We start from the raw sequence: 57671 nt of genomic DNA on the forward strand, positions 1-57671 counted from the left end.
AAGCGCACCCAGCCACGCCTTCCCTAGCGTGTCGTGCGGCTGGATGTTGCTGCGCAACTAAAGACACCAGCCTTACCCAGACTCCCATTTAGAATGAAGCCACCTTAATCGGGTGGCTTTTTTCGTTTCTGCGCTATAGAAAAATCAACTGTAGCCACAATCACATTCCAAAGCTGGTTAACGTAGTAGACGGCTAGGTGTCATACTTCCCTGTAGCTGAGTCCAGCCCGACATCCATGTCGGTCGTTCAAACGGCTGGAGCGGCGCTCCAGAGAGCTTCGTCTTCACCCATCCATGGGGCTACCTCCAGTGCAGCATCCATGCTGCCCGTTCAAGCGGCAGGAACTGCGTTCCTAAGAGCCCCGCTTTCACCCCCATGCGGCAACCGCGTTGCGACAGCCGCGCTGCGCGGCATCCGATGCGCCAACTGCGTTGCTTTAGAATCAAGCCACCTTAACCGGGTGGCTTTTTTCGTTTCTGCGCTACAGAAAATCAACTGTAGCCACAATCACATTCCAAAGCTTGTTAACGTAGTAGACGGCTAGACGTCATACTTCCCTGTAACTGAGTCCAGTGCAGTATCCTTGCAGCCCGTTCAGACGGGCAAAGCTACGCACAATGATGCTGGCGAAACCTTGTCAAAAAGCGCTGGAAGCATTCTAAGTGGTCACTTATTGATGCTGAACGGTATTATCTGAGATGGCTATCTGAGGTTTCAACTTTTATGGGTATCTTGTGTGCATACCTTTATATGAATTTTTATAACTTTCATCCTAACCTTCTAAGTTAGTCATGGCGGGGACTGTCGTTAAAAATGCAGTTAAGCGCTTGTTTACATAGAGTAACCTGCACTAAATGCCTTGCAATTCGGATCAAATCCATCTACTAAATGGTATCAAATAAAAAAGTCGATATTAAATGGGCGTTGAGCAAGCGCTGTCTTGTTGATACAGGAAATACACTATGACCGCTAAAACACAAATGGATTTACCGTCAGTTGATAAAACAACCGAGCAGGTTACCGAAAAAAAGCCTGATGTTAAAAAAGCAACAAGTGAGTCTGCTCCAAGCCCCCCCTCAACGAGCGATACCTTAGTCACTGACCCATACATGTACTTTACAGAACGGGATCTAGATAAAATTCTCACGAATATAGATGCCTTACGCAAAAGCGTATTTCCTGTCATTAATCCAGATGCTGATATCGAGTCTGGACCCCAGCAGAACTTTCCTTCTGTGTGTCTCATTGGTTTAGGGCGATGTGGTTCGAATATCGCCTTAGATGTGGCCTCGTTGGTATATAACGCGCGTAATTTTTATCTGAATGAATTTGAAAACGAAGAGCGCCAATCGAGGGAGCAAGAGTACCGCCCTATGCGTTGGATAAAACGTGGCTTGCACTTGTCTAGTGGGCAAGATGTAAAGCCGGTCTTTTTAATCGAGCCTTTAGTTATGCTCGGGGATTTAGACAAAGACATTGAAGGTCGAGTGCGCTTTTCTAATAAGGGCGAAAAAGCGAGTTTCCTACAAGAATATACCAAGATGAAAATCATGGATTTGTCTGAAGTGCACGCTGGCGGTGCGGGTAACGCACCGATCCTCGGTCAGTATTTGGCAAAAATTATTCTTAATAAAGATACTCAGCGGTTTGCCAATAAAGATTGGAAATATATTCATTCATACCTGATTGATTCATGTGGCATCAAAGCGAATCAGTCTCGCTTGTATTTTTACATATTTAGCGCCGGTGGCGGCACCGGCTCTGGAATGGCGTCTGAGTTTGGTTTAGCACAGCAATATGCTTATATGAGTAAAACATTTGAAACCAGAGCGGTAAATGAAAGTGAAGATAACCGCGGGCATTCTTTTGTGTTTGAGCCAATCTTTACCAGCGGTATTTGTATCTTACCCAATATATCTGATCACGGTGTAGAGATGTCAGAAGCGCTACATATCAATGCAGGCCGCTTACTATGTAAGTACATGGCAGAGGAATGGGACTTCTCTTATAACTTTGATAAAGAAGACAGCAGTGACGCTAGCGCTATGCATCGTATTCGCCCTTGGAACGCCATGATGCTCATTTCCAATGACATCATGCGCTATGCTGAGGAAACAGATGATAGCGGCATTCAATACATAGATGTGAACGCCATGGAAAAGCATGCGAACCAATATATTTCTCAGCAAATATTTAATATTTTAACCGCTCAAGCGGTGACAACAGATTACGACGAAAATTACTTCCGCCGGGCAGGTATCGATATAGGGGAAACCATCCGTTTAGACGCCAACGATCTGTTTATGAGCTTGGCTGGGCCTGTTGCGCTAGCTTACGCTGAATCTGTGGTCCCTGTGGAAAGCGTTTCTGCAGTGGATAAAATCAAAATTCTTGATAGAGGTGCAAATGATCTCGACATAGACGATCTGTTCTTTCGTTCTATAGACCTACCTCACTTCAATAAAGTGACCCAAGCGATTGAAGGGATAAGCTTACTGCCTATTGAATCCACTCGCTATCGTGAGCGTTTAAGTGAATACGTTAAAAGCGGTTATGACGCGACCCACCTCAAAGATTTACACTTTTTCAAGAACTGTTCATCAGTGGTTTCGATTATATCTTTGCCTAAAGACTACAAGCTGTCGTATATGGACTTGAACCGCTTAAAGTCCCACCTGAATGCACTGTTTCCTAATACCACATTAAAGCGCTATGCATTGGTTATCGGTGCATCGGCGAATATTTCGCTGACGACGCTGGTAGTAAAAAGCCCGTGCTTAAGCGATGATTTTTTGACTCTTATTGTGGCGTACATCAAACGCTGTTTTGCCAAAGACAACTATCGTTTCGATGAGCAACTCGATCAGGCTATGCTTGATTTTATTCGCGGGGAAACATTCGATGAAGACGCCTTAGATGCCATGCTTGAAGAGCACGAAAACCCGGCAAAAATTCTTGATACTAATTGGTACGCTATTAAGCCAATGTATGAGAAAAAGTATCGTGAGTTGATCCGCGAAAAAGACAAGTTCGTGTCGATAAATGATATTCGCTTAAGTCGGGATAGTGTGAAAAAAGCGATCAAGTATTTACGCGAGATTTATCGTCATAAAATCAGCAAAACCAAAGTGATATCGTTAAATAACGACAGCACAGGAATGTAGATAAACTCAGCAATTTACAGCCTTTTTCCATGAATAAAAATGGTCCCTATCTAAGCTTGATACGGGCCATTTTTATTGGCAGGTGTTTCCCATCTAGAAAGATTATAAGTGCCCGCGTTGACACCTAATTACGATACCTCTTCGCGGATAACAGCGCGCTGGGCTAAGTGAATAACGAATTGCCGATTGTTTGTTAAATAACAACTCCATTTAATAATTAGCCACTCAGCGAAAATTTAATGGAATTGATATAAAGGCTACATCTTACCGGCCAGCATAAAGTTTTCGAGTTGTTGGGTATAAGGGGCTAAATCTAATTGCTGCTGTGCTACCCACTCGTCATCGTAATAAGTATTTAGATAGCGCTCGCCAGCGTCACAGATCATGCTGACTACGCTGCCTTGCTGTTTATTCTCTATCATCTGGGCAATAAGCTTAAGAGCACCATATACGTTGGTACCAGTGGAGCCACCACATTTTCGACCCAGTACGCCTTCAAGCCAGCGAATTGTAGCAATTGATGCTGCATCCGGTACCTGGATCATGTGATCTACCACGTCGGGCAAAAAGGAGGGCTCAACTCTGGGCCTGCCAATGCCTTCAATGCGAGAGCCCTTATTATTACTGATAGCACTATCACGGTCTCGGTAGTAGTCGTAAAAGACTGAATTATCAGGGTCGACAACCGCTAACTGGGTCTTAAGGTGTAATGCAGGGTTATAGCGTAAATAGCGGCCAATAGTGGCTGAGGTGCCACCCGTACCCGCACTCACTACAATCCAACTGGGGATTTGATGTGTTTCCATGGCCATCTGAGCAAAAATACTTTCGGCGATGTTACTGTTGCCTCGCCAATCAGTAGCTCGTTCTGCGTAGGTAAATTGATCCATGTAGTGACCATTTAATTCGTCTGCAAGTTGTTGCGCTTTAGCGTAAAGGTCACTGGGCTCAACTTTAAAACACTCGCCGCCATAAAATTCAATTTGTTTTATCTTCTCACTCGCCGTGCTTTTTGGCACAACGGCTATAAAACGTAAGCCAAGTAAACGCGCAAAATACGCTTCAGAAATGGCAGTACTGCCAGATGATGACTCAACAATGGTGGTATTTTGATGAATTAGCCCGTTGCACAAACCATATAAAAATAGCGAACGCGCTAAGCGATGCTTTAGGCTTCCTGTAGGGTGGGTGGATTCATCCTTGAGGTACAGCGACACGTCAACAAAACAGGGTAAGTCGACTTTGATTAAATGAGTGTCGGATGAGCGATTAAAATCAGCATTAATAATGGTTAATGCCGCGGCTAACCACTTTTTCTTTTCAGTTGGAAGGTTCATGACTGTAATCTGACCGTTGCTTTTGCACTACGATAGCCCAAAGGCACGGTGGAGTGAATGCGTAACTAAAGATAATGTCATGGTTATGCTAATAGGTTGGGGGATTGCTGAAAGAAAAAGCAAAGAGCCGAATGCCGAATGTCATGCTACTTCTCGAACAGCCAATACAGAAACGCCGGATGCTCTTTGCAAATCTACTATGTAATCGCTCTTGCAGAGCGCTTATATAGATCATTGATAAAGAGCTCAGCTTTTTATCTATCTGTAATCAGTGAATATAGCCAAGCTACTGTGTAGTAGGTTTCACCTTATAAAATTAGTCAGGGCGGTTTTTGAATTTCGGGTCGGCGCTGATAATAGCGTTGGCAAACTCATCGTCGCCGCGCTGAATTAAGGTCAATCTAACGGAAATATCTTGCGCACTTTGGCAATCATTATTAAAGCAAATAATGTTACCGGCACCATTTATCATAAAATCCCAATTAGTATCTGGGTTGCAGCCATCTTCGGTTTTTTGTAAGGCCCCAAAAAATATATAAGGGTCTGCGCTGTCATCGGTATCTAGGGTGAAAATCGCCATGCCTGAGCGGTTAAAATCGAGCACAATCTCTTCATCCCAGCTTTTTTGCTCGCTATCGTAAAACTGCACTACGGGCTCGCATCCTTGACTCGCTAATACTCGGGATTTTATTTTTTTATTTGTGGGAACATTTTTCCTTCCTTTTTGGTTGAACGTTATGGTGAACTAAAAACTATAATTTTTTATCTGCATCAGTGCTAATTTATCAATGAACGGCCTAACTTTGTCTTGCTGTTGTAAGCAGTCATGGGCTTGCACATAGGGCAGCAATACCTCGTAGCTGCTGTTATCCGTTACAATGGGGCGCAACAAGTTGGCTGCCTGCTGACAGGCTTGGCGTTTCTCGGAATGGGTATTGATAGTGACATTGTTTGTAGATGCAGCACCCACCTGGTTTTGTGCGTGCTCATCTTGTTTTGCTGCTAATAAATAAACATTGCTTAAGGCGGTCAACAGTAACTGGTTTGCAGGCCGTTCACTTAACAACTGTTCTAACTTTGATTTTGCTAATTGGATAGCACTGTCGGCTAAATCCCAATTACCGCCAAGTTGATAACTTTTGATAACAATGGCAATCAAAGCATGAAACTTCTTGGCTCTGAATATTATTTTTTGAAAGTCAGTCCAGGTTATCGTTTGGCTATCAGGCGCTTTATGTACTAAAGCCATTAGGTAAAGCTCAAATACATGTGCTCGGAACAAGTCAACTTGCCAAACTTCATTTGAAGGATCCTGCATCAATAGAGTATCTAAGTTCACTTTCGCCGATACGGCAGCCTGATTTGCCGCCGTATAATGTCCTAGGTAATATAAAACATTGGCGTTATTCAAGTAGGAATAGGCGATGCTTTCTATTAAGTTACCATTACCGCTATTGGGCTCTAATAAATTATTAATAATATGCTGTACTTTCTCACGAGTTTGAACTGCTTGTTCAAGGTATCCTAACTGCTCTTCTGTTTCTGCTAACCACTCCAAGGTATCTGCAATATCCAAATGTGACATGTTAGTTTGGGGTAAATCTTCGGTTAGCTCATACTGAATCGCTAACGCCTTTTCCAGCGCCCCTCTAGCTTCATCTAGCTTTTGCAGCTTACTATTAATACCACCAATCGCTAGATAGGCATACGAAAGCTCAAGTTTAGCGTCATCACTATTGGGCGTTAGCTGGTTTATCAATTTACTGTAAGACAGATATTCCTCAAAATGCGGCTTTGCTAAGGTGAACTCTGCCTTGTCAGAGGCCAATTGCCCTAACCAAAATGCGTTCGCACCTAGGGCTTTTAAAAGCTCGCTGTTCTCGGGTTGTATTTTATATAGTTTGTCTAGAATCGTTTGGGCTGTTCCAAAGGCCTGTTTGGCTTCATCGTTTTTATTGCGCGAATAGGCCACTTCACCCATAGCAGCTAGGGTTTGAGCATGCTGAAAGCGGGTTTTAAAATTTTGCTCAGTGCTGGTTAAAGACGGAAAAATTGACTCTGCGACCTCTTCATCTTGTTGGCTAAAATACTCTAAGGCCTTGTTGCTAATACCATCGAGTAAATCCATGCGCTTTACACTGCGCAGTTTGTCAGCGAACTCACCGACCATAAACCCTAAAAGACTTTCGGCTTCTAAGCGCTTCTGCTGGGCTAAATTTTCTGCTTGTTGGCTTTTTACGCTCATAAACAGGGCGGTAAAGGTGAGCACACAAAGTAAGGTCACAGTGGTGCGTTTTAACCAGCGTTTTACATTACCACTTTTTTGCGATGCTTTGATTAAGGCACACTCTTCTTCATCAAGCTTAAACACGGCGCTTTTTTGCAGGTTAACCGCTTCTAATAAGGGTTTTCCCTCTGGGAGTAGATACGCTTTGTTTCTATCCTCAAATTGCCAACGACCAGCTAATTGCTGTAATTGGCTTTTGATCCTTAGGGCGTCTCTGTGCTCGTTTATCCAGTTGCTGGCTCTTGGCCATTTTCGTAACAGGGCTTCATGGGCCAAGCTGAAACAGGGCTCACCGTGTTGCAGGTGTGATACCAGTAAGCGACTTTCCACCATGGCCTGTACGAGTTCATGTTGGCTCGAATGTGTGATCGGGTTGTCGTCTAGTTGTGACCAACGAGCTGCGCGGCTAGTGATGTTTTCACCATCTGGGGTTAACGTAACGAGTAAAGAGAGGATGTATTCCAGTTGTGCTTGTTGATCTTTGGAAAGCTGAAGAAAAATCTCTTCGGCCTTTTTACCGATTGCGCCTTCGATCCCGCCTAATTTGCGATATACCGAGTATTGCATTTCGTTGTTAGTGCTGCGTTGCTCGTACAATTCTTGTAGGGTGTACTGCAACATGGGCAGGGCATCTGGGTGATCTACTGCTTCATGGCATAAAATCTCATCCAGAGAGGTGGTGCTATTGGGTTCGTTTGTCCAGCTGAGGTTTGCGGCTTTAGCGGGTAAGCGGATCATTTGACTGAGTTCACTTGACGATGGTGGCAGTAAATCGAAATGCGAGCCTTGGTCTTTGCCCGCCATTAAACTGGGATACGCCACGACGAGCGGGTAAAAGTCATTGCGACAGGCACTGAAGATTAAAATGCTTCCTGATGTTGCTAAGGTATCAAGGCATTTTAAAAAGTGTTTGCGTTCATCATCATTGAATACAGGGGATGAAAGTAAGACTTCTAGACGGTCAATAAATAAAAATAGCTGGGGTTTTGCGTAACGACTAGCTGGCGTTTGCTGCTGAATAGAGGCTAGCGCCTTGTTGCATAGTGCGGCTACTTGCGAGGAGTCTTTCTGCAGCATATCAGCTAATGTTTCTGCGCTTAGGCCATCAAACACAGGAGTATCATTAACGTCCCAGTCGAGCATTGAGGACGCCAAATCAATGAAGAGTCGAGACTGGCTGACATCGGCAAAATCCACACTGGTATAACTGACGACACCTATGCCGTCATGGCCGTTTTGATGAGTCAGGCGGGGCAATACCCCTGCATTGATTAACGAGGACTTGCCGCTGCCGCTTGGGCCAAGTACCAAGCAAAAAGCGTGTTTCGCATCGACTAGCTTTGATACCCGAGTGAGCAAGGTAGTGATTTGTGCGCTGCGACCGAAAAACACCTCGCTTTCATCAGGCTCAAAGGCGCTTAACCCTGGAAAAGGCGAGCCACCTTGCCAGTCGTTAGTGCTTTGTTGGGTAGCGTTGGTTAACGCTTGATCCGGGAAGTCGAGCTTAGCAACGATGCGATAGCCGCGCTTACGGATGGTTTCGATATATTTGGGCGTGCTAGGTTTATCGCTAAAGGCTTTTCTAAGTTGGGTAATGGCCTTGTGAACTGGGTTGTCGCCGATTTCGCTGCCCCAGCATTGACTGGCAATGTCATCGGCACTTAGTGCGTGTTCGTGGCCATTATCTCGGCGTTGCTGGCACAGCAAAAGCAATACATCCATGGCTTTCGGTTCAAGCTGAGTGACGGTGTCGCCCGCGCGCACGCAATTGGTCTGAGGCGTGACTTGCCAGTCGCCAATGTAGAATATATTGGATATTTTTTTTGCGTTCACGTTCTTATTTTACCCATTCATTCAGCCAGTGCACTGAAATCAGCAATGGAGCACCTCAAGTTCATATCTTGAAGTATGACGTTTTATTTTTATTTGTGGTTAAAGAATATACGTTATTTTAGTGTCTCTAGCATCTACTAACGTCTAGTCGCTAAGGGTATCGGTCGTGTTTATGAAATATTAAGAGCAGAGATGAAAAAAGCGCCTTAAGGCGCCTTTTTCTTTTTACTATTAAGAAGTTAGCTATTCTTTATTGCTTGATGCTTCTGGCGCTTACGGCTAAACAAGCGGCCAATTGCAGCAAAAATAGCTTTGAAAATATTCTTAATATCCTCGAGTATCAAATACAAACAAGGCACGAGTATAAGTGTCACCATAGTCGCGTACATCACCGCAAACCCCAACGCCACAGCCATCGGAATAACGAACCGTGCCTGTAGGCTGGTTTCGAACATAATTGGTAATACACCGGCAAACGTGGTTATTGATGTCAGGGTGATAGCCCTGAAGCGAGCGCAACCAGCGTTAACCACTGAATCTTTAATGCGAACGCCCATAGCACGTTGCTGATTGACAAAGTCTGTCATGACGAGGCTGTCATTTATTACCACCCCTGCGGCGGCGATAATGCCGAAGGTCGACATCATGCTTAGGTCTATACCAAACAAGAAATGGCCCCAAATGGCACCCGTTAAGCTAAAGGGAATAACAGACATGATTATAAGCGGCTGACCGTAACTTTTAAGAGGTGCAGCGAGCAGGATGTACACCATGATTAAACCTGCCACCAAGAACATAAGCTGCTGACTTTGCTGTGCTTGCTGCTCTTCAATGGTGCCACCTAGTTCGGTTTTTACCCCTGGGAACTTTTCTTTAAGTAGTGGCAAGAGATCTTCTTCTACTGTAGCCACTACCTCGTTTGGCTCTACTTCTTCTTCATCAATTGAGCCAAACACATATACGCTTCGGTATCCGCCTTCGCGACGTATGTAGTTGATGCCCGGTTTTTCGGTTAGGCTCACCACATCACCAAGCATGACCTCTCTGCCAGCTGGCGTGGTAATAACCGCATATTTTAATTCTGCAAAACGTTCTCGGGTTAGCTTGGGGTAGCGCACCATTACGCGCACTTCGTCACCGCCACGGATTACACGTTGGGCTTCACCACCGTAAAAACTGGCTCCAACTTGGCGCGCAATGTCGGTTAGGTTTAAGCCTAAGTCGTAAGCCACAGGCAGCAGTTGCATTTGTACTTCTTTACTGGCGGGATCGATTGACGAACTGATATCAAACAGTCCATTTGTTTGCTGCAACATTGAGATAAACTCACGCCCCGCAGCGTTTAAGGTATTTATGTCACTGCCAAATAGCATGTAACCAAATTCACCGTCGTCATTGCCGCCGCCATTAATATCATCGATGATGGTAATTGACTTCATACCTGGAATTTCAGGTAATTGTTCGCGCCAACGCCTAGCAAGCTCAAACGCGTCAAAGTGACGGTCATCTTCGTCTACTAGGGGAACTTGTACCCGACCTTCAGTGCGACCACGGTTAAACACCATTATATCGCGCATCATCGAACTGCCGTATTCTTCGATGATTTGTTTGTCTACGTTGATGACCATACTTTCTATGGTGATCAAAGCATTGATTACCGCTTCATCTGGCACGTTTTCATTCATTTCAAACGAGATACCCGGAAAGTCATGAGGCACCTTGGGAGACGGTATCATGCGTACGTAGTTAGCAGACACCAAGCCCCAACTGATAACCAGCACAGCAATAAAGATACAAAAAACGAACCAGCGCCATTCGGTGCATCTTTCTACAAAGCGTTTGTATTTTCCGTTTACGAAACCAAAGAAGCGTTGGTTAAAGCGGGCACGCCAACTCGTTTCTTTCACTGGGGTAAACTTCATGTGGGCTAAGTGAGCCGGTAGGATCAGTTTTGACTCTATCAGGCTAAAGACCAGACATAAAATGACCACACAGGCGATTACGTAGAAAAACTGACCTTCAGGGCCGGTTGAAAACAAGGCGGGGGCGAACACTGCAATGGTGGTCAGTACGCCGAACGTGGCAGGCGTTGCCACGCGCTTCGCACCACGAATAACGCTTTCTGCGCCGCCACCACCGCTTTCTTCTATCTCACTGTACGCGCTTTCGCCAATGACAATGGCGTCGTCCACCACTATCCCTAGCACCATAATAAATGCGAAAAGTGACAGGATATTAATCGTGACACCAAAAACCGGCATCATCATGATGGCGCCTAAGAAGCACACAGGAAGGCCCAGCATTACCCAAAAAGCGAGCCTAAAACGTAAAAAGATGGTGAGCATAATTGCTACCAAAATAGCCCCTTGGAACAAGTTGCTAAGCATCATGTCTAGGCGCGCATTGAGGTAGTAAGTCATATCCACCAGGACTTTGAGCTGCAAGCCTGTGGGTAAGGTCTTATTGCGCATCTCAATATATTCTTTTACGGTTTTTGAAACTGGAATGGTGCTTTGATCTTTGGTGGCCTTTACCGACATATAAATGGCGTTTACACCAGAATATTTATAGTAACGCTGACCTTCTTCAAATCCATCCTCAATGGTGGCCACGTCGCCTAAATAGACTTTAGCACCTGTTTCACTAATTTTTATGGGGATCCTGCGAAACTCGTCGCCGTTGTACATTTGGTTTTCAACACGAACGGCGACTATGCCTGAATCAGTACGAAGCTCGCCAGCGGATATATTGGCTGAATAATTTTGTATTGCGAGCTGCACATCTCCTAAGGTTAGATTGTATTTGCGCAATACATCGGGCTGAATTTCAATCGCAATTTCATCTTCTGGTGCATCCACGCTCACCAGTGAAATATTACTGAGTTGAAGCAGTTCATCTTCAATTTTTTTAGCGATAGGTTTTAGCTGCGTAATAGGCAGATCACCCACGAGTGACATTTCAATCACATCTTGTTGGAACTCAATTTGTGAAATGTCAGGGGGCTCCATATCTGCAGGGAAGGTCGCGATACTATCAACCCGCGCTTTTACCTTATCGAGCACATCGGTGAGTTCTTTATTTTCCTGTATTTCTAAAGTTACTCGGCCACTACCACGGAAAGCCCTTGAAGTGGCCTTCTTGATCTCTGTGATATCTTTTAAGGACTCTTCAATTTTGATCAAAATACTTTCTTCGATCTCTTGGGGCGAGGCACCACGGTACACAGCACTGATATTAATGTAGTTAATTTCAATGTTCGGAAACATTTGGCGCTGGATCGTAAAGTAGCTAAACACTCCCATAATAATGATGAAAATCATCATCAAGTTGGCAGCTACCGAATTATTGGCAAAAAACGCGATTAAACCCGTTTGCTTGGGCTCAAACGGGTTTGGTAGCTCAGGGTCTTCATGGGGGACATCAGGGCGAGGAGCGGAATCTTCTGTAGACATACCTTCTCCTATTTCGCTTTGTGAGCGGTTAGCTCGCTGGCTGATTTTTCACTACTGACTTTTACTTCCATACCTGTTTGCGGGTATTCAGGTAGGGTTGTTACAATACTGTCGTTATCAGAAATACCTTTACTGATAAGTAAGAACTCGCCCTCCTCGCGAAGAATTTCGACTTTCTTAGGTTGCAACTTGCTGTCTTTGTCCATTATCCATACCGTCTGGTTATTAACCAGCGCTTGAGGTAAGCGATAAATGTGCTCTAGGGTGCGTCCAGGGAAACTAACCTGAACATAGTTACCAAATTTTAGCGCAGGCAAATTGCTTTTCAGGCTGTATGGGTCGTTTACCCGAACCACTAATTGACTCATGCGCGTAGCTTGATCCACTACGCCTAAATCACGTGAAATTAATCCGGTGCGCTCAATTGGGCTATAACCATTGGTCACAACTTTGGCTTCTTTTTCTGCTAGGTCGTCGGGTAAAAACTCGCGGTCAAAACCAGCGATGGGGAAGATGACCTCAGCCGCTTCAACATTATATATTTCGCCAACAGAGCTACCTTGAGAGATAAATTGGCCGACACCGATATTACGGCTGATCACGAGTGCATCGTAGGGGGCAATAACTTCGCAGTTATCTAAATCACGCTGCGCGATTTTTAGGCTGGCTTGCGCCGATTTCAAATTTGCCTGAGCGCTAAGCAATTGTGGCTTACGCAAATACAGGTCAGACACTTTACTGCTTGGAAGGCTTCTCGCTTCTCGTTCGGCAACGTCAGCACGGGCTTTTTCTTCAATTAATTGGGACTGGGCCAAACTGACATTGGCTTCTGCCTGTAATAGTGCCGCTTCATAAGCATCTTTTTCAATGCTGAATAACACGCTACCGCGCAGAACTAACCCGCCTGCTACGAAGCTGGGGTGCCAGCTAATTACTTCGCCTGATACTTGTGCTGAAATCATGGTGCGCTCAAGGGGCTGCACTTCACCGTGGTTGGAAATGACGACCTGATAGTCTTCTGCGTGGGCAGTTTCTACTGTGATAGTAGGGCGTGTATCGACAAGCTCTTTCTTCTCGTCTTCTGAGGCGCTGACTTCTATCAACGTCATTCCACCGAAGCCGACGATAAGTGCTAAAAAGGGGAGTAGAACCTTCATCCATCTATTGTTCATTGGGGGGAAAAACCTTATTTGTGTGTTTCGTTATTATTATAATGAGTTGTTGAGCCTGAATAGTAGTTATACTTTTCATTCAACGAGTACTTCTAATTGTAAACAAAAGTATATCGGTTAACATCTGTCATTCCTATTTACTTATTCTTTTTTTTACCTATAAATTAGCGTTAATTTCATCTGCAATTTTAGTAAAATTAACATGTTAACTTTGCTCTATCGGTGAAGTGCATTTGACCGGACCTAACATATGAACTGCTCAATTTTACATCATAAGTTTTACAAACTTGTTAAAGCAAGCGCTATGCTGAGCCTCGCTCTAGCGCCCTTCTCGCTAAGTGCCCAAGATAAGGAGCAAAACGTTAATCTCACCAGCGTGGCACATCATATTGAAAGTCTCGCCTCTGATACTTTTCAAGGGAGAGGCCCTCTAACCGAGGGAGAGACCTTAACGATTAACTATTTAGCCAAGCAGTATCAAGCTATGGGGTTACAGGGCGGGAATTCACATGCACAGCAGTCATCACCCTTTGCACAATACCTACAGCCTGTGCCCATGGCGCAGATTACGCCTGACCAAAACATGCGCTTACAAATAGGTGAGTTGTCTTTTATCGCGGGAAGCGATTTCACCGCGCGCACAGAACAGATGAACACACAGATAACCCTCAAAGATTCTGAATTAGTATTTGTCGGTTATGGGATCAACGCACCCGAGTATCAATGGAACGATTACGCTAATGTGGATGTGACAGGCAAGACGGTTATTGTGTTAGTTAACGACCCAGGCTTTGCCACACAGAATCCAAGTTTGTTTACTGGCAATGCGATGACTTACTACGGTCGCTGGACATACAAGTATGAAGAAGCAGCTCGTCAGGGAGCAAAAGCCGTGCTGATTGTGCATGAAACTGCCCCAGCAGCTTACCCATGGAGTGTGGTAGAAAGCTCAAATACTGGTAGCAAGTATACATTGGTTGACAACGAGCAAAATACATCCAAGTTACCTATTATGGGCTGGTTACAGTTGGCCGCAACAGAGCAAGTGTTCGAACAGTCAGGCCTCAACTATCAACAACTTAAGAAAAAAGCATTGCAGAGCACTTTTAGCCCGGTGACGTTGCAGCAAACCGCCAATTTGCGTCTTAGAAACACCATTAGCCAAGCGACATCACACAATGTACTGGCAACCATTACCGGTAGTAAATACCCAGACGAATATGTATTGGTAGGCGCACACTGGGATCATTTCGGCACCAAGCAAACCCCTGACGGCGACATTATCTATAACGGCGCGGTAGACAATGCCTCTGGCGTAGCAGGCACATTAGAAATGGCGCGTATGCTCAAGGCGCAACATGATGTTAAGCCGTTCGAACGTTCCATTTTATTTATTAACTTCACCGCAGAAGAAACAGGTTTGATTGGCTCAGAGCAATTCTCAAAAGGGGATATCATCCCTACCAAGAACATGGTTACCTTGCTTAACATCGATGGTATGAATGTGTTGGATAAAGTGGATTACATTCTGCAATACGGTGAGGGTCTATCTGACATGGAAGATTACCTTGCGCGGGCAGCCAAAGCTCAAGGGCGGCGCGTTAAACTTGATCCTAGACCTCAAAACGGTTTATTTTTCCGTTCTGATCACTTCTCAATGGCGAAACAGGGTGTACCGAGTTTATTGTTCATGAGTTTAGGGGACACGGATCCTGATTACATTGCTCATAAATACCATAAAGCAGCAGATGATTTTTCAGCTGATTGGTCACTGGGTGGCGTAGAGCAAGATATTAAGTTAATGGTCGATATTACCGCGACATTAGCAAACTCGAGAGACTGGCCGAAGTGGAAGACGGCATCTGACTTTAAGGCGAGCCGTGAAGCTGACTTAGCCAAGTAATCTGTGTAACAATTAGCCTAATGATGCTAACTAGCGCAAATTAATGTAAGTACGTATAAAACCGTGCGATAAATAGAGAGAAATGATGGGTAAATTAACGTTTGTAGTCTTAGCCATAATTGGCATTGTCAGTTGGGGGAACGCGCTTGCAGAAGGCTTCGCAGATGGCCCCGTTATTTTTGGTTATGGGCAACATGCGCCAGTAAATCAGGACGTTATATTACCAAAAGACACAGTATTTAAACTGACTTTTGATATAGACCAAGCAGGAAAAGAGGGAACGCTCAATCGCGGTATTGATACGGTTGCGCGTTTTATCAATATGCACGTTGCGAACGGCGTGCCGCAGGAAAATTTACACCTCGCTATGGTGATGCATGGCAGTGCTAGCAACGAATTACTCAATGCGAAGGCCTATAAGCAGAAGTATGGCAAATCCAATCCAAATGCTGAACTACTGAGCACCTTGGTAGCCAATGGTGTGCAAATCATGCTGTGTGGGCAATCGGCTTATTATCATCAGATTGACCGCGATGACTTAATCGATGGCGTTGATATGGTGCTATCCGCCATGACCGCTCATATGTTATTGAATCAAAAAGGGTATTACGTAAATCCTTTTTAATTAAAGCTAGTCTTTACCTTCGTCTATATCAGTCCACGAACTTGATGACAATCATTATTAAATGAACGATTCCGCCATTCAAATCGGTTTACCCTGCGCCTATCCATTGTTGTGTCAATGGATCGGGGTTGCCCTCATTTTGGCGTTTGCCTTGGGCTTAGTTACGATTGTTTTTTCGGTATTAAGAGATAAAAAACGGCAAAAAATGAAACGCGAGCAAAGGCGTCAACAACGCGCTCAGGAGAAAAAGCATTGAAGCGTAATGCTGTTCAGGTGATTGATGGTGATTTGCATTTACGAATTTACATACAACCCAAAGCTTCTCGTGACGAGGTAGTGGGTCTTTATGGTGATGAACTTAAGATTGCTATCACCGCACCGCCCGTTGATGGTAAAGCCAACACGCATTTGATTAAATATTTAGCCAAGCAGTGCGGCGTGGCTAAATCCAAAGTGGTGATTACTAAGGGGCAATTAAATCGCCATAAAACAGTCTTCATTTCAAAACCGCCAGTCATACCGAAATCTATTCAATCACATGCTTGAGCTGACGGTAACTAACCTGATTTAACGCTTACCTGTGTTAGCATCGAATACATGAAAGACGAAAACTCATTATTGAAGTTATGACCAATTCGATGTTACGAACATAGAGGTTCAAATACTATGAAACGCTGCGCTTTTTTATCTACCGATAATCTCGAGGGCTACTTTGTTTACGACGAGCTGCTATACGAACCGCTAAAACAACAAGGTTGGCAGGTTGAGGCGGTGTCTTGGCATGATGAGACAGTGGATTGGGGTTGTTTTGATGTGGTTGTAGTGCGCAGCACGTGGGACTATCAACAGCATGCCAAAGCGTTTATGCAGTGCTTACAGCGAATTGAAGATTCTAGCGCAATATTAGCCAATAGCTTGCGCCTTTTAACTTGGAATATCAGTAAAGAGTATTTAAAAGATATAGCCAGTCAGGGGATCGGAATTGTGCCCACCCTATGGTTAGACACATTCGATTTAGCACAAGTCAGCGCGGGTTTTGAGCGTTTTGCCTGTGAGCGACTCGTTATTAAGCCCTGCGTTAGTGCCAATGCCGATTATACCTACATGCTTGATAGAGAGCAGTTACTTGGCCAATCAAAAAATCTTTCTGAGGTGTTTAACGGGCGAGCGTTTATGGTTCAACCCTTTATTGAAGCGGTGGTAACCCAAGGAGAGTATTCGCTCTTTTACTTTAACGGTCACTTTAGCCACGCAATTTTGAAAACACCAGAGCAAGGTGATTTTAGGGTACAAGAAGAGCATGGCGGTAGTTTACGAGCCGTTGGGCCTGATGAAGAAATGCTGACCCAAGCTCGCCATACTATGGCGTCGCTGCCAGATGATGCCTTGTATGCGCGCATCGATTTACTGCGTTATCAAAATGAGTATGTGGTGATTGAAATTGAGCTGATTGAACCGAGTCTGTACTTCAATATGGATGCTAACGCTCCAGCTAATTTTGTTGAGGCTTTCGTGGAATCATTTGGGAAAGGTTAGCGCTTTATCAGCCTGCGAGCAGAATTTTTATCTGTAGGTGAGCCAGCGCTTATAAGCCAGCTATGGCAACATGTCTGAATATGGCCCATTATTTTTGACCATACGCGTGGATATCGAAGTATTAAAGCGCTGTACGCCGGGTAATCTGCTCAATTGCGCCCTTAACAGCTCGTCAAACGCTTCTATATCGCAAGCGAGTATCTCCAGCACATAATCTGAATCCCCGGTGACTGCATGACAAGAGCGCACTGAAGCGTGCTCGATAATCGCCTTTTCGAATGCCTGATAATGCTCAAAGTCGACCACTACATGTACCAATGCGCGAATGCTTAAGCCCAGCGCCTTGGTATTTAGTTGGGCGCTATATCCTTCAATAACCCCGGCAGATTGCAATTGCTGCACTTTATTCCAACAGGGTGTTTTACTAATGCCGAGTGCTTCTCCCAGATTCGAAAACGACATGCGACCGTCTTTCTCTAAGGCATTAATAATTTTTACACTGTTTTTATCTAATATTTGTTTCTTCATATGGGAAATAACCAGAACGTTGTTCTTTAAAATTGCTGTTAGTTAGTATAAATAGAACAATGTTCAAAGGCGAGTACTCTAGCATGGTAGACATTATTAACGTGTAACGTCACGCAGCCAAACTGAGCAAGAATTATGTCTATGAATAAGCCTGAAACGGCAGATGCTATTTTTCGTCAAAAGTACCATGCCCTACTTGATAAACCAGAGATGCTCGATTACGGCACCTATTTAAATTGTCAGCAGTTACTGAGTGCGCAAAAACCGTTAACCGAGCTGTGTAATGGCGACGAGTTACAGTTTCAAATAGTGCATCAAGTGGAAGAGTTGTGGATGAAGCTCGCCACTTATACGCTGGTGGATGTATTGGAATTCATGCAGCAAGAAAACACCTTACGAGTGGTGACTTTGATGAAGCGCGTGAGTTTTATTCAGCGCATGATGAGCCAGCAATTGGATTTACTCGAAACCATGTCCCCAAAAGAGTATCAGCAAATTCGTTTGCAGCTTGGTAATGGTAGCGGCCAAGAGTCACCCGGCTTTCGTACGTTATTAAAAATGCCAGCCGACTTATGGGACGTGTTTAACAAGCAATACTTAGTAGGGCGAAATAAAAATATCGAGCAAGTATACGATAGCCAATATAGTCACGACGAAAGTTATGTTGTGGCGGAGTGCTTGGCTGAATTTGACGAGCAATTACAAAAGTTTCGTAGCCTACATATTTTTTTAATCCAACGCTCTATCGGCCTAGAGGCTAAATCATTGAAAGGGCGAGCCGTGACCTTATTAGAAAATGGTGCAAAACACAGGTTCTTCCCCGAATTGTGGCAGGTACGCAGCAGCATGACGGACAGCTGGGGCAGCGCTTACGGTGAAGTGCGAGAGCCAATCCATAACGCTAATAACCAAGTCGGTGGAGGCTGCCCGTTTCATCAAAATACTAGTGAGGCCTCATAGTGCAAGATGCCAATCATCAGTTTTCTTTACCTAAGGGGATGTATCTACTCAGCCATTCGGTGGGTTGCATGCCTGTGCTGACGCGCAGTTTAGTCGGGCAAACTTACTTTGAGCCTTGGCAGCAAAAAGGCGGGGATGCTTGGCCTCAGTGGCTAACGATTATCGAACAATTTTGCCATGAATTAGGCTCCTTGTTTAATGCCAGCGCAGCAGATTTTTGCCCGCAACCCAGTGTTTCAAGTGGCTTAAATCAATACTTGCAGTCCCTAAGGTGCGTTCAGTCGAAAAACACCAATAGACCCGCTACCCACAAGCGCACTGTGTTGATGCATGCGTCAGCATTTCCATCTTTGGGCTTCGTTGTTCAAGGCTTGGCAGCGTACGGTTTTGAGCTGAAGTTAATAGAGAAGGATATTGATCCGAATGACATTGCAGCTTGGCAAGCTCACTTAACTGAAGATGTTGAGGTGGCAATGATCACCCATGTGCATTCAAACAGCGGTGTGTTATCAAATGTAGCGGACATAAGCGCATTGTGCCGAGCAAAGAATACCCTTACGGTTGTGGATGTGGCCCAGTCCGCAGGGGTTGTGCCAATCGATATAGCGGTATGGGATGTCGACGTGATCTTGGGCTCATGCGTCAAATGGTTGTGTGGCGGACCGGGAGCAGGGTTTATGTGGGTAAACCCAAAACATATAAATGCACTTGAACCAAAACAGATAGGCTGGTTTTCTCATCAAAATCCGTTTGAGTTTGATATCGAACACTTTGCGTTTGCGGACGCAGCAAAGCGCTTTTGGGGTGGTACGCCAAGCATTTTACCCTATGCCACAGCGCTGGTAGGTGTGCAGCAGATTAACCAAATCGGTTCACAAAGTTTATTCGAACACAGTAAAACGTTACAAAGAGTAGTACTAGCAGATGCCGCTGAGCATCTATTAACGCCAATAGATGTGGAGAAAGTTGGTGGCACACTGAGTGTGCATTTATCAAAGCCTAAGCTCACAGAGCTGGAAAGGGCATTACGCCAGGCTGGAGCTTACTTTGACCGTCGGGGCGATTGCTTGCGCCTGTCGTGGCATATTTACAACACAACGCAAGAAGCACAACGTGTTGCTCAGATTTTTAAGAGCTTGTAGATAAGTTCGGTGGGCAAAGCTTTGCATTTTCCTTCATATTTTACCGTTACGGCTCGATGATGAAACGTCATCGTTGTACTTCGCTTGTTTCTAACGCCGCTAAAAATTCGCTGAAGTGATTGAATACCCAATCGGCTTGGTCGGCATACTCTGGGAGTTCATCTGGGGCAAATAAACAAGCAAGCATACCTGCGTTTTTTGCTGCCTGAATGTCATACAGATAATCCCCAACGTAAGCGAGTTGACGAACCGGTAATTGCCACAATTCGGCGATGTGCAATAACGCTGCTGGATCTGGCTTAGGTGCGGCATCTTCTCTGGTCACAATAGGGTCAAATAGCCGATGATGATGTTTTAACTTATGTTGAGTGGCTGGTTGGCTATTGCGCGTAACAATAGCGATAGGTTGTTGTGAGCTTGCCAAATACTGAATCAATGGCAGGGCGCCGTCTATCCACAGGGCATCTTGCGCATCTTGCAGTTCGTAATCGGCCACAATTCTATTCGCTACTATTTGCTGCGTTTCGTCTAATCCTTCGATAAAACGCAATATGTCTTGTTTAGGTGGGCAACCGACTTGTTCGCGCAGATAGATGAAATCTAGTTTTGAGGTCACCAATGTTCCATCAAGGTCAAAGATGAAACCTTTGATTTGATTGATAGGATTTGGGTGAATTGCACTTGTCTTGTTAATCGCTTTTCTTCCTAGTCAAAGTGGTTAGTCTATGTGCTTGTTACATGCATCGTGCTGCACGGTTAGCGCTATCTGGTTCAGTCTGAACAGAGTATGTCATTCGACGGGATGAACCTGCTATTCGTCGCGTCATAGTAAAAACAGTTATTTGCTGTGTAATATTTTTCGTTTATTTCGGTCTGGTGGTGTATCTACTTTTTGTAGTGAACCAGCTAATCGCTATCGCCCTGACAGGCTTGGCGCTTTTTTACATTTAATCATGCCGATACAGCGGCCAGCTTACTATTATTAAGCTGTAAATAGTGACAATCAAGGAATCAAAAATGAGTGAAGCGGTATCTAACGATGTGCGTACCCGTCTGCAGTGGTCTTTATTAGCCCTACGTCTTGGGGTGTTTATTGTGATGTTTATTTGGACATTAGATAAATTTGTTAACCCAGGCCACAGCATCGCTATCTTCGAGAAGTTTTATTCTATTCCAGGTTTAGGTGCAACGGTTGCCTACATTATGGGCGCTTTGCAGTTACTTCTAGTCTTGGCGTTTGTGACGGGTATTAAGAAACGTTTTACTTATGGGTTGATTTTCTTAATGCACGGTGGCTCTACGCTTTCAGCTTTTGCTCAATACTTTGATGCGTTCAATAACCTATTGTTCTTTGCTGCATGGCCGATGTGGGCAGCGTGTTTCGCGCTATACCTATTACGTGACGAAGACACTAAGTTCACATTAGGGAAATAGTCTCTTTTTGATCGCTTCGTATTTGATCACTTCACCTAGTGGTCACTGAGTCAGTAAAAAAAGCCGATAGGGTCAATTCAAACTCATCGGCTTTTTGTTCTTATAAGCTGTGCTTATTCACCATTATAAATATAAAATATTCAATGTTATTAAATAGTTGCCTTGATCAGTTACGTCATCTATTTGTCATGAAATGGTCATGTAAGTTTCGCATTTACTGAGTACCTTTGCTGCGCTTATATCGCAGTCACTCTTAAATGGAACACACATGACACCAATAACATCCTCTGTTTTTACAGTTAGTAAACTAGCCCTTCTTGTTGCAGCATTTATTGGAACGAATGCTTACGGACAGGCGTCACGTAATCAGTATCAAATCGAAGAAATTACCGTGACGGCGCAAAAACGCGATCAGTCAATTCAAGATGTGCCTGTCAGTATCAGTGCCTACGACGGTGCGCTGCTTGAGAGTTTGGGGGTGGCCGAACTAGACACCTTATCCGAAATCACTCCAGGTTTGGTTATCCAAGAGCAAAGCCCAAATAACCCGGGTTTCGTTATTCGCGGTATTACTTCCGATAGCGGTTCGTCTCAGGCTGCGCCTCGTGTGTCTATTTATTACAACGGTGCTGACGTGTCACGTTCGCGCGGCTCGTATTTTGAACTATTCGATATAGAGCGTATTGAAGTGGTTAAGGGACCGCAAGCGACCCTGTTCGGCACGGCAGCATCAGTAGGCGCATTAAGTGTCATCACCCGTAAACCGCAAGAAGAGTTTGGTGCAGAAATAAAAGCCAGTGTAGGAAATTATTCGGCTGAAACTCTTAGTGGTTTCGTGACGGGCGGCAACAGCCAAGTGCAGGGGCGATTGGCGTTTAGTTATCGCCAGCGTGATGGTTTCATTCGTAATATTGCAGGGGAAGCGGGTTCGCAAAATCCTGATGGATTCGATCAAGAAGACATGCATGGCATTGAACGCACAGCGTTTCGCCCGTCGTTGCGTTTTACCCCTAATGAAGACGTGACCATAGACTTGGTTTACACCTACGAAAAAAATGACGACACGGGTACATCATTTAAAAATGGTTTGTATGCACCCACTGGTGGCGATACCAGCGCATTTAGTTTTGTGGAAATATCAGGTAGTCCTTTATCCCAAGAGGTGTTTGGCCGCAAAGATCTGGGCGTGGAACGCACCGTTGACGATCTTAACCTAACGGTTAATTGGGATATCAATCAAGACTTAACGTTTACCTCAATCACCGTTTCTCGTAGTTTTGATTCACTGGAAGTATTTGATGCCGATGGCACGCAAGCGTGGTTCTTAGAATTTGCTGAAGATGCCACTGGCGATCAATTCAGCCAAGAATTTCGCATGATTCATCAAGGTGACAAGCTGACCACTATCGCTGGTGTGAGCTATTTCACCGAAGACGGTAGTCAAGCAGTGCCATTTAGCACAGAGGAATCTGTCTTTTTGAACTGCCTAGGTGTTTTTGCTGCTTTCGGGCAGCCGTGTGTTGCAAGCGACGGCTCTGTTGCAGTGCTCACGCCTATTTTGACCGAAGGAGCCGCTCAGCTTTTGCCGTATCGTTTAGAGTTTGAAAACTACGGCGAGACCGATGCTTACTCGGCGTTCGCTGATGTGACTTATGCAGTGAATGACGCGCTAGAGTTAACCGCCGGTTTACGCTACGTGCGTGAAGACAAAAACAGTGGTTATCGCTCAGATGCGCCTGCAAGTGTGCTGACCGGCAGTGAGCTATTTACCGTGGATACAGACGGTCAGATTTTCCGTGCTGAACAAGACTACGATGACTGGCTTCCACGCTTTAATATGTTGTACGTCTTAAATGAAGACATCAATATCTACGCGACCATTTCTAAAGGACGTCGCTCTGACGTTTTGAATGTGACGTCAGTTCGCGGGGAAGATGGCTCGGGTGAGAAGTCTGTTACCGAAATCCCAGCTGAGATCATCTGGAACTACGAAGCGGGCATCAAAGGGCAAGCGTTTGATAAATCGGTTAACTATAACGCTTCGGTTTTTTATCAAGATTATTCGAATTTCCAAGTTACTTTGTTAGATGACGAGGGCGTGGCATATGCCGCAGATGCTGGCTCGGCGACCAATGTTGGCGCTGAAGCTGAAGTGCGTGCTCTGTTAGGTGCTGATTTTGAGATATTCGCCAATTTAGCTTATTTAGATGCGACCATAGACGACGACAGCACTAACGGCGACCTAGCGGGCAATCGCTTTCGTTTGCAACCTGAATGGACCGGTAGTGTCGGCATGTTCTACGCAACTGAACTTTCCCAAGGTTTCAACCTGACGAGTTCTTTAGTGTATAGCTACCGCTCAGACGTGTTCTTTGAACCGGCGAACGCGCCAATATCAGGTTTAGACATCAGTGAAGATTCCGTCAGCTTAGTCAGTGCCCGCATCGGTATTGCAGGGGCGGATGAAGATTGGGCAGTAAACTTGTTTGCCAGTAACTTGCTTGATAAAGAATATTTAGTCGATGCAGGTAATACCGGTGGCGGCTTTGGCAACCCGACCTTTGTCGCGGGGGCCCCGCGCTTTTACGGCATCGAGTTCAAAATGCGTTTTGGCGAGTAGATAAACGTACACCCCGTGCTCCGTGCCAGTATGCGCCGGAGCGTAAGTAGCAACTAAAAACCCCGTTTTAGCGCGTTGCTAAAACGGGGTTTTTAGTACAAGGAGACATCGTAAATTCAGTGTTACGGAATATAAATTCCTCTGCACCAACAGAGTTATCATGGTAGCGTTTCAACTCAGTCTATTTAGTGGGAGGTTTTATGGCACAGTGGTTAGACGCAAAAGTCACAAAGCGGATTGATTGGAACGACCATCTTTTTAGTTTACGTTTTCGATGCGCTGATTTTCCTCAATATACTCCGGGCCAGTTTACTAAAGTAGGCATCGCTCAAGATAACAACATCATTTCAAGGCCTTATTCTCTAGTCAGCCACCCACGTAGCAGCGAATTGGAAATTATGGCTGTGCCGGTAGAGGAAGGCATTTTGTCACCTAAATTACATGAGTTACGTGAAGGTGATGGGCTCAAAGTCATGGCGCCTGCTACGGGTTTTCTGGTGCTAAATGAAGTACCTGACAGCGACAATATTTGGCTGATTGCCACAGGCACAGGAGTCGGGCCTTTTCTATCTATTCTTGCTGGTGAAGAGATTTGGCAGCGGTATAAAAAAGTCGTTTTAATCTACGCCGCCCGGTATCAAAATGACTTGGCGTACGGTGAATTTATTCAGCAGTGTAAAAGCCAACGCCCAGCGCAATTTTGTTACCTACCTATTGTTAGTCGAGAAGAAGTTAAAGGCGCATTGCACGGGCGTATTCCTGGGTTATTGCAATCAGGGGATATTATCAACACAGCCAATACGCCCTTAAGTAACCAGCAAAGTCAGGTCATGTTGTGCGGCAATCCGCAAATGATTGAAGATGCTATGGCGACGCTAAAAGACATGGGGCTGAAGAAGCATCTTCGACGCTCACCTGGTCAGATAACGCAGGAGCGTTACTGGTAGTTTTCCCGCGAATGCCCAGCTGAATGTTAAGAATAATCACGGAAATGTGGTAAAGTGCGCGCCAATAAAAAGTGCACCATTGGCGTATACCTCATTATCCTTACTCACTGACCTTTTTATTCTATGAAGCATCACTCAATGATTCAACATTCTCATTACACACTAGGTACTCTATGACCCCTTGGATGCAAATCAACAGCGCGCAAATACCGAATAATGGCGGTGAACTGACGTTACATCAGCGCGGTAAAGAATTTTCAATTCGTATCGCTGGTAAGCGCGGTGAATTGATGAACAGCCGTGTGTTTAATTCCGAGAAAGTCCTGTCTCGAGTCGGCTGCGCGCATCTAAAAGAGGTGGCAAATGCCAATGTGCTGGTGGGCGGTTTAGGCATGGGGTATACATTAACCGCTGCCTTGAATGTGTTGAATGAATCGGCCAGTGTCACTGTTGCTGAGCTTATACCTGAGGTTGTTACATGGAACCAAGGGCCATTAGGCCAGTGTTCTGGCTACCCATTGAAAGACCCTAGAACGCAGGTAAAAGTAGGGGACGTAACCAAGCTATTAAATCTACAGAGCGAAACGTATGACGCAATTTTGCTGGACGTAGACAACGGCCCAAGAGGATTGACCCATGCTGATAACAACTGGATTTATTCAGAAGTGGGGCTCAAGGCGATTTTGCAGATGCTAAGGCCTAAAGGCGTATTAGCGATTTGGTCTGCAGGCCCTGATTATCTATCTGAAGTACGCCTTAAAAATGTCGGCTACAAAGTGGATACACGCATCGCCTCGGCCAGAGCTGACAAGGGAGTTAAGCACACCATCTTTTTAGCTAAAAAGCCTTAATAGCCGGGCGATATTACAAGGCCAGTGAACGGCGTTGACTTAAGCGTCAGCGCCAAACCAGTTGAGTTTGTCTCGTAAGCTCACCACTGAGCCAACAATGATAAGAGCCGGTGGTTTAATGCCCGCTTCTGCTACTTTTTGTTGAATGTTTGCTAAGTTACCGGCCACGACTTTTTGTTCTGCAGTCGTTGCCGATTGCACCAGTGCAATTTCAGTGGTATCTGGTAGCCCATGCTGAATGAGTTTCTCACAAATAACAGGCAAGCCTGTTAACCCCATATAAAATACAGTGGTTTGTTCCGGCTGGGCCAGCATGGGCCAGTTTAAGTTGATGCTGTTATCCCGCAAGTGGCCGGTGGCAAATACCACCGATTTGGCGTGATCTCTGTGGGTCAGGGGAATACCAGCGTAACTGGCGGCACCACTGGCGGCTGTAATGCCAGGCACTACTTGAAAACTCACGCCTTTTTCCACTAGGGTCTCTATTTCTTCACCGCCGCGACCAAATATAAAAGGGTCGCCGCCTTTTAAACGCACTACTCGATTACCCTTTAAGGCTAAATCTGCTAGTAGTTCGTTGATTTCTTCCTGTGGCACAGTATGCAAGCTGCGGGCTTTACCCACGTATATTTTCTCTGCATCTCGGCGCACCAGTTCTAATATTTCTTTGGATACCAAGCGGTCATACACAACGACGTCAGCTTTTTGCATTAGGCGTAGCGCGCGAAACGTTAACAAGTCAGGATCGCCGGGACCTGCTCCGACCAAATACACCTCCCCTTTACCCGAGTCATGTTCGTCAAGGGCAAGCTTGTCGTGCATCATTTGTTCGGCTTTGCTGTTGTTGCCTTGTAGAACCTGTTCGGCGACATCGCCATCGAGTACATCTTCCCAGAAGTAGCGACGTTTGGTCACCGAGTTGAAACGGGCTTTAACTGTCTCACGGAATTTTTCCGAAAACTGCCCCAGTAAACTGACCTTTTGCGGAATAATCGATTCGAGCTTTTGGCGCAAATAACGTAGTAATACAGGCGCAACACCACCGCTACTCATGGCGATAATGATCGGCGAGCGGTCAACGATTGAAGGGGTAATAAATTGGCATAAAGGCGTATTATCAACCACGTTCACCAGAATATTTTGTGCCTTAGCTTGATGATGAATATCTATATTCAATTGGCTGTCGTCGGTGGCCACAAAGACTAACTGTTTGGCTGTGAGGTCACTCGATTCGTACCCACGAGTGTGCAGTGTGACTTGCCCTTCATCCGCTAAACGTTGCACAGTATCACAGGCCCAAGGGGCAACCACTGTGATAGTGGCTGAGGTTTTTAACAGTAACTCCACTTTACGGGCAGCCACTTCCCCTGCACCGACAACGAGACAGTTCAGCTCTTTAGTATCAACAAAAATAGGGAAATATTGCATAGGGCCCGCTAACGCTCACAACTCTTAATATAAATGCTATTCTGCGGGTTCTTCTTAGTTAAATAAAGCATTGTAATCAGAAAAGATATTCTTTTTAGTTATGACGGAAGTGGTTCTCATAGCCATAAGCAACGCTTTTTGTTAGGCATAAAAAAAGAGGCCAGTGGCCTCTTCTTATATTTTTAGCATTTTCACTTTTATTAGCCAATTAATGGCGCATAAAAGAGCTGCGACAGGCTTAGCTTATTCAGGCTTAGCGCGACGACGTGGAGGTTGATCTGACCATTCACGCATATTCAAACGCTGACCGGCAACACGGGTTTTTTGCAATGTATCTTGCGTTGCACGAGGCATATTCTTCGGCAAATCAACCGTACTGAAGTTATCGTAAATCTCGATAGCGCCAATGTTTTTACTGCTGATGTTTGCTTCATTAGCGATCGCGCCAACGATGTTGCCAGGCTTGGCACCATGAGTATGACCTACTTCGATACGGTAGCGCTGCATGCCTTCTTCCGGTGTGCTGCTTTTACGAGCACGTTGTGGTCTGTCGCCACCGCGGTCACCGCCACGATCACCGCCACGCTCACGACCACGTCCACCGCGATCATCACGACCACCACGGTCATTTCTGTCGCCACGAGGCGGGGCAGAGTTCAGGTCAGGGCGGTCGCCTTCTTTAAGAATAAGCGGCTCGTCACCTTGAGCAATCTTAGCTAATGCAGCCATAATCACTTCTGGTGCAGCTTCGGTTTCTGCTTGAATCGACTCAACGATAGGGATCAATGTCTCTATGCTGCTGTCACTAATTGCTTCAATCACGCTGCTTTTGAAGCGGCTCAAACGCGTTTCATTTAGCTGAGAGATTGACGGGATTGGCATAGGATCAATCGATTGACGTGTAGCACGTTCGATTGAGAACAACATGCGCTTTTCACGATGTGAAATGAACAGTATTGCATCACCAGTACGACCTGCACGGCCAGTACGACCGATACGGTGTACATAAGATTCTGTATCGTACGGTACGTCGTAGTTGATAACATGACTTACACGTTCAACATCAAGACCACGTGCAACAACGTCTGTTGCTACAAGAATATCAATTTTACCGCGCTTCAAACGTTCAACAGTACGTTCACGTGAGTTCTGCGGAATGTCACCGTTAAGTGGCTCAACAGCGTAACCGCGAGCTGACAATTTCTCAGAAAGCTCCATGGTAGCGGTTTTCGTACGTACGAAAATAATCACCGCATCAAACTCTTCCACTTCCATAATACGGGTAAGGGCTTCAAGTTTGTGATGGCCAGCCACCTGACAGTAGCGCTGTTTGATGGTGCTAGCTGTGGCAACTTTAGATTCGATTTTAACCTGTTTCGGATCGCTCAAGTAACGCTTAGTAATTTTGCGGATTGGATCAGGCATAGTCGCTGAGAACAGCGCAGTTTGGCGCTCTGCTGGTGCGTGGCTCAAAATCCACTCAACGTCATCGATGAAACCCATGCGTAGCATTTCGTCGGCTTCATCCAATACCAAGAACTTAAGGTTATCTAATTTCAACGTGCCTTTTTTGATGTGGTCGATTACACGACCAGGCGTACCGACTACAACCTGCGCACCACGTCTTAATTGGCGAATTTGGTTGTCGTAGGATGAACCACCGTAAATTGGCAATACATTGATTTTACGAGAGAAACTAGCGTAAACTTGGAAAGCTTCAGCAACCTGAATCGCTAATTCGCGCGTTGGTGCCAAAACCAATAATTGAGTGTTGCTGTTGTTAGCATCCACGTTTGCAAGCATTGGCAATGCGAATGCTGCTGTTTTACCCGTACCAGTTTGCGCAGTACCAAGAAGATCGTGACCTTCCATGATAAGCGGAATACATTGGGCTTGGATTGGAGTTGGTTTTTCGTATCCTACTTTTTCTAAAGCTTGAAGCAATTCGGCAGGTAGGTTGAGGTCTTTAAAAGTCAATTCGACAGTGTCAGTCATTAATTATCCCTAGTTAGAAACACGCAGGATTAACTTAGATTTCACAGTCAAATTCTAAAACAAACCAGCGTGGATACACAAAAGAAGTATTATATGAGAAATCGCGCCTATACACCACGTTAGGCCGCGTTTTATTTGAACTAATCTGTATTTATTGAATATCTCTGACGAACTTGTTATCAATGCGTTAACGCAATGAAAAATAACCATTAAAAAAGTGCGAAATTGTCACGAATTTAAAATAAAACTGACATGTTTGATGTTGTCGCTTACGGTAACAAATACTCAGTGAATAAAATTTCGGGTGATAAATTACTCTTAGGTGATTCGTGCGGAGTTAAACGATTAAACAAAGTCGAGTATAACTGAAAATAATTGCGTTGAAATTGCAACGATTGGCCGTTTCACTACACCAAGTGTTCAAGTAAGATAATTTTGTAGCATCTGCAAGCTCAAAGGTTTCAGGAATAACACACTATCCGTTGCGCATGATGACAGGCTGCAACGTCGCGCTAAGTAAAAGAGCGAAGGAACAGGATATGGATGATGAATAAAATGAGAAAAACGATAATCGCACTATCACTAGGGATGTTGATGAGTTGTGGGCAGCAAACCAGTGAAGAACATATTCAAGCCGCGCAAGAATTTATTGCGCAAAATGACAATGCTTCGGCGATTATCTCGCTGAAAACCGCCGTACAATTAGCCCCTAAATCTCCTGAAGCGCGCTTTGAATTGGGTAAAGTTTACCTCGACGAGAAACAATTTGAGAGTGCTGAAAAAGAACTCAGTCGCGCATTAGAATATGGTTACGATGGGGCTAAAGTGCTGCCATTGTTAACCCGCGCCTACCAACGAACCGGCGCTTATGCGGCTATAAGTGAAATGGAAGACAAAAACGTCGACCTGAGTAACGAGGACAAAGCGGAAATTGGTTACTTCAAAATAGTGTCTTTAGTGCGATTAAATAAGCCCGATGATGCGCGAGCGATCATCGCTGATCTGTCGCAGTTACAGACAGATTCAGTCTTTAAGTCACTGAGCCAAGCTTATAAAGACATACTTGATAAAGATTACCCTTTGGCGCTGCAAAGCCTTAGCGATATCAAAGATAGCCACTCTGATCATCCTGAAGTCCTTAAACTTTTGGCGCAACTGCATTTGAGCTTGGGCGACCCAAAAGCAGCGGCACAAGAGTTTGACCGCTATGTGTCTTTGTATCCTGATGATTTACAGACGACTTTTGTGCTTGCCAAACTGTGGGTAGATTTAGGGGAAACGGCAAAAGCGGAACCTTATCTCGATCAGTTATTGGCCGTGAATGCTAAAAATGGTTTGCTCAATCAACTTAAAGCGGCAGCACGAATAGCGGATAAAGACTATGGAGAAGCCCAGAAATACGCTGAGCTGGGTATTCAAAATGGTATGAATGATCCTTCGCTACGTTTAATTGCCGGCTATGCCGCATACCAGCAAAAAGATTTTGAGGCCGCTCAGCAGCACCTTTCATTAGTGGCCAGCAGTTTGCCTGGCAACCATCCTGGTTTACGTTTACTTGCTGCTAGCCAATTGCAGCTGGGCTTGAATGCTGAGGCGGGAGATGTGCTAGAGCGCATGGAGCAAGTCAACGAGCAAGATGCGCAACTGTTTTCAAAAGCCAGTTATGAGCTATTGCGTCAAGGTAATGTAAAAGACGCCCAAGAGTTAGTGGAGAAATCTTCCAGTATCAGTACCACGGCAGAAGACCTCACACGCTTAGGTTTGCTTAAACTCTCGCTGAATAATCTTGATGGCATCGTGAATTTAGAAGAGGCATTGGAAAAGTCACCTGAACTTGAGAGTGCTAAAAAAACACTCGCTACTGCCTACATCACGACTAAGCAATATGACAAAGCCCTAGAATTGGCGCAGCAATGGAAAGCCGAAGATGCCAATGACATCAGCGCATATTTGCTGGCTGGCGAAGTGTTCAGTAAACAGCAGGATCTAAGCAGTGCTAAAGCCGAATTTGAGCAGGTCATGCGTATTGACCCTGAACACAAAGGCGCTGCGCTGGGTCTAGTCAACATCGCTATTACCGAAAAAGAGGTTGTTCAAGCGCAATCAGGCTTAACGGATTTGCTTAATCGTTTTCCCGATTATACGCCCGCATTGGCGACTGCTTATCTGTTTAACAAACAACAAGGTAAAACACAGCATGGTATTGAGGTTATTAAAAGCGCACTGAACAAGGCGCCTGACAATCAAGAGCTGAGTATGTTGTATGCCCGTGTCTTGCTGCTAGAGCAGCAATATGAGCAGGCACTGCAAGAGTTCGTAAAGTTTGATCAAAATGAATCATTACCCCCTGCTTATTGGCAGGGTAAAGGCCAAGCGTTGATCCGTTCAGGCGATTTGCAGGGCGCACAGGGTCACTATGATAAGTGGCTGAGTATTGCCCCGAACGACAAGCAAGCCGTAGTGGGCAAGTTACTCCTGCTGGACAACACGGGTAAATTTGCCGAAGGCGTCAAGTTAACCGAAGGTTTCTTAGCGGTGCGCAATGACACTCAAATGCAATTGCTCAACACGCATTTCTTATTGATGAATAAAGATATGGACGCGGGAAGGAAGGCCTACGAGGCGATACCGCAAGAGCTAAAAAGTATGCCGATTGTAAAGGGCTTTCTGGCGCGGTTACTGATTGTTGATGGTGATTTTGAGCAAGCCGAGCCAAATGCTCACGCTGCCTATGAAGGTTTACCAAATGGCAGAAATTTAGTGTTGTGGGTGTTTACGCTTGAGCGTTTAAGTAAAAAAGAGCAAGCACTGAGTGCAATTCAAGCCCATTTAAAAGTATCACCGAATGACGGTGCTGCCTTGATGATGTTGGCCGAAAGGCAAATTAATAGTGGTGATGATGAAGCCATTGCCAGCTATCAAACCTTGCTACAGAAAAACCCTAACAACTTTGTCGCACTGAATAATTTGGCGTATTTGTATCTCCAGCAAAATCAGCTAGACAAAGCCCTAGAATATGCTGAAAACGCGGTAAAACAGCGCCCTGATAATGCCGCCGCAGTCGATACCTATGCCCAAGTGTTAGTGGCTAAGGGAGAATACCGAAAAGCGGTGAAACAATACGATGCGGTTGTGAATGACAAAATGCGCAATGAAGAGATTTATCTAAATTACGTGGAAGCGCTTTTCCTCGACGGCAGCACGTTGCTAGGCAAACGCAAGCTTGAACAACGTGAAATGAAAACTGAGGAAAATATTACTCGCCAAGCTCAATTGAAAGCTAAATACGCCGAGTAATCGGCAAGCTATAATTCGCTTTTACTAAAACAAAAGCCCGTAACGTAAACACGTGACGGGCTTTTTTGTTGCGCTAAGTGGCCAACGGTAGGCTGGCTAACATTTTTGCACGGCTTGCATTATCCACTGTTTTAATTGTGCTTCACCTAATGCCCCTGAAATACGATCGATCTCTTTGCCTTGATGAAATAGAATTAAAGTAGGAATACTGCGGATACCGGCTTCGCTACTGATTTGCTGAGCTTGCTCAGTATTTAACTGGGCGAATAACACGCTATCCGTTTGGCTGGCTAATTTGGCAAATACAGGTGCAAAGCTTTTACACGGACCGCACCAACTGGCCCAAAAGTCGACCAAAACTGGCAAGTGGTTTCGCTCAATGTAGCGATAAAATTGATGCTGGGTGAGCTGGCACGGTTGATGAGTATGCAGCTTTTGCTGGCATTTGCCACAATTTGCTTGGGTATGATCCTTACTCTCGGGGACGTTGTTAATGGCATAACAATGGGGACAAACGATATGCATTTATACTTTCTCCTGCTTGCTGGTCTGGGCTGATAGTTGCTCGACTTGCTGTTGCAGCCCTTTAATATGCACGAGCAAATCACTAAGAGTCGGCTCTTCTTCTAAATCGTGCTCAGCAGCATCTTCTTTGGCTTTTTGTTTGCGCGCCAATTCATTTTCCTGCTCCATCACACTGACCACGATACCAATCACCATATTTAAGAAAGCAAAGGCGGTAAAGAAAATAAAGGTCAAATAGAACACCCAGCTCAATGGGTAAACCTCCATTGTTTCATACATGACATCGGTCCAATCTTCGAACGTCATGACCCTAAATAAGGTTAATAACGAAATGGCGATATCACCCCAAAGGTCTGGGTTAATGCTCTCAAACAAGGTGCTACCTATCGCAGCATAGATATAGAAGATGATGAACATCAGTAGCATAACGTAGCCCAGTTGCGGCAAGGCTTTTACCAAAGAGACTAAAAGTATACGTAACTCCGGGATGATGGAAATCATCCGCAATACCCTAAATACTCTGACCAAACGAGCGATAACGGCTAAATCAGCGTCTTCAGCGGGAATAAGGCTGACAATAACAATCAAGGTATCGAATATATTCCAGAAGTTTTTAAAGAAATCCCGCTTTCGCTCTTCAGCTAAAAAACGAATGGTAATTTCAGTTAAGAAGAATGCGCTGATAAACCAATCTAAAAACTGTGTCACGTGGTACATGGTCACGGACATTTCATAGGTTTTCGCACCCACTAACAGGGCAGAAAATATGATCACCGAAATCACAAAAATCTCGAACAGCTTGTTCGAGCGAATACGAATAAATTGGGCTTGTAGGGATAAAGCGTTCATGGACTCACGAAGTTTATAAAAAATCGCCGATAGAATATTGGATTCTACAAGACTGTCAATTGAGGATTGGTGTGTGAATGTGTATAAACCACTGCCCAGGGGATGAAGTGATAAATAAACATGATATTCTATCAAAAACATCGAAAATCATTGTTAACTAGCTTCTTTAACTAAAAAATATGAGGAATTTGGAATAAATGACAAGGTATCGTTCAGCGTCACAATAAATTAGTGAGGTTGTTAACTCATTTACCTTTAAGCAAGATTCTAATTCAAGAAGTCTCTTAATTAAAAAGTCTCTTCTTTTTGAAATAAAGCTCAATATAAACACAGGATTGTTGCGCGAAGCACACAAGACATGAGTACCAGTAATATGACGAGTATCCAAGCTACCCCTATATCCATAGGACATTTTCTTAAAACTGGCACTCAAGGCCTGCACAGAGAAGTGGAAGGCACCCTGTCAAAAATTTTATTCCACCGTGATTTGACTGCGCAGGTGTATTTGCAGGTGCTGATGGCCATGCAAGCGGCTTATGCCTCAATGGAACGAGCAATGCTTAGTTTTCCTGAGTCTAAAGCAGCCTATAAAAACCGCAGTAAACAAGCGTTCATCAACAAAGACATCGCTTATATGGAACAGGCTCTATTGGATCTTAAGCGTGACATTTCGACCCGCGCCAGTAATAAAGACGATTTAACTCACCATGTTAAGTCGAACGTTGAATTGCACTCAACTGCGCAAGCGATGGGGATGATGTATGTTCTGGAAGGTGCAACCTTAGGCGGTGAACATATTCAGGCTCGATTAACTCGACACGATTGGTTAGATACTCAGCACGGCGTAGCCTTTTTCAATAGCTATCAAGAGCAACGAATGGTGCGCTGGGGCGAATTTTTAACTGTATTGCAGCAATACTACGAGCGAAATCCTGATGATTGTGATGAAATCAGGCAAGGTGCAGAATTAGCATTCGAATGTATTCATGATTGTTTGGAGGGAATAAGCCTGTGAATAAACCGTTTGATGTGACACTGGATAATTGTCATAAAGAGCCCATCCATATCCCAGGGTCGATTCAACCTCATGGCTATCTATTACTGTTCGAGCCAGAAACACTGATATTAAAATATTGTAGTGAAAACGTGGCGGACTTAATGCAATGCTCGCTAGACGCGTTACTTGAGCAACCATTGGATTCAATGTTTGACCGCGAATTCGCCACAATGGTGAAAGGATTGGATTACAGCAAGGGCTTTCACGAAGTTAATCCACAACAAACGACGCCAATTGCTGCGCTCGCTCAAGGGCTAAACTCCAATACCACCGGGCCAGTGACTGACACGCAAGCCGAGAGTATCAAAACACAATCAACTTACAATGCCATACTGAGCTTACACGACGACCTTTTGGCCATCGAACTAGAGCCTGCGTTATCTGCCAGTTCAAGTTCGTTTAATCCCGTTAAAAATTTGATTAATCTATCGCTTAATGATTTGGCCCAAAGCCAAGACTTAAACAATGTTTTTGCTTATGCAGTTAACGAAATCCGCAAAGTCACTGGGTTTGATCGCGTCATGTTGTATAAGTTTGACGCGGACTATAACGGCGAGGTTGTTGCTGAGGCTAAAAAGCTTGAGTTGAACTCCTTTCTAAAACAGCACTTTCCCGAATCTGATATTCCAAAGCAGGCGAGGGAGCTGTACGTTAAAAACCCCATTCGACTGCTTGCTGATGTTAACGCCAAGCAGTCTATGTTGTACCCAAATGATCGGCCCGTTGATTTGAGTAAGGTGACGCTGCGCACTGTGTCACCTATTCATTGCCAGTATTTACGCAACATGGGGGTGAATGCCTCTATGTCGATCAGCATAGTGGTGTCAGGCAAATTGTGGGGGCTAATTGCATGTCACCACTATAGCCCTCATGTAGTGCCGTTTGAAACCCGTGAAGTGGCTTTATACATGGGGTTGATGTTGTCTTATTTGATTTCATTAAAAGTGCAAGCTGATGCTGAGCACCGTGATTCGGCGGTGTTATCGTTAAATGCGTCGATCACCGCGAAAATGGCTGAGCGTATTTTCTTTACAGATGGTTTGCGTGAAGAAACAGACAATCTGATGCGTGTGATGAACGCATCAGGTGTGGCTTGGCGTTTAGAAGAAGATATAGAATGCTTTGGCAAGACCCCAAGCCCTGATCGCATAGAAGCGCTTTTTAACTGGGCGACATCAACTAAATTAGTCACAGATACGATTTACCATACAAAGACCTTAGGTAAAGATAACCCTGATTTTTTGGATATAAGTGACGTTGCCAGTGGTGTATTCATCTTGTCTGTCTCCTCTGTTAGTAACTTATTCTTGATATGGTTTAGACAAGAGGTTGAACAAACCAAAGATTGGGGAGGGAAACCTGAGAAAACCATCGAGTTTTTAGATGATGGTAGCCATAGACTGATGCCCCGGAGCTCTTTTCGTTTATGGCGTGAAAACGTTAAAAACCAATCGTTAGCCTGGGAAGCGGTAGAGTTATCCAGCGCTTTGAAATTCCGAGACACGATAGTTAACTATGTGTTGTCAAAATCGGAGCGTCTTGAGCTACTAAACGAAGCGTTAGAGCACAAAGTAGCTGTGCGCACTGATGAATTGAAAAAAGAAATTGCTAATAAAGAAAAAATGCAAGATGAGTTAGTGGAGGCCTTGGCCACTTCTGAAGAATCTAACCGTGAACTAGAGCGTTTTGCATTTGTAGCCTCACATGACCTGCAAGAGCCGCTGCGTAAAATTCAGTCGTTCGGTGGGCGTATTCAGCAAACAGAAGCCACGTTAAGCGATAGAGGCCATGGTTATTTAACCAAGATGATGAACTCAGCAGAAAGAATGCAGGCGCTGATTAAAGGTGTGCTGAGCTTTTCACGTATCCACAGATCCAATGACGAGTTTGTCCCTTTGAATTTTGATGACATTATTGAAGATGTGATCTTAGATTTAGAAGTGTTGGTGACAGAGAAAAAAGCAGCATTCTCAATCGATCATATTGGCACAGTATTCGGGGATAAAAACCAGCTTCACCGTGTGGCGCAAAACATCATTCAGAACGCCCTGAAATTCACTAAAGAGGAGGTCCCCCCACACATTGTTATTGCCCTTAACGATAAAGCCGAAGACTTTGTCACCATTGAATTTAAAGACAATGGCGTTGGATTTTCTAAAACGCATGAGCAGAAAATCTTTGGTTTATTTGAGCGTTTACACTCAAAAGCTGAGTATTCGGGGACTGGGTTAGGTTTGGCGATATGCAAAAAAATTATCAATCGACATCAGGGAAAGATTTGGGCCGAGTCTCGCTTTGGTCAGGGCGCATCATTTTTCATTACGCTGCCTACAAACTCAGGCGCAGTAGAATAATATTACGCTTTTAACTTATCTTAGAATAACTGGCTGTGATATTATTAGCCGTTAGTTTTTTTACGTGGTTTCAGGGCATAGCAAGTGATCTATCATGCTTCAACTTGGGTCATAGGTACGATGCTTTTGCATTATAAATATTAGAATTACACGGACGGTCACTAAGGTTGAACCGTTACCATTCTAAAGTACAGAAGGTTGTTTTTAGTGTGAATAAAGATTCTGGTGTGATATCTAAAAAACTCAGGGCTGTTAATTATATCCTGATCGCCGATGACGACTTGGACGATCAGGAGTTGATTCAAGATGCGTTGGCTGACAATGCAATAGGGACAGAGAAACTGCGTTTCGTGAACGATGGAGAGGAGCTGGTCCGCTTTTTAGCCAATGCGAAAACGTTGCCTAGTATCATTCTGTTAGATTTAAACATGCCTCGAAAGTCGGGCCGGGAAGCATTGGACGATATTAAGCAAAATCCGTCTTTTAAGCATATCCCTGTTGTGATGTTTACCACCTCTGACTCTGACATCGATATTAAAGAATGTCATATGTTGGGGTGTAATGCGTACTTAACTAAACCTAATAATTACTTAGATTTAGTGGGCTCGATGAAAGACCTAGTTAGCTTTTGGTTTTTTCAAGCGCAAATACTGCAAGATTAAAAATATACTAAATATGCCTGCTGCACCCGCTCAGGCATATTCTATTGTTGTTCAATACGTCACTTATCTCTGGTTTACTTCTTAGCCCTTCTAATACTCATCTTTTTTTACCCTCGCTTTGTAGTCAGTCATTTTGAAACTATTGGCGGTCAGTTATTATGAATCAGTTATCTCGAAGCATCTTCATCTATAAAGAGTGCTGAGCTTGATGTATCACTACGATAAAGCATGAGCTCAAAACTTCTCTGCTAGCATCTTTATATTCAATTTCAGCCTTAAGGTTGGTAGTGATGCATACAAACAATGACTTTGAGTTCAAAACCGTAGGCGATATCCGTTTTGGGGTAAATGCGGCCTTGTCTTTGCCGGCACTGTTAATATCCCGCTTTGATGCAAAATCGATTCTAATTGTTACCGATAAAGGTTTAGTAAACGCAGGGGTGCTTGACACTGTTTTTGCTGAGCTGGATGTCTCTGGTTTAACGTTTTCAGTGTTTGACGGTGTGCAGGCTGACCCACCAGAAGCCATTATTTTAGCGGCTGCTGAACAAGCGAAAAAAGCCGATGTAGTGATTGGTATTGGCGGTGGCAGCTCTATGGACAGCGCTAAACTTGCTGCAGTGCTGGCTATGGAGCAACAAGTTCTTGCCGCCATGTACGGAGTCGATTTAGTTACGTCTCAGCGCAAACCATTGGTATTGATACCTACTACTGCAGGAACAGGCTCAGAAGTCACGCCCATCTCAATTGTCACGACTGGCGAGTCCACCAAGGCTGGTGTGGTATCACCGGTTTTGTACCCCGATGTGGCACTGCTTGACCCTTGCCTAACGGTGGGGCTGCCTGCGCATATCACGGCAGAGACGGGCGTCGACGCTATGGTGCACGCCATTGAAGCTTTCACCAGCAAACATAAGAAAAATCCGTTATCAGATAATCTCGCGGTAAAGGCGCTGCAATTGTTGTCTACTCATCTTCCCCTTTGCTATGCAAACGGTAAAGACTTAGATCACAGAGGCGCAACACTATTGGGCGCTATGCTCGCAGGGCAAGCGTTCGCTAATTCCCCAGTCGCTGCTGTACACGCGTTGGCGTATCCATTAGGCGGTATTTATCATATGGCTCACGGTTTAACGAACGCACTTATGCTGCCTTACGTGATGCGTTTTAACCTGGCGCACGCAGAACAAGAATATGCTCAGTTAGGAGTGGTAGTTAACCCTCATTTAGCCGGGCTTAGCCAGAGCGAGCAAGCACTGGGTTTTATTGAATATATGCAGAAGTTTTGCTACGACCTTGGCATCACCAAGCGACTAAGAGATTACGGTATTGAGCAAGCGGCGCTAACGGATTTAGCTAACGCGGCCATGCTGCAAACGCGATTGTTAACCAATAACCCGCGAACGGTTACGTTTGAGGATGCTCTCGCGTTATACCAAGAGGCGTGGTGAGAATAATTCAGAGCAAGCGATAGCCTTTAAATTTGACGTCAAGCACGTCAATAAGTACCTCAGTAAGCACAATGAAAATGGCCGTCGCGTTAAGTGGTATCAACAACAGAAAATGGAGTTATATTGATGACAACGTCGACGACAGATAAAAAATCCCCCCCTACGCGTAGCGACTTTCGATACTTCGACACAATTGACACACGCTGGTCGGACAATGATGTGTACGGTCATGTGAATAATGTCGCTTATTATAGTTTCTTCGACACTGTGGTAAATCGCTTACTGATAGATAACGGATGGCTTCACCTTGATGGCCGAGGTCCTATTGGTTTGGTCGTAGAAACCCGCTGTCAATATTATGCGTCTGTAAGCTACCCAGCAGTGCTAGATATCGGCTTAACGGTTTTGAAATTAGGTAACAGCTCGGTAGTGTATCAATTAGCGGTATTTTCAGAAGGCAGTGAGCAGGCGAGTGCCGTTGGGCAATTTGTACATGTTTATGTGGACCGTCCGTCACATATGCCTACGCCTTTACCTACGGACTTGCGCGCTGGGCTAAATCATTATTTAGTGGGCGCTGACGAGCCGGAATAAACGGCTTCACTGGCGCACGCTGGTTGGGGATTAGTAACTCGCCGGTTTGGGATTCGTAAAGAGTCTTCAACGGGCAAGGAGTCTTCAATGGGTAAAGAGTCTTCAATGGGTAAAGAGTCTTCAACGGGTAAAGAGTCATCAACGGGTAAAGAGCCTTCAGCTAAAAACGAGCCCTCAAAGGGCGATGCACGCACTTTACAGCAACCCCCTTTTATACCCGCTCACCTAGCGATTACGCCCTAGGGCATCATGGCTAGTAACCCAGTCGCCTGCTAACACGGCGGCACTTAATGACAGTTCTCCTGCAAGTACGGTAGCGCCAATAATCTCTGCAAGTTTGCGTGCTTTACCTTCACCGAAGCAATCCATCATTTCCAAGCATTCTTTTTGTGTGGCAAGGGCAGTACCGCCACCGTAAGTTGCAACAATTAAAGAGGGCAGGGTAATAGCAATATAGAAGTTACCTTGCTCATCTACGTCAACAAACGATAAAGCTGCGGATGATTCTGCCACATTGGCGGCATCTTGGCCGCAGGCGATAAACATGGCAGTAATGCCATTAGCTGAGTGGGAGCCATTATTAATAGAACCCGCCATAAAACTACCCATATTGGATATTTGGCGCATTTTAAACAGCATTTGTGCTGACACACCGAGTTTTGACTCTAAAATCTCACTGCTGATGGTTGCCTCAGCAATCACCCGCTTGCCCCGGCTATGAAGGGTATTCAGCTGAGAGTGCTTTTTGTCGGTATCCATGGCACCAGACAAGTTGTAGCGTTGTAAGCCGGTCCCAGTGAAGTTTGCTTTTATCCATTCGCACGCAGCAAACGTGGCTTTGCCGACCATATTTTGCCCGGCGGCATCACCGGTAGTGAAATTAAAGCGCAAATACAACATACGTGCGGCAGCATATTGTTCAATGTTGCGCAGCTTGCCCACACTGGTGGTGGTTTCTGCTTGTGCTTTTATGTCATCGAATTTTTCGGTTACCCAGTTGCCAAAAGTTTGCGCTTGGCGGGCATCTTCGAAAATAAACACAGGAGCGCGCTGCATCACATCGTCTACTACGGTGACTTTTACACCACCTGCTGCGCCAAGTACTCGCATACCTCGGTTATAACTAGCGACCAAAGTACCCTCTGTGGTGGCAAGCGGCACATAAAACTCACCCTTTGCATGTTCGCCATTGACCTTAACTGGCCCAGCTAAGCCGATGGGTACTTGGGCAACACCAATGAAATTTTCGATATTGCCCGCGGTTTGTTCTGGGTTTAGGGAGTAATGCCCCACATGATTAAGGTCGCTTCGAGTGTGTTCTTTTACAAATGTACGGCGCTGCTGTGCCATATTTTGGCTATGATCATGCTCTTTATCGCGAGGAATGGATGGTGCTGCTTTATTATCTGACATGGGCGAAATCTATTTTGTAGATAGTAGGTATATCTACAACTATCAACAAACCTTGGCACAGTGAAATGATTATGCTTAATTAATGTGCAGTAGTTTTAGTGATAACAGGTTCAGGCAAAGTGTGAGCGAGAGGCATCCACCTGTGGTGTCTACTAATCAGGTTTCTAGATGCTCAATTTTATTAGGCACGCCGTCCCATTCTTTTGCATCAGCAGGGGGCGGAATGACTTCAATGATATTCGGCCAGATTTTTGATAGTTCAGCATTAAGCTCGTTAAAGCCTTCTTGGCCGGGTGGCAGTTTTTCATCTTGAAATATGGCGTTTGCAGGGCATTCTGGCTCGCACAAGGCGCAATCAATACAGATGTCAGGGTCGATTACCAAGAAATTGGGCCCTTCGAAAAATGCGTCCACCGGGCATACGGCAACGCAATCGGTGTATTTGCATTTTATACAGTTGTCGGTGACTACAAATGTCATGGGCACAGTCTTGATTAATCGATATTGGCGCCGATCATACTTATCAGCCATATAAATACAAGATGCCGTGGACGATGAAGCGTGATGTGACGTGATGAGTCAGCTTAGTCACGGAATATATTACGCAATAAACCAGACAGGCGAGCGTGCATGGCTTAAAATACTCGTCTTATTGTCTTTGTTTTGGGCTGTGCCCCTGCGTTTACCTTTTGGATATCTCTATGCTGCGTTTAACTGATATAAAATTGCCCCTTGATCATCAAGATGCTGACCTCACCCAAGCGATACTTGATAAGTTGGGATGCAGCGGGGAGCAGTTAACTCAAGTTTCTGTGTTTAAACGTGGGTTTGATGCGCGTAATAAATTTGATATCCAACTGATTTACACCTTAGACGTGGAAGTCGCTGAGCAAGAAGCCCTGCTCGCTAAGTTTGAGAACGATCCCCACGTTAGATTATCGCCAGATACCCGTTACAAATTTGTTGGCCACGCGCCAGAGGCATTAAACGAGCGTCCAGTCGTGATTGGTCTCGGGCCTTGTGGCTTATTTGCAGGGTTGCTGTTAGCGCAAATGGGATTCAAGCCGATTATCCTTGAGCGTGGCAAAGAAGTGCGAGAACGCACAAAAGATACGTTTGGCTTTTGGCGTAAAAAACCGCTTAACACAGAATCTAACGTGCAGTTTGGCGAAGGTGGCGCTGGGACATTTTCAGACGGTAAATTGTACAGCCAAGTCAAAGATCGCAAGCATTACGGGCGTAAAGTGCTGACCGAGTTTGTTGATGCCGGCGCACCAGATGAAATTATGTATGTGAGTAAGCCCCACATAGGTACGTTTAAGCTGGTGGCAATGGTTGAGCGCATGCGTGCACAAATTATTGAACTAGGCGGCGAGATTCGCTTTAGTACTCGAGTTGACGATGTGCATATCGAGAATGGTCAGTTGACGGGCTTGAGCTTATCAATCGGTGAGCGCTTAGCGTGTCGCCATGCTGTACTTGCGGTGGGGCATAGCGCACGTGATACCTTTAAAATGCTATATGAGCGTGACGTCTACATAGAAGCTAAGCCTTTTTCGGTGGGTTTTAGAATAGAGCACGAGCAATCCATGATCGATGAATGCCGCTTTGGCCCGAGTGCCGGTCACCCTATTCTGGGCGCGGCAGATTACAAACTGGTGCACCATTGTAAGAATGGCCGTGCGGTTTACAGTTTTTGTATGTGTCCTGGGGGCACTGTGGTTGCAGCGGCCTCTGAAGAGGGCCGTGTGGTGACCAATGGCATGAGTCAATATTCTCGCCACGAGCGCAACGCAAATAGCGCCATAGTCGTAGGTATTGAGCCAAATAAAGACTTTCCTGGTCATCCTTTGGCGGGCATTGATTTACAGCGTAAACTTGAAGAGCAAGCCTATGCCCTGGGCGGCAGTAATTACGATGCCCCAGCGCAGCTTATTGGCGACTTTTTAACAGGAAAAGCATCGGCAGAGCTAGGGGATGTGAAACCCTCGTATACGCCAGGGGTGAAACTTACCGACTTATCCAAAGTTTTACCGGACTATGCTATCAGCGCTATTCGTGAAGCTATTCCTGCGTTTGATAAGCAAATTAAAGGGTTCGCCAAAGCAGATGGTTTGTTAACTGGGGTTGAAACTCGTACCTCATCACCTATTTCTATCAAGCGCGGTGCGGACTTTCAAAGTGTAAACGTAAACGGGCTCTATCCTGCAGGTGAAGGCGCTGGATACGCTGGGGGGATTTTATCTGCCGGTATTGACGGCATTAAAGTGGCTGAAGCGGTGGCTTTATCTATGCTGGAGGGCTGCCAGTAGTTGCGCACAGCGATAAGCGCATACAAAAAAGCAGCCTGAGCTGCTTTTTTTATGCGAAGTTTAATGTAAACCAGTACGCGTTATTTAATTTGCGCAGACAAACCTTGGTTAATGTCTGTTACGTCTTCGATTGATAACGTACCAGCGGCTAATTTCAGGTTGAGCGTGCTAACAACATAACCATATCGAGCACTTGAAAGGTTACGACGGGCATCAAATAAGTTACGAGTACTGTCTAGCACGTCAACTATGGTTCGAGTACCTACATCAAAACCTGCCTCTGTGGCTTTTAATGCACTTTGGGCAGATACAACAGCTTGCTCGAACGCTTTAATACGTGAAATGGCGGCTTTTATGTCATTGTAGTTAGAGCGCACGCTACGAATGACTGAGCGGTGAATACGTTCGCGATCTTCACTGGTAGCAACAAATCTATGTTTTGCTGATTCAACATTCGCGGTCACAAGACCCCCTTGGTACAAAGGCACATCAACTGATAATGTTAAACCATAGGTGTTGAAACGGTCGCTGCCACCTGCTCCAGGGTTAATAGCGAAACCGTCTGTATCATTACTGTTTGCGTTACCGCTTAAAGTGACCGTAGGGTAATGTCCTGCTCTGGCACTTTTGATATCAAACTTAGCGATATCAACACTGGCATTTGATACCAGCAACTCTAAGTTGCGTTGCTCAGCAGTTTTTAGCCAATCATTCACATTTGCTGGTGTCGGTAAGCTGGCAGAAAACTGCTCAGTATTCAGTACATTTAGCTCAGGGTAATAGATGCCAGTGATTTCACGCAGGGCCTCTAAGTTGGTCTCTACTGCATTCTCAGCGCTGATTTCAGCCGCCACTGACGTATCGTATTGGGCTTGGGCTTCATGCACGTCTGTGATTGCGGTTAGACCCACTTCAAAACGTTGCTTGGTTTGTTCAAGTTGGCGAGCGATGGCGCGTTTTTCAGCGCGGGCAAACGCTAAATCGTCTTGGGCTTGAAGGGTATCAAAGTAAGCACTAACGGTTCGTAAAATTAGATTTTGCATGGTAAAGGCAAGACTAGCGTCTGATTGACTTGCTATAAGTTCCGCGCGGTCTAGCCCTACCCAAAGTGAACGGTCATAGATAGTTTGTGATAAATTCAACGTGGCATCGTTAGTCGAACGGTCTAGATCGCCATAGGTTTCAGCTGCCTGCAAACTCAATGATACTTGAGGTAGCAAACCCGCTCGGCTGATTTCGATATCAGAAAAAGCTGCTTCTCTGTTAGCCTGTGATTGCAACGTAGCCGGATCGTTTTGTAATGCTTGCTGATATACGCTTAGTAAGTCATCAGCAAATGCGTTATTCGATACGCCAAAGCCAATCAATAGCGAAAGAAGTGTTTTTTTCATGTGTGTTCCTTGATGAATTTTACTTGTGGCATCGAGACCATTATTTTTTAGGTTTACTATATGTCGCATTTTAAGACGCTAAAGTTTAAATACATTAAGCGTGAACACGAAACATCCAGACGTAAAACTAACGGCTCAAGTGTAACAGAATATTATACTGGCCATGAACCGCTAAATATTGCTCCACTATATGGTACTAAAGTTTAAATTTGAAAGGGGATTTATGTCTAAAATTCAGCAGTTTTCCAGCAAAGATGTGGAAGTTACCCGCAAAGAACCACTCTATAACGGTTTTTTTAAAATGGTGAAATACCATTTTAAGCATAAGTTGTATAAGGGTGGCTGGAGTGAACTTATAGAGCGGGAAGTATTCGAACGTGGGCACGCGGTTGCAGTTCTGCCTTATGATCCCCACTTAAAAGAATTCGTTATGATTGAACAAATTCGCATAGGTGCTATGGCTACATCGGATTCTCCGTGGTTGTTAGAGATTGTGGCTGGTATTATTGACCCGGGCGAAACACCAGAAGCGGTATGTTATCGCGAGGCACATGAAGAAGCGGGAGTGACCATCACCCATCTCAAAAAGGCCATTAGTTATCTTGCTAGCCCAGGCGGCACAACCGAAAGGTTACACATCTATGTGGCTCAAGTTGACGCAAGTCAAGCGAAAGGCGTGCATGGACTCGACCATGAGAGTGAAGATATTTTGGTGCACCGAGTGCCAGAAGAGCAAGCACTGGAGTGGATTAATCAAGGAAAGATCGACAACGCAGCGACACTTATCGCGCTGCAATGGTTTGCAATGAATAAACAACGAGTACTTGATGACTGGAAAGAATGAACAAGATTTAAGACGTAAATACGTACCTCACCTGCCGAGTATTCAGCGGGTGTGTGCGATGAATTACGTGCGTTTGATTAAGCTTTTACCTGATTGCGATACTGAAGATTTGGAATATCAATTCAAGGTAAATAAATCCTTGAATTACAGTATTAAAATTGTCGAGTGTAGTCGATATACCAGCACTGTCATTATGTCCCAAAAGTCAGTTAATGGGCCCGATTTTATGCGGCCTGTAGTGCGTGCTCGCTTGTATCATGATGCGCAGCTAGCTGAGGTGATAGAGTCTCAGCACATTGGTGCACTGCAACCTAGCTATGAATATCCAAATATCAAAATGCATCAAAAAAATGAAAAAGAGATGGTGAACTTATTCTTGAGTGAATGGTTACTTTTTTGTTCGAAACACAAAGATCAACTGCAAGCGACGAGCGCGTAACTCGATGAGGTTGGCTTGAGTTTTAAAGTAGCGCAAATTTCAGATTGCCATCTATTTGCTGATAAACTCCAAGCGGGTTATCAGGGTGTAAATCCCTATACGACATTGAAAGCAGTCTTAAAGAATGTGGCCCTATGTCACCCAGATATGGTCATTTTAAGCGGTGATGTCAGTGCTGAAAACGATGCTGCTAAGGGCTTAGTCAGTTATCAGCTTTTTAGCCAACTATGGCAACATAGCAATATCACTGCCCCGCTGTTAGTCATTCCTGGTAATCACGACCATCTTGATTCGCTAAATAGTGAGCTGAATAGCTCAGCAGGCTGGCCTTTATCTATGAGCGCGGGGCCATATTGGAAGGTTCATGGTCTCAATACCAAAACTGATGATACCTCGGGTGAAATATCAGCTTTTCAGCTTCGTTACCTGAATGAGCAGGTTAACTTATACCCACAGCAAAACCATTTACTGGTGGTGCATCACCACCCTCGTGCCTGTGGTGGCTGGATGGACAATCACCCTTGGCACAACCGCGATGAATTTATTAAGCACGTTGAGCAGCAGCGGCAAATCAAGGCAGTGATTTACGGGCATATTCATCAAGCCAGCGAAACACGCAGCCAAGATTGCGTGTTTATGTCTGCGCCGTCTACATGCTGGCAGTGGGCAAACAGCAAAGAATTCGCCGCCAGTGGCGAAGCGCCGGGATATCGCATCATTGAACTGGCTGATAACGGGCTAGTAGACAGTCACATTATTAGAATTTAACGGAATATATATGACAGACAGTAAACCAGAACAGGTCGTAATTTATTTACACGGTTTTTTAAGCTCCCCCCAATCAGTCAAGGCCCAACAGACCAAAGCGTTTGTAGATAAACATTACCCTGATATAACCTTTTATATTCCCCAGTTGGACAATCACCCCAAACCGGCCGCTAAAATGTTAGATGAGCTGGTTGCTCGTCACCCGAATGCAGATTTTGGTTTTATTGGAAGCTCTATGGGCGGTTATTTCTCAAGTTACCTGCTTGAACGTTATGGCGGTAAAGCAGTACTGATTAACCCTGCTGTTCAGCCTTACAATTTATTAGCTGATTACTTGGGGGAGCATGTCAATCCTTATACCAAGAAAAGGTTCAGCTTAGATGAATCCCATACTCAAGATTTAACCACCTTTGATACCAAAACATTGGCAAGTCCGCAAAACTACTGGGTGTTATTGCAAACTGCTGATGAAACCTTAGACTATCGTCAAGCAGAGCAGAAATACATGGGCGCAAAATTAACCATAGAAGAGGGCGGTGATCATAGTTTTCAGGGTTATGAGCGTTTCCTTGCTGATATTTTTCAGTTTCTGCTGCACGACTAATTGAAGATTGGTATAACATGGGCGTATTGGCTCTTACCTTCCGCCTAGTCATTTTTATCAACGGCCACAACAAAAATAAGAACTATGTCTAATCAATATAACGCAGATGCAATTGAAGTTTTAAATGGCCTTGACCCGGTCAAACGTCGCCCTGGTATGTACACCGACACCACGCGACCCAATCACCTTAGCCAAGAAGTCATAGATAACAGTGTGGATGAAGCCCTAGGTGGCTTTGCCAGTTCAATTAAAGTGGTACTGCACCCTGACCAATCATTAGAAGTGACCGATGATGGTCGCGGTATGCCTGTGGATATTCACGCAGAAGAGGGCATTTCTGGCGTCGAATTGATTATGACTAAACTGCATGCCGGCGGTAAATTTTCTAACAAAAACTATCAGTTCTCTGGTGGTTTGCACGGCGTGGGTATTTCGGTTGTAAATGCTTTATCTAAACGTGTTGAGGTGAGTATACGCCGCGACGGCAGCGTGTACCAAATAGCGTTTGAGGATGGCGAAAAGGTTGAAGACCTAAAAGTGGTCGACACTTGTGGTAAGCGTAACAGTGGCACCCGTGTACATTTCTGGCCTGATGAGCAATATTTTGATTCAGCTAAGTTCTCTGTCAGCAAGTTACTGCATGTACTGCGCGCAAAAGCCGTTTTGTGTCCAGGTTTACGTATTCGATTTGACGACAAAGTCAGCAAAGAAACGCACGAGTGGTACTTTGAAGACGGCTTAAAAGATTATTTATATCAATCGGTTGGCGAAAGTATCAGCTTGCCAGCGGATGCCCCCTTTGTAGGAGCAGTGAGCGGTAACACTGAAGCCGTTGATTGGGCCGTTATTTGGTTGCCCGAGGGCGGTGAAACGATCACCGAAAGTTACGTAAACCTTATTCCTACTGCACAAGGTGGTACTCACGTAAACGGTTTACGCCAGGGCTTGCTTGAAGCCATGCGTGAGTTTTGTGAATTTCGAAATTTATTGCCCAGAGGTATTAAGTTAACCCCAGAAGACATTTGGGATCGCTGTAGCTATGTGTTGTCCACCAAGATGCAAGACCCGCAATTCGCTGGGCAAATTAAAGAGCGCTTGTCGTCTCGCCAAGCCGCTGCGTTTGTGTCAGGCATAGTCAAAGATGCCTTTAGTTTATGGCTAAATCAACACACCGCTATTGCCGAGCAATTGGCAGAAATGTGTATCAGCAATGCACAAACGCGTTTACGCCAGAGCAAAAAGGTCGCCCGTAAAAAGGTTACTCAAGGCCCAGCATTACCTGGCAAATTAACCGATTGTTCGACTCAAGATACTGGCCGCTCAGAATTGTTCTTAGTGGAAGGGGATTCAGCTGGTGGCTCTGCTAAGCAGGCGAGAGATCGTGAATTCCAAGCGATTATGCCCTTGCGTGGTAAAATTTTGAATAGCTGGGAAGTGGACTCATCCCAAGTACTGGCATCACAAGAAATTCATGATATTTCAGTCGCGTTGGGAATAGACCCTGATTCAGACGACTTAAGTGGCCTACGCTACAATAAAGTGTGCATTCTTGCGGATGCTGATTCCGATGGACTGCATATTGCTACTTTATTGTGTGCTTTGTTCGTAAAGCACTTTAGAGCCTTGGTTGAAAATGGTCATGCCTACGTTGCTATGCCGCCTCTGTTTCGCATCGATGTGGGTAAAGAAGTCTTTTACGCTTTAGATGAAGGGGAGAAGAAGGGCATTTTGGATCGCATTGCAGCAGAGAAAAAACGTGGCAAGGTGAATGTGCAGCGCTTTAAAGGTCTGGGAGAAATGAACCCCCTACAGTTGCGTGAAACGACTATGGATCCAAATACGAGACGTTTGGTGCAACTGACCATAGAAGATCCTACCGAAATGTTAGAAACCATGGATATGTTACTGGCCAAAAAACGCGCTGGTGACAGAAAGTCGTGGTTGGAAAGCAAAGGTAATATGGCTGACGTGTAATTGTTAGCCTCCATCATCTATTTTTAATCTTTTTAGTACGCAAGGACCTAATTTGCTGCGTTTTATTAAATTTTTACTGATTGTATTGGTGCTGCTGATTGGCTTAGGCGTCGGGCTATTTATTGCCAGCGTTGAAGATAAGCCTCTTGTTGTAGCGACAAGCGCTACGCAAGTTGACGATGCTGATTCGGTAAAAGAATTGATTGAACAAATTAAACAGAGCGTGAGAGATCGTACGCTCGACCAGCAAATCCCTCTCACTGAGAACCAACTCAACAGCTTGGTGGGTTTTTTACAGCGCGCGAAGGCGCAATTTCATGGTCAAGCTAACATTACCCCCCTTGCTAGTAGCTTGTCAGCGAGTTACCAACTGCCGCCAAACCCTATCGGGCGCTATGTTAATTTCAGTGCACTCATATTGCCCGGTCAAGGGCTACAATTAGATGAAGTGCGATTAGGCAGTATTGTATTACCTGGTAAACAAACATTGGCAACCCTAATTTGGTTGGTTGATTGGTGGACAAATAGTACGATAGCAAGTCAGTTCGTACAGCAAATTGATAGTATTCGTATGTTTCAGGGCAGTATGGTGATTGCTATGCGCCCGTTAGATGCCTTTCTACGAAACTTAAAAGATCTCAAGCGCGATACTGGTGAGGAATCTGATTTAAGCCTTGCCACTGCCTATTATTTACGTTTTCTCGCTGAACTAGATGTAGGGCAGCGACCCACAGCACAATCATTGGCCCGTTTTATTCAACCACTGTTTGCCGAAGCATTGAGCCGGTCAAACCTAGGAACGGCGGCGGAAGAAAATGAAGCGGCGATTATGGCATTAGCCACGTTTGCCGGGCATCATCGATTTGCTAGTTTTATCGGCGATATACAGCCCAAACCTAAGCGTGTTGCAGTACCGCGCAACATGCCGACCCTTATGCACAGGACTGATTTGAGTCAGCATTTTATCTTCTCGGCCGCCATAAAAGTTTTATCTGAACAGGGTTTGACGGCAGCGATTGGTGAATTTAAGGAGTTAATGGACCGGGGTGCCGGTGGAAGTGGTTATAGCTTTGTCGACCTAGCAGCTGATCATGCAGGTGTGAAGTTTGCGCTTGTGGCGACGGATGAAAAAACGGCGTTTGCGTTGCAAGGTTTGCTATCTGAAAATGCCAGTGAGAGCTCATTCTTCCCTGATACCACTGGATTGCCTGAGAACTTGAATAAATCTGAGTTCACGAAGGAATTCAAACAAGTGGACAGCCCTGAATATAAACGTTTATTAAATGAGATTGACCAACGCATTTCGTTGCTGCCGATGAGTCGATTATCACCGGCCAAGTGATGTGCAGTGGGTATTTGACTATTTAATGGCCCGTTGTTTTTGAGAACACGTTGATGATAACAACGCCGCAGAGAATTAAGCTCATGCCAGCGATGGCCGCTAAGTCGGGCAATTCTTTATAGAAAATCGCGCTGATAAGGGCAATCAGCACTATCCCCATACCAGCCCAAATCGCATAGGCAATCCCTACAGGCACGGTTTTTAGCACTAAAGATAGAAAGTAAAACGCAGTGGCGTAGCCTATCACGCAAATCGCGCTAGAGATGGTGTGATGAAAACCGTCAGAAGCTTTCAGTGCCAAGGTGCCGATAACTTCAGCAATAATGGCCGCCCCTAGGTACCAATATCCTATCGTTATTCCCATGTTCATGTATGCCTTAAATTAGTCTTTAATGCTGACTTGAAATTGGCTCAAAGTGGTATGTAGCAACTCTATTTTTTTAACCACGTTTGGCAAAGCTTGTTTTTGCTCTTCTACGCCGAGTTGGCTTAAGCTAGCGATATCCATGGCTAACTCTTCGACATAGGGTTTGAAAAAGCGACCGTTGGCATCAAAACCTGCGTCATCAGGGAAAATAGCCTGAAATTTACCTTTGCCAGCGCTTTGTAACTTAGCAATGGTTGCGTCGGCATCAATAGACTTGCGATAAATGAGTTGGGCATTTTCAGTTAATTTTTCAATAATTGTTTGCATAGATTCGGCTTAATTGGTTGTTGGGTTAAAGTTTTGGGCGAACTTGCCGATAACGACGAAGAGCGGGCGATTCTGCCTGCTTTTCAACTTTGCTACAAGCAATAGGGGTTCTGGTATGGAAATTCAAGGAGGCGCAGCCTCTGGAGCATCCGGTGCGACGCTAGAAATCAAATCGTTACAGATGGCTAAATTCCAACAGGAACGAGATGGTCAAGCGACGCTTCAGCTTCTGGAATCAGCAGCTGACGTACCATCATCTTCATCAAATCCGAATTTAGGCTCAGTGGTCAACACATTTGCCTAATTAGGGATGAAGATTTAAATCAATTGGCGTTTTACCGGGTTGGCCGCCTATCTCGCGCACGAGTTTAGGCACCAGAAATCCCGGTAGGCGTTTTATCATTTGCGCCATAATGTCTTTAGCAATCTTATCATCTTGATCAAAATGTTGTGCCCCTTGCACTTTGTCCATCACGTGTAGGTAATAAGGCATCACACCGGCATCAAACAATCTTTCGCTTAACGCGACTTGCACATCCGCACTGTCGTTAATGTCTTTGAGCAGCACCCCTTGATTAAGTATGGTTACCCCCGCCTTTGTTAGTTTTTGCAACACTTCTTGTAGCGCAAAGTCGATTTCTTGCGGGTGGTTAATGTGCAGCACCATTACAGGTTTGAGCCGGGTGTTCGTAAACCACTTTATCAGCTGGGGTGTAATGCGAGCAGGGATAACAACAGGCAAGCGGGTGTGAATTCTGATGCGTTTAATATGCGCTATTCCAGCTATTTCATTGGTTAACCATGCTAAAAATTCATCTTTGGCCATCAAAGGGTCGCCGCCAGAATAAATGACTTCGTTAATGTTGCTGTCTTGCTTTATATAGTCGAGTGCTTCTTGCCACTCGTGTTTGTTTAAGTGGTTGTCGGAATAGGGGAAGTGGCGACGAAAACAGTAGCGGCAATTAACGGCACAACCACCGCGGACCAGCAGTAGCACGCGGCTTTTGTACTTGTGTAATACACCAGGTTTTTCGTTTTGCTGTTCTTGCAGCGGGTCCAGTACGTAATTAGGGTCTGTTAAAAATTCTTTTTTGTTTGGAAATACTTGCTTAAAGAGTGCATCGTTCGGGTCACCTTTTTTCATTCTCGCTGCGAATGGGAGAGGCACGCGCATAGGAAATAAGCGACGTGCAGCGATATCGTCGATAAACTCAGTGGGATCTAAATCTAGGTATTTGAGCAAAGACACAGGATCGGAAAATGCATCCGAGAGTTCTTTTTGCCAGTTATTCTCTACAGCAATGAGTTTTTTAGGTATTATTTGTGTCAACTAGATACTCTATACAGTTAATTGATTACGAGGAAGCATGGCTAATATCAGCACTAATGAGTTCAAAGGCGGCGTTAAAATTATGCTCGACGGCGAACCTTGCAACATTCTTGAGAACGAATACGTTAAACCTGGTAAGGGCCAAGCCTTTAACCGCGTTAAGCTAAAGAAGCTTATCTCAGGTAAAACGTTGGAAAAAACCTTTAAATCAGGTGAGTCATTCGAAGCTGCGGACGTCATGGATATGGAGCTTTCATATTTGTATACCGACGGTGAATTCTGGCATTTTATGAATAATGAATCATTTGAGCAAATCGCAGCTGATGATAAAGCCGTTGGTGATTCAGTTAAATGGTTAGTCGAAAATGACAGCTGCACTATTACCTTGTGGAATGGTACACCGATTGTTGTGACTCCTCCTAACTTTGTTGAGCTTGAAATCACCGAAACCGATCCTGGTCTTAAAGGCGATACGGCTGGTACCGGCGGCAAACCCGCTACATTAACTACTGGCGCAGTGGTACGTGTTCCTTTATTCGTACAAACAGGTGAAGTGGTCAAAGTTGATACCCGCAGTGGCGAATACGCATCACGCGCACAGAAGTAATTAACTGATATTGAGGAAAAGCTCACGTTCATGTGAGCTTTTTTATGCCTGCTATTCAAGGAGATTGTATGAAACATGAGCCTCGCCCTTGTTGGCAACCCACTGCTGACGTGGCCACACTTAAGCAAAGAGCGGCTATCATCGCGAATATTCGTCAGTTTTTTGCTGAGCGAGATGTGTGGGAAGTAGAAACACCGAGTCTTAGCAATGCAACGGTGAGCGATTTTCATATGCGCGTGTTTGACACGCAATTTGCTGATCCTATGTCACCACAGCAGCGAACGTTATATCTGCAAACCTCTCCTGAATATGCCATGAAGCGACTGTTATGTGCCGGCAGTGGCGCAATTTTTCAATTAGCCAAAGCATTTCGCAATGAAGAGGCAGGCAAACACCATAATCCCGAATTTACGATGCTAGAGTGGTATCGCCCTGGGTTTGACCATAACCAATTAATGGATGAACTTGATGAGTTGATGCAATCAGTGGTGGGCTGCTTGCCTGCACAGCGTATGAGTTATCAAGACGCCTTTATCAAGTATTTGGATATTGATCCTCTAAGCGCTTCTTTAGCGGTATTAAAAGCAAAGGGATGTGAGCTGGGATACGAGCATATTTGCCGAGACGAGCAAGACAAAGATACTATTTTGCAGCTGCTGTTTAGCCATGAAGTAGAGCCTAATCTTGCTAACAGATGTCCGTGCTTTATTTTCGATTTTCCTGCAAGCCAAGCCGCGTTAGCGCGGATAAGTTTGCAAGATGAACGCGTCGCTGAGCGTTTTGAGCTCTACTACGAAGGGCTTGAGCTGGCGAATGGCTTTCATGAATTGGCCAATGCCCCAGAGCAGCGTCAACGATTTGAGCGAGACAACCAACAACGAAAATCAGCAGGCTTATCTACTGTACCTATCGATGAGTTCTTCTTAGATGCACTTGATGCCGGCTTGCCAGACTGTTCGGGAGTGGCTGTCGGTGTGGATCGACTCGTCATGTTGGCGCTAGGAAAGTCAGATATTCGGCATGTACTGGCGTTTAATTATCAGAATGCATAAATTTCTGCTTTGACACATTCGAAAACCGAATATGTCGTCTATAGTTGTTTAAAGGAAGCCGTATAGACCTATAACAGAATTCATATGCAGATAGTACCCAAGCCCTCCGCGCATCTAGCTGTAGCCTACCAGCAAGCATCTATTAAAAGTAATTTAACCCTCGTTTGGTATTTTTCTATCGTCGCTTTAATCGGCTTTGGTGTGCATTTGCTGCATCATCTTCGTTTGGGATCGGGGGCGTTTAGCCCTGATATGATGCCTTATTTGGCCGTTTATTTATGCAATGTATTGTACGCCCTAGTGAATTTACTTTTACTTCCATCTGCACGGTCAACTAACCATATTTCTTGGCGGACCGGGCTGTTAGAGCTCGTGTACCCTGCGTTTCTCGCTTTTATGGCTACGGTGCTCTCGATATACACCAGCGTGCAAGGCCATGGACCTGTCCCCTTCATTATGGGGATGATGGTCATCGCGATGTTGGTTCAAGGGCATTTGATATTTCTCTATGCGTTGTTGTTTTCGTGCTGGCTTGTTGTCAGCGCAGGTATGCTACAGATGCTACCTATGGAGGAAGCTTCGTCACCGATTTTGACTTGCTTTACAACCATGTTGATTGCGTTTTTTATTGCGCGTTTAGCGGAGCGCACTCGCGTCGATCAATTTGAAATGCTGCAGGAATTACATGAAAAAAACAGCTTACTGGGTGAGTTGGCAGTGCAAGATCCCCTGACCAAGTTAAATAATAGGCGCTATTTTAGCAATAAACTGGAAGTGGAAACTGCACGTAGTTTGCGTTATCAACATCCATTGAGCCTATTAGTTGTTGATGTGGATGATTTCAAAAAAATTAACGACAATGACGGTCATTTAGTTGGGGATGAAGTGCTGATAGAAATTTCGCAGCTTATTGCTCAGCAGTTGCGGGCAGGGGATGTGGTTTGCCGTTACGGTGGTGACGAATTCGTTATCTTGTTAGTGGAGGCATGCGCGGAGCAGTCACGGGAAATTGCGGATCGTATTTGCCAGTCAGTGGATAGGACCAAATTTGGTCGCGCTAGCCACAAAGTCACCGTGAGCATTGGGTATGCACAATATGTCGGGCAGCCTTTGGGTGATTTTATGCAACAAGCTGACAAAATGATGTATACCTCTAAGAAGCGAGGTAAAAATCAGGTCGCTTTCTTTGGGTACGGTATGGGAGCTGAATCCACGGAATAGCGCATTGCTTCCGCTCTACTAAATCCATACCATGTGGTTATGTGATCCCTCCTTAAGTTTAATGCTATGCAACCTACACACAATGATATCCGAAATGCCTATCAGCAAGAGTGGATTACTCTGCAAAATCAATATGATAGCTATGAGAAAGTGGCTGTGGCTATTAAATTAGTCGGAACGGGTTTGGTGGTGGCGGTTTTACTGTTAGGTGCTACTGAATTATTAGCTGTTACCATTATTCTACTTTTTTGGGTGCAAGAAGCTATTTGGAAGACTTTCCAAGGGCGCATAGAGACGCGCCTGTTAGAAACTGAATTAATGCTAGCGCAAAATGCAGAGCTAATGCGCCCTAATACTGCACCCATGCAGTTTAACCGCCATTGGTTATCTTCGCGGCCTAGGGGAGTGGGTCTGCTAGTTGAATACGCTAAATCTGCGCTTCGCCCAACAGTTGCCATGCATTACGTGTTGATGTTCTTTGTCACGCTGGTATTTTATTGCGCTGCTTTTAAGGTATAGCCAACCCATGCCAGCAAAGTGCCTACATCTCAGAACCACTAGGCTAACCATGCGCCTATTAACTGATGATGATGCGGAATTTATACTGAGGTTGGTAAATGAACCAAGCTGGATAAAGTACATAGGAGATAGAAATATACACTCTGTCGAGGATGCCAAACGTTATATTCAAACAGGGCCATTAGCCATGTATGAGCAGCATGGCTATTGTCTCAACTTGGTTGAACGCTTAGCGGATAACGTGCCTGTGGGAATGTGCGGTTTATTAAATAGAGAAACACTGGAATGGCCAGATATTGGCTTTGCATTTTGCGCCGAGTTTCATGGTCAAGGTTTCGCTTTTGAAGCCGCTAAAGCCACATTGAAACATGCACAAGATTCACTGAGGTTAACCCAGATTGCGGCGGTGACCGCACTGGATAACAGACCCTCTATTACACTGCTAAATAAGCTTGGCTTCGCGTTTGTAAAACAAATTCAGTTTGAACAACAAGGCGAAGCAAGTAATTTGTTTTTAAAAGCGTTAGCGTTAAACGGGCGGTAACACGCTTACGCGTTTAATCAGTACGGGCTCAACAGGCACATCAGCCCACCCCCAAGTGGTGTCATAGTCTGTTTCGACCAGTGATATGGCATCGAGTGTATCTGTGCCTTCTACTACATAACCAAAAACGGTATAGCCCCAGTTACGACCCGGATCGAGACTGACGTTGTCATTCATGTTGAAGAAAAACTGCCTGTTTGAAGAATGTGGGTCTTTCTGGCGTGCCATGGCAATAGTGTACATTTCATTTTTCAAACCATTACCTGATTCATTGATTATATCTGGGAACGACGGCTTCTCAGCAAAATCAATATCGTATCCTCCGCCTTGAACCACAAAATTAGCCACGATTCGGTGAAAAATAGTGTCTTCGTAACTGCGCTTGTCTACGTAACGTAAAAAATTATTAACCGCGATAGGGGCTTTTGAGCGGTCGAGTTCAACTGTGATGTCACCCATGGAGGTCTCAATTTTTACCCTAGGATAAAAATTATCGGCTTGTATTTGGCTGCCATCGTCCTTTGGCTTCGCAACGGCAGACATACTGATAAGAAAAATACTGATACACAGGGCGCGCAACATACTGGCCTCCTAATTACTTTTTGATTGCTGA

Annotated in this window: 50 protein-coding genes (1 of these 50 running past the window's edge); 30 read left to right on the forward strand and 20 right to left on the reverse strand. The window is 44.9% G+C overall.

Features of this window, described 5'->3' with window-relative positions:
• Positions 1-963 precede the first annotated feature (963 nt).
• A complete protein-coding gene (locus GMES_RS10215) occupies positions 964-3165 on the forward strand; it encodes a hypothetical protein (protein WP_006992593.1) in 2202 nt (733 codons plus the stop codon).
• 257 nt (positions 3166-3422) lie between these two features.
• On the opposite strand, the gene GMES_RS10220 is transcribed toward GMES_RS10215, so the two are convergent.
• The 5 genes from GMES_RS10220 to GMES_RS10240 form a co-directional block, all read right to left on the reverse strand.
• Positions 3423-4502 (reverse strand): PLP-dependent cysteine synthase family protein, encoded by a 1080-nt coding sequence (locus GMES_RS10220; RefSeq protein WP_006992594.1) that lies wholly within the window; start codon positions 4500-4502, stop codon positions 3423-3425.
• A 316-nt stretch (positions 4503-4818) separates the two neighbouring features.
• Positions 4819-5151 (reverse strand): DP-EP family protein, encoded by a 333-nt coding sequence (locus GMES_RS10225; protein WP_006992595.1) that lies wholly within the window; start codon positions 5149-5151, stop codon positions 4819-4821.
• Positions 5152-5247: 96 nt separating this feature from the next.
• On the reverse strand, positions 5248-8622 hold the full coding sequence (locus GMES_RS10230; RefSeq protein WP_006992596.1) for an nSTAND1 domain-containing NTPase: 3375 nt from the start codon (positions 8620-8622) through the stop codon (positions 5248-5250).
• Between the two features lie 239 nt (positions 8623-8861).
• Positions 8862-12074: an efflux RND transporter permease subunit gene (locus GMES_RS10235; protein WP_006992597.1), complete on the reverse strand. Its 3213-nt coding sequence runs from the start codon at positions 12072-12074 to the stop codon at positions 8862-8864.
• An 8-nt stretch (positions 12075-12082) separates the two neighbouring features.
• On the reverse strand, positions 12083-13246 hold the full coding sequence (locus GMES_RS10240; protein ID WP_039987191.1) for an efflux RND transporter periplasmic adaptor subunit: 1164 nt from the start codon (positions 13244-13246) through the stop codon (positions 12083-12085).
• Between the two features lie 304 nt (positions 13247-13550).
• Here GMES_RS10240 and GMES_RS10245 point away from each other — a divergent pair, with 304 nt between their 5' ends.
• The 4 genes from GMES_RS10245 to GMES_RS10265 all read left to right on the forward strand — a co-directional run bounded on the left by GMES_RS10245 (position 13551) and on the right by GMES_RS10265 (position 17310).
• A complete protein-coding gene (locus tag GMES_RS10245) occupies positions 13551-15149 on the forward strand; it encodes a M28 family metallopeptidase (RefSeq protein WP_226990284.1) in 1599 nt (532 codons plus the stop codon).
• Between the two features lie 82 nt (positions 15150-15231).
• Positions 15232-15774 (forward strand): DsrE family protein, encoded by a 543-nt coding sequence (locus GMES_RS10250; protein WP_039987192.1) that lies wholly within the window; start codon positions 15232-15234, stop codon positions 15772-15774.
• Positions 15775-16026: 252 nt separating this feature from the next.
• Positions 16027-16320 carry a DUF167 family protein YggU gene (yggU, locus tag GMES_RS10260; protein ID WP_006992602.1) on the forward strand — a complete coding sequence of 98 codons (294 nt, stop codon included), beginning with the start codon at positions 16027-16029 and terminating at the stop codon, positions 16318-16320.
• Positions 16321-16440: 120 nt separating this feature from the next.
• Positions 16441-17310 carry an ATP-grasp domain-containing protein gene (locus tag GMES_RS10265; protein ID WP_006992603.1) on the forward strand — a complete coding sequence of 290 codons (870 nt, stop codon included), beginning with the start codon at positions 16441-16443 and terminating at the stop codon, positions 17308-17310.
• Between the two features lie 60 nt (positions 17311-17370).
• Here the strand turns inward: GMES_RS10265 and GMES_RS10270 are convergent, their stop codons facing one another.
• On the reverse strand, positions 17371-17838 hold the full coding sequence (locus GMES_RS10270) for an Lrp/AsnC family transcriptional regulator (protein WP_006992604.1): 468 nt from the start codon (positions 17836-17838) through the stop codon (positions 17371-17373).
• A gap of 141 nt (positions 17839-17979) precedes the next feature.
• On the opposite strand from GMES_RS10270, the gene GMES_RS10275 reads away from it, so the two are divergent.
• Positions 17980-18798 (forward strand): tryptophan 2,3-dioxygenase family protein, encoded by an 819-nt coding sequence (locus GMES_RS10275; protein ID WP_006992605.1) that lies wholly within the window; start codon positions 17980-17982, stop codon positions 18796-18798.
• Positions 18798-19940, forward strand: a complete 1143-nt coding sequence (locus GMES_RS10280) for an aminotransferase class V-fold PLP-dependent enzyme (protein ID WP_006992606.1) — start codon at positions 18798-18800, stop codon at positions 19938-19940. Before GMES_RS10275 ends, GMES_RS10280 begins: the two co-directional genes overlap by 1 nt.
• A gap of 67 nt (positions 19941-20007) precedes the next feature.
• Here the strand turns inward: GMES_RS10280 and GMES_RS10285 are convergent, their stop codons facing one another.
• On the reverse strand, positions 20008-20616 hold the full coding sequence (locus tag GMES_RS10285; protein ID WP_083879600.1) for an HAD family hydrolase: 609 nt from the start codon (positions 20614-20616) through the stop codon (positions 20008-20010).
• A gap of 341 nt (positions 20617-20957) precedes the next feature.
• Here GMES_RS10285 and GMES_RS10290 point away from each other — a divergent pair, with 341 nt between their 5' ends.
• The 4 genes from GMES_RS10290 to GMES_RS10305 all read left to right on the forward strand — a co-directional run bounded on the left by GMES_RS10290 (position 20958) and on the right by GMES_RS10305 (position 25792).
• Positions 20958-21374, forward strand: a complete 417-nt coding sequence (locus GMES_RS10290) for a hypothetical protein (RefSeq protein WP_006992608.1) — start codon at positions 20958-20960, stop codon at positions 21372-21374.
• Positions 21375-21642: 268 nt separating this feature from the next.
• Entirely contained in the window at positions 21643-23994 is a 2352-nt protein-coding gene (locus tag GMES_RS10295) for a TonB-dependent receptor (protein ID WP_006992609.1), read from the forward strand.
• 200 nt (positions 23995-24194) lie between these two features.
• The gene (locus GMES_RS10300) at positions 24195-24941 is read left to right on the forward strand and encodes a ferredoxin--NADP reductase (RefSeq protein WP_006992610.1); all 747 of its coding nucleotides are present in this window, start codon (positions 24195-24197) and stop codon (positions 24939-24941) included.
• 173 nt (positions 24942-25114) lie between these two features.
• Positions 25115-25792, forward strand: a complete 678-nt coding sequence (locus GMES_RS10305; protein WP_006992611.1) for a spermine/spermidine synthase domain-containing protein — start codon at positions 25115-25117, stop codon at positions 25790-25792.
• Between the two features lie 39 nt (positions 25793-25831).
• On the opposite strand, the gene cysG is transcribed toward GMES_RS10305, so the two are convergent.
• Together cysG and GMES_RS10315 are read right to left on the reverse strand one after the other, a co-directional pair.
• Positions 25832-27220 carry a siroheme synthase CysG gene (gene cysG / locus GMES_RS10310; protein ID WP_006992612.1) on the reverse strand — a complete coding sequence of 463 codons (1389 nt, stop codon included), beginning with the start codon at positions 27218-27220 and terminating at the stop codon, positions 25832-25834.
• 243 nt (positions 27221-27463) lie between these two features.
• The gene (locus GMES_RS10315) at positions 27464-29215 is read right to left on the reverse strand and encodes a DEAD/DEAH box helicase (protein ID WP_006992613.1); all 1752 of its coding nucleotides are present in this window, start codon (positions 29213-29215) and stop codon (positions 27464-27466) included.
• Positions 29216-29770: 555 nt separating this feature from the next.
• Here GMES_RS10315 and prsT point away from each other — a divergent pair.
• Complete coding sequence (prsT, locus tag GMES_RS10320; protein WP_039987244.1) at positions 29771-32512, forward strand: XrtA/PEP-CTERM system TPR-repeat protein PrsT; 2742 nt, start codon at positions 29771-29773, stop codon at positions 32510-32512.
• Positions 32513-32608: 96 nt separating this feature from the next.
• On the opposite strand, the gene trxC is transcribed toward prsT, so the two are convergent.
• Both trxC and GMES_RS10330 read right to left on the reverse strand, forming a co-directional pair.
• Entirely contained in the window at positions 32609-33037 is a 429-nt protein-coding gene (trxC, locus tag GMES_RS10325; RefSeq protein ID WP_006992616.1) for a thioredoxin TrxC, read from the reverse strand.
• Entirely contained in the window at positions 33038-33886 is an 849-nt protein-coding gene (locus GMES_RS10330) for an ion transporter (RefSeq protein ID WP_006992617.1), read from the reverse strand.
• Between the two features lie 358 nt (positions 33887-34244).
• On the opposite strand from GMES_RS10330, the gene GMES_RS10335 reads away from it, so the two are divergent.
• From GMES_RS10335 to GMES_RS10355, 5 genes are all read left to right on the forward strand, one after another.
• Entirely contained in the window at positions 34245-34901 is a 657-nt protein-coding gene (locus GMES_RS10335; RefSeq protein ID WP_226990285.1) for a biliverdin-producing heme oxygenase, read from the forward strand.
• Positions 34898-37297: an ATP-binding protein gene (locus tag GMES_RS10340; protein ID WP_006992619.1), complete on the forward strand. Its 2400-nt coding sequence runs from the start codon at positions 34898-34900 to the stop codon at positions 37295-37297. Before GMES_RS10335 ends, GMES_RS10340 begins: the two co-directional genes overlap by 4 nt.
• 209 nt (positions 37298-37506) lie before the next feature.
• The gene (locus tag GMES_RS10345) at positions 37507-37959 is read left to right on the forward strand and encodes a response regulator (RefSeq protein WP_006992620.1); all 453 of its coding nucleotides are present in this window, start codon (positions 37507-37509) and stop codon (positions 37957-37959) included.
• A gap of 290 nt (positions 37960-38249) precedes the next feature.
• Positions 38250-39410: an iron-containing alcohol dehydrogenase gene (locus GMES_RS10350; protein WP_006992621.1), complete on the forward strand. Its 1161-nt coding sequence runs from the start codon at positions 38250-38252 to the stop codon at positions 39408-39410.
• Between the two features lie 126 nt (positions 39411-39536).
• Positions 39537-40004 (forward strand): acyl-CoA thioesterase, encoded by a 468-nt coding sequence (locus GMES_RS10355; RefSeq protein WP_006992623.1) that lies wholly within the window; start codon positions 39537-39539, stop codon positions 40002-40004.
• On the opposite strand, the gene GMES_RS22585 is transcribed toward GMES_RS10355, so the two are convergent.
• From GMES_RS22585 to fdxA, 3 genes are all read right to left on the reverse strand, one after another.
• Positions 39974-40198: a hypothetical protein gene (locus GMES_RS22585; RefSeq protein ID WP_161601914.1), complete on the reverse strand. Its 225-nt coding sequence runs from the start codon at positions 40196-40198 to the stop codon at positions 39974-39976. The genes GMES_RS10355 and GMES_RS22585 overlap by 31 nt on opposite strands.
• A 31-nt stretch (positions 40199-40229) precedes the next feature.
• Positions 40230-41417 carry a hydroxymethylglutaryl-CoA reductase gene (locus GMES_RS10360; RefSeq protein ID WP_006992625.1) on the reverse strand — a complete coding sequence of 396 codons (1188 nt, stop codon included), beginning with the start codon at positions 41415-41417 and terminating at the stop codon, positions 40230-40232.
• A 156-nt stretch (positions 41418-41573) separates the two neighbouring features.
• On the reverse strand, positions 41574-41897 hold the full coding sequence (gene fdxA / locus GMES_RS10365) for a ferredoxin FdxA (RefSeq protein ID WP_039987250.1): 324 nt from the start codon (positions 41895-41897) through the stop codon (positions 41574-41576).
• A 221-nt stretch (positions 41898-42118) separates the two neighbouring features.
• Between fdxA and GMES_RS10370 the strand changes: the two genes are divergently transcribed.
• The gene (locus tag GMES_RS10370) at positions 42119-43729 is read left to right on the forward strand and encodes an NAD(P)/FAD-dependent oxidoreductase (RefSeq protein WP_006992627.1); all 1611 of its coding nucleotides are present in this window, start codon (positions 42119-42121) and stop codon (positions 43727-43729) included.
• Positions 43730-43809: 80 nt separating this feature from the next.
• Here GMES_RS10370 and tolC read toward each other — a convergent pair whose 3' ends face one another.
• Positions 43810-45120, reverse strand: coding sequence for an outer membrane channel protein TolC (gene tolC, locus GMES_RS10375; protein ID WP_006992628.1), 1311 nt, complete (start codon positions 45118-45120; stop codon positions 43810-43812).
• A gap of 223 nt (positions 45121-45343) precedes the next feature.
• Between tolC and nudF the strand changes: the two genes are divergently transcribed.
• From nudF to GMES_RS10405, 6 genes are all read left to right on the forward strand, one after another.
• Positions 45344-45964, forward strand: a complete 621-nt coding sequence (gene nudF / locus GMES_RS10380) for an ADP-ribose diphosphatase (protein WP_006992629.1) — start codon at positions 45344-45346, stop codon at positions 45962-45964.
• Positions 45948-46403: a DUF1249 domain-containing protein gene (locus GMES_RS10385; RefSeq protein WP_006992630.1), complete on the forward strand. Its 456-nt coding sequence runs from the start codon at positions 45948-45950 to the stop codon at positions 46401-46403. Before nudF ends, GMES_RS10385 begins: the two co-directional genes overlap by 17 nt.
• Positions 46404-46418: 15 nt before the next feature.
• The gene (locus tag GMES_RS10390; RefSeq protein WP_006992631.1) at positions 46419-47171 is read left to right on the forward strand and encodes a metallophosphoesterase family protein; all 753 of its coding nucleotides are present in this window, start codon (positions 46419-46421) and stop codon (positions 47169-47171) included.
• A 10-nt stretch (positions 47172-47181) separates the two neighbouring features.
• Positions 47182-47775, forward strand: a complete 594-nt coding sequence (locus tag GMES_RS10395; RefSeq protein ID WP_006992632.1) for a YqiA/YcfP family alpha/beta fold hydrolase — start codon at positions 47182-47184, stop codon at positions 47773-47775.
• 84 nt (positions 47776-47859) lie between these two features.
• Positions 47860-49749 (forward strand): DNA topoisomerase IV subunit B, encoded by a 1890-nt coding sequence (parE, locus tag GMES_RS10400; protein WP_006992633.1) that lies wholly within the window; start codon positions 47860-47862, stop codon positions 49747-49749.
• 52 nt (positions 49750-49801) lie between these two features.
• The gene (locus tag GMES_RS10405; protein ID WP_006992634.1) at positions 49802-51091 is read left to right on the forward strand and encodes a YfiM family lipoprotein; all 1290 of its coding nucleotides are present in this window, start codon (positions 49802-49804) and stop codon (positions 51089-51091) included.
• A 22-nt stretch (positions 51092-51113) separates the two neighbouring features.
• Here the strand turns inward: GMES_RS10405 and GMES_RS10410 are convergent, their stop codons facing one another.
• Entirely contained in the window at positions 51114-51455 is a 342-nt protein-coding gene (locus tag GMES_RS10410; RefSeq protein ID WP_006992635.1) for a DMT family transporter, read from the reverse strand.
• A gap of 18 nt (positions 51456-51473) precedes the next feature.
• Positions 51474-51785 (reverse strand): hypothetical protein, encoded by a 312-nt coding sequence (locus GMES_RS10415; RefSeq protein ID WP_006992636.1) that lies wholly within the window; start codon positions 51783-51785, stop codon positions 51474-51476.
• Positions 51786-51900: 115 nt separating this feature from the next.
• Here GMES_RS10415 and GMES_RS10420 point away from each other — a divergent pair, with 115 nt between their 5' ends.
• Positions 51901-52089: a hypothetical protein gene (locus tag GMES_RS10420; protein ID WP_006992637.1), complete on the forward strand. Its 189-nt coding sequence runs from the start codon at positions 51901-51903 to the stop codon at positions 52087-52089.
• Here the strand turns inward: GMES_RS10420 and epmB are convergent, their stop codons facing one another.
• On the reverse strand, positions 52090-53115 hold the full coding sequence (gene epmB, locus GMES_RS10425) for an EF-P beta-lysylation protein EpmB (RefSeq protein ID WP_006992638.1): 1026 nt from the start codon (positions 53113-53115) through the stop codon (positions 52090-52092). It abuts the gene before it with no gap.
• A 37-nt stretch (positions 53116-53152) separates the two neighbouring features.
• Between epmB and efp the strand changes: the two genes are divergently transcribed.
• The 5 genes from efp (at position 53153) to GMES_RS10450 (ending at position 57058) form a co-directional block, all read left to right on the forward strand.
• The gene (gene efp / locus GMES_RS10430; protein WP_006992639.1) at positions 53153-53722 is read left to right on the forward strand and encodes an elongation factor P; all 570 of its coding nucleotides are present in this window, start codon (positions 53153-53155) and stop codon (positions 53720-53722) included.
• A gap of 68 nt (positions 53723-53790) precedes the next feature.
• Positions 53791-54774: an elongation factor P--(R)-beta-lysine ligase gene (epmA, locus tag GMES_RS10435; protein ID WP_006992640.1), complete on the forward strand. Its 984-nt coding sequence runs from the start codon at positions 53791-53793 to the stop codon at positions 54772-54774.
• Between the two features lie 84 nt (positions 54775-54858).
• Positions 54859-55995 carry a GGDEF domain-containing protein gene (locus GMES_RS10440; protein WP_006992641.1) on the forward strand — a complete coding sequence of 379 codons (1137 nt, stop codon included), beginning with the start codon at positions 54859-54861 and terminating at the stop codon, positions 55993-55995.
• Between the two features lie 66 nt (positions 55996-56061).
• Positions 56062-56514: a hypothetical protein gene (locus tag GMES_RS10445; protein WP_006992642.1), complete on the forward strand. Its 453-nt coding sequence runs from the start codon at positions 56062-56064 to the stop codon at positions 56512-56514.
• A 49-nt stretch (positions 56515-56563) separates the two neighbouring features.
• Positions 56564-57058 (forward strand): GNAT family N-acetyltransferase, encoded by a 495-nt coding sequence (locus GMES_RS10450; protein WP_006992643.1) that lies wholly within the window; start codon positions 56564-56566, stop codon positions 57056-57058.
• Here GMES_RS10450 and GMES_RS10455 read toward each other — a convergent pair.
• Positions 57044-57640, reverse strand: coding sequence for a peptidylprolyl isomerase (locus GMES_RS10455; RefSeq protein ID WP_006992644.1), 597 nt, complete (start codon positions 57638-57640; stop codon positions 57044-57046). The genes GMES_RS10450 and GMES_RS10455 overlap by 15 nt on opposite strands.
• A 13-nt stretch (positions 57641-57653) precedes the next feature.
• Positions 57654-57671 carry the final stretch of a methyltransferase gene (locus GMES_RS10460; protein ID WP_006992645.1) on the reverse strand. Its footprint extends 1137 nt past the window's final position, so the window shows 18 of its 1155 coding nt (coding positions 1138-1155); its start codon lies beyond the right edge, outside the window; its stop codon occupies positions 57654-57656.

Source organism: Paraglaciecola mesophila KMM 241 (assembly GCF_000315015.1).
GTDB classification, from domain to species: domain Bacteria; phylum Pseudomonadota; class Gammaproteobacteria; order Enterobacterales; family Alteromonadaceae; genus Paraglaciecola; species Paraglaciecola mesophila.

Excerpts from the sequence above, each read along its gene's own strand:
- GMES_RS10215 (WP_006992593.1), top strand. The coding sequence starts at position 964 with ATGACCGCTAAAACACAAATGGATTTACCGTCAGTTGATAAAACAACC.
- GMES_RS10220 (WP_006992594.1), bottom strand. The coding sequence starts at position 4,502 with ATGAACCTTCCAACTGAAAAGAAAAAGTGGTTAGCCGCGGCATTAACC.
- GMES_RS10235 (WP_006992597.1), bottom strand. The coding sequence starts at position 12,074 with ATGTCTACAGAAGATTCCGCTCCTCGCCCTGATGTCCCCCATGAAGAC.
- GMES_RS10240 (WP_039987191.1), bottom strand. The coding sequence starts at position 13,246 with ATGAACAATAGATGGATGAAGGTTCTACTCCCCTTTTTAGCACTTATC.
- GMES_RS10245 (WP_226990284.1), top strand. The coding sequence starts at position 13,551 with ATGCTGAGCCTCGCTCTAGCGCCCTTCTCGCTAAGTGCCCAAGATAAG.
- GMES_RS10250 (WP_039987192.1), top strand. The coding sequence starts at position 15,232 with ATGATGGGTAAATTAACGTTTGTAGTCTTAGCCATAATTGGCATTGTC.
- GMES_RS10265 (WP_006992603.1), top strand. The coding sequence starts at position 16,441 with ATGAAACGCTGCGCTTTTTTATCTACCGATAATCTCGAGGGCTACTTT.
- GMES_RS10270 (WP_006992604.1), bottom strand. The coding sequence starts at position 17,838 with ATGAAGAAACAAATATTAGATAAAAACAGTGTAAAAATTATTAATGCC.
- GMES_RS10275 (WP_006992605.1), top strand. The coding sequence starts at position 17,980 with ATGAATAAGCCTGAAACGGCAGATGCTATTTTTCGTCAAAAGTACCAT.
- GMES_RS10290 (WP_006992608.1), top strand. The coding sequence starts at position 20,958 with ATGAGTGAAGCGGTATCTAACGATGTGCGTACCCGTCTGCAGTGGTCT.
- GMES_RS10295 (WP_006992609.1), top strand. The coding sequence starts at position 21,643 with ATGACACCAATAACATCCTCTGTTTTTACAGTTAGTAAACTAGCCCTT.
- GMES_RS10300 (WP_006992610.1), top strand. The coding sequence starts at position 24,195 with ATGGCACAGTGGTTAGACGCAAAAGTCACAAAGCGGATTGATTGGAAC.
- GMES_RS10305 (WP_006992611.1), top strand. The coding sequence starts at position 25,115 with ATGACCCCTTGGATGCAAATCAACAGCGCGCAAATACCGAATAATGGC.
- cysG (WP_006992612.1), bottom strand. The coding sequence starts at position 27,220 with ATGCAATATTTCCCTATTTTTGTTGATACTAAAGAGCTGAACTGTCTC.
- GMES_RS10315 (WP_006992613.1), bottom strand. The coding sequence starts at position 29,215 with ATGACTGACACTGTCGAATTGACTTTTAAAGACCTCAACCTACCTGCC.
- prsT (WP_039987244.1), top strand. The coding sequence starts at position 29,771 with ATGAGAAAAACGATAATCGCACTATCACTAGGGATGTTGATGAGTTGT.
- trxC (WP_006992616.1), bottom strand. The coding sequence starts at position 33,037 with ATGCATATCGTTTGTCCCCATTGTTATGCCATTAACAACGTCCCCGAG.
- GMES_RS10330 (WP_006992617.1), bottom strand. The coding sequence starts at position 33,886 with ATGAACGCTTTATCCCTACAAGCCCAATTTATTCGTATTCGCTCGAAC.
- GMES_RS10335 (WP_226990285.1), top strand. The coding sequence starts at position 34,245 with ATGAGTACCAGTAATATGACGAGTATCCAAGCTACCCCTATATCCATA.
- GMES_RS10350 (WP_006992621.1), top strand. The coding sequence starts at position 38,250 with ATGCATACAAACAATGACTTTGAGTTCAAAACCGTAGGCGATATCCGT.
- GMES_RS10355 (WP_006992623.1), top strand. The coding sequence starts at position 39,537 with ATGACAACGTCGACGACAGATAAAAAATCCCCCCCTACGCGTAGCGAC.
- GMES_RS10360 (WP_006992625.1), bottom strand. The coding sequence starts at position 41,417 with ATGTCAGATAATAAAGCAGCACCATCCATTCCTCGCGATAAAGAGCAT.
- fdxA (WP_039987250.1), bottom strand. The coding sequence starts at position 41,897 with ATGACATTTGTAGTCACCGACAACTGTATAAAATGCAAATACACCGAT.
- GMES_RS10370 (WP_006992627.1), top strand. The coding sequence starts at position 42,119 with ATGCTGCGTTTAACTGATATAAAATTGCCCCTTGATCATCAAGATGCT.
- tolC (WP_006992628.1), bottom strand. The coding sequence starts at position 45,120 with ATGAAAAAAACACTTCTTTCGCTATTGATTGGCTTTGGCGTATCGAAT.
- nudF (WP_006992629.1), top strand. The coding sequence starts at position 45,344 with ATGTCTAAAATTCAGCAGTTTTCCAGCAAAGATGTGGAAGTTACCCGC.
- GMES_RS10385 (WP_006992630.1), top strand. The coding sequence starts at position 45,948 with ATGACTGGAAAGAATGAACAAGATTTAAGACGTAAATACGTACCTCAC.
- GMES_RS10395 (WP_006992632.1), top strand. The coding sequence starts at position 47,182 with ATGACAGACAGTAAACCAGAACAGGTCGTAATTTATTTACACGGTTTT.
- parE (WP_006992633.1), top strand. The coding sequence starts at position 47,860 with ATGTCTAATCAATATAACGCAGATGCAATTGAAGTTTTAAATGGCCTT.
- GMES_RS10410 (WP_006992635.1), bottom strand. The coding sequence starts at position 51,455 with ATGGGAATAACGATAGGATATTGGTACCTAGGGGCGGCCATTATTGCT.
- GMES_RS10415 (WP_006992636.1), bottom strand. The coding sequence starts at position 51,785 with ATGCAAACAATTATTGAAAAATTAACTGAAAATGCCCAACTCATTTAT.
- GMES_RS10420 (WP_006992637.1), top strand. The coding sequence starts at position 51,901 with ATGGAAATTCAAGGAGGCGCAGCCTCTGGAGCATCCGGTGCGACGCTA.
- efp (WP_006992639.1), top strand. The coding sequence starts at position 53,153 with ATGGCTAATATCAGCACTAATGAGTTCAAAGGCGGCGTTAAAATTATG.
- epmA (WP_006992640.1), top strand. The coding sequence starts at position 53,791 with ATGAAACATGAGCCTCGCCCTTGTTGGCAACCCACTGCTGACGTGGCC.
- GMES_RS10440 (WP_006992641.1), top strand. The coding sequence starts at position 54,859 with ATGCAGATAGTACCCAAGCCCTCCGCGCATCTAGCTGTAGCCTACCAG.
- GMES_RS10445 (WP_006992642.1), top strand. The coding sequence starts at position 56,062 with ATGCAACCTACACACAATGATATCCGAAATGCCTATCAGCAAGAGTGG.
- GMES_RS10450 (WP_006992643.1), top strand. The coding sequence starts at position 56,564 with ATGCGCCTATTAACTGATGATGATGCGGAATTTATACTGAGGTTGGTA.
- GMES_RS10455 (WP_006992644.1), bottom strand. The coding sequence starts at position 57,640 with ATGTTGCGCGCCCTGTGTATCAGTATTTTTCTTATCAGTATGTCTGCC.